Annotated in this window: 34 protein-coding genes, 3 tRNA genes and 4 pseudogenes; 21 read left to right on the forward strand and 20 right to left on the reverse strand. The window is 69.3% G+C overall.

What is annotated here, in order from left to right:
- Positions 1-822: pseudogene (locus JWP54_RS15280) on the reverse strand (cell wall-binding protein); the annotation flags it as partial.
- A 434-nt stretch (positions 823-1,256) separates the two neighbouring features.
- On the opposite strand from JWP54_RS15280, the gene JWP54_RS15285 reads away from it, so the two are divergent.
- From JWP54_RS15285 to JWP54_RS15325, 9 genes and pseudogenes are all read left to right on the forward strand, one after another.
- A tRNA-Glu gene (locus tag JWP54_RS15285) sits at positions 1,257-1,329 on the forward strand.
- A gap of 70 nt (positions 1,330-1,399) precedes the next feature.
- A tRNA-Asp gene (locus tag JWP54_RS15290) sits at positions 1,400-1,476 on the forward strand.
- Positions 1,477-1,543: 67 nt separating this feature from the next.
- A tRNA-Phe gene (locus tag JWP54_RS15295) sits at positions 1,544-1,616 on the forward strand.
- A 131-nt stretch (positions 1,617-1,747) separates the two neighbouring features.
- Positions 1,748-2,539 (forward strand): transglutaminase family protein, encoded by a 792-nt coding sequence (locus tag JWP54_RS15300; RefSeq protein ID WP_297373592.1) that lies wholly within the window; start codon positions 1,748-1,750, stop codon positions 2,537-2,539.
- 103 nt (positions 2,540-2,642) lie between these two features.
- Positions 2,643-3,245: pseudogene (locus JWP54_RS15305) on the forward strand (acyltransferase).
- A gap of 206 nt (positions 3,246-3,451) precedes the next feature.
- Positions 3,452-4,477, forward strand: a complete 1,026-nt coding sequence (locus JWP54_RS15310; RefSeq protein ID WP_297373596.1) for a hypothetical protein — start codon at positions 3,452-3,454, stop codon at positions 4,475-4,477.
- A 76-nt stretch (positions 4,478-4,553) separates the two neighbouring features.
- Entirely contained in the window at positions 4,554-4,940 is a 387-nt protein-coding gene (locus tag JWP54_RS15315) for a hypothetical protein (RefSeq protein ID WP_297373599.1), read from the forward strand.
- A 94-nt stretch (positions 4,941-5,034) separates the two neighbouring features.
- A complete protein-coding gene (locus JWP54_RS15320; protein WP_297373602.1) occupies positions 5,035-6,033 on the forward strand; it encodes an O-antigen ligase family protein in 999 nt (332 codons plus the stop codon).
- A gap of 266 nt (positions 6,034-6,299) precedes the next feature.
- Positions 6,300-6,575 (forward strand): hypothetical protein, encoded by a 276-nt coding sequence (locus tag JWP54_RS15325; RefSeq protein WP_297373605.1) that lies wholly within the window; start codon positions 6,300-6,302, stop codon positions 6,573-6,575.
- Positions 6,576-6,649: 74 nt separating this feature from the next.
- On the opposite strand, the pseudogene JWP54_RS17800 reads toward JWP54_RS15325, so the two are convergent.
- Positions 6,650-6,916 (reverse strand): annotated as a pseudogene (locus JWP54_RS17800) (pyridoxal-dependent decarboxylase, exosortase A system-associated); the annotation flags it as partial.
- A gap of 360 nt (positions 6,917-7,276) precedes the next feature.
- Here JWP54_RS17800 and JWP54_RS15335 point away from each other — a divergent pair.
- From JWP54_RS15335 to JWP54_RS15365, 7 genes are read left to right on the forward strand one after another with little or no spacing between them, the layout of a single operon-like run.
- A complete protein-coding gene (locus JWP54_RS15335) occupies positions 7,277-8,857 on the forward strand; it encodes a sugar transferase (RefSeq protein WP_297373611.1) in 1,581 nt (526 codons plus the stop codon).
- Between the two features lies 1 nt (position 8,858).
- On the forward strand, positions 8,859-10,109 hold the full coding sequence (locus tag JWP54_RS15340; RefSeq protein WP_297373614.1) for a DUF1972 domain-containing protein: 1,251 nt from the start codon (positions 8,859-8,861) through the stop codon (positions 10,107-10,109).
- Positions 10,106-10,918, forward strand: a complete 813-nt coding sequence (locus tag JWP54_RS15345) for a CDP-alcohol phosphatidyltransferase family protein (RefSeq protein ID WP_297373617.1) — start codon at positions 10,106-10,108, stop codon at positions 10,916-10,918. The genes JWP54_RS15340 and JWP54_RS15345 overlap by 4 nt, the downstream gene beginning before the upstream one ends.
- The gene (locus tag JWP54_RS15350; RefSeq protein WP_297373686.1) at positions 10,908-11,858 is read left to right on the forward strand and encodes a glycosyltransferase family 2 protein; all 951 of its coding nucleotides are present in this window, start codon (positions 10,908-10,910) and stop codon (positions 11,856-11,858) included. Before JWP54_RS15345 ends, JWP54_RS15350 begins: the two co-directional genes overlap by 11 nt.
- Complete coding sequence (locus tag JWP54_RS15355) at positions 11,855-13,117, forward strand: glycosyltransferase (protein ID WP_297373620.1); 1,263 nt, start codon at positions 11,855-11,857, stop codon at positions 13,115-13,117. Before JWP54_RS15350 ends, JWP54_RS15355 begins: the two co-directional genes overlap by 4 nt.
- On the forward strand, positions 13,096-14,589 hold the full coding sequence (locus JWP54_RS15360) for a polysaccharide biosynthesis tyrosine autokinase (RefSeq protein ID WP_297373623.1): 1,494 nt from the start codon (positions 13,096-13,098) through the stop codon (positions 14,587-14,589). Before JWP54_RS15355 ends, JWP54_RS15360 begins: the two co-directional genes overlap by 22 nt.
- A complete protein-coding gene (locus tag JWP54_RS15365; protein ID WP_297373626.1) occupies positions 14,589-15,764 on the forward strand; it encodes a glycosyl transferase in 1,176 nt (391 codons plus the stop codon). Before JWP54_RS15360 ends, JWP54_RS15365 begins: the two co-directional genes overlap by 1 nt.
- Here the strand turns inward: JWP54_RS15365 and JWP54_RS15370 are convergent.
- From JWP54_RS15370 to JWP54_RS15395, 6 genes are all read right to left on the reverse strand, one after another.
- Positions 15,657-16,742, reverse strand: a complete 1,086-nt coding sequence (locus JWP54_RS15370) for a glycosyltransferase (protein ID WP_297373629.1) — start codon at positions 16,740-16,742, stop codon at positions 15,657-15,659. The two genes, JWP54_RS15365 and JWP54_RS15370, sit on opposite strands and share 108 nt — an antisense overlap.
- A complete protein-coding gene (locus tag JWP54_RS15375; RefSeq protein WP_297373632.1) occupies positions 16,739-17,662 on the reverse strand; it encodes a glycosyltransferase family 2 protein in 924 nt (307 codons plus the stop codon). Before JWP54_RS15375 ends, JWP54_RS15370 begins: the two co-directional genes overlap by 4 nt.
- The gene (locus JWP54_RS15380; protein WP_297373634.1) at positions 17,659-21,612 is read right to left on the reverse strand and encodes a LamG-like jellyroll fold domain-containing protein; all 3,954 of its coding nucleotides are present in this window, start codon (positions 21,610-21,612) and stop codon (positions 17,659-17,661) included. Before JWP54_RS15380 ends, JWP54_RS15375 begins: the two co-directional genes overlap by 4 nt.
- A gap of 2 nt (positions 21,613-21,614) precedes the next feature.
- Entirely contained in the window at positions 21,615-22,349 is a 735-nt protein-coding gene (locus JWP54_RS15385) for a hypothetical protein (protein WP_297373637.1), read from the reverse strand.
- A gap of 67 nt (positions 22,350-22,416) precedes the next feature.
- A complete protein-coding gene (locus JWP54_RS15390; protein ID WP_297373639.1) occupies positions 22,417-24,660 on the reverse strand; it encodes a PKD domain-containing protein in 2,244 nt (747 codons plus the stop codon).
- Between the two features lie 192 nt (positions 24,661-24,852).
- Positions 24,853-26,565 (reverse strand): hypothetical protein, encoded by a 1,713-nt coding sequence (locus JWP54_RS15395; RefSeq protein WP_297373642.1) that lies wholly within the window; start codon positions 26,563-26,565, stop codon positions 24,853-24,855.
- A gap of 250 nt (positions 26,566-26,815) precedes the next feature.
- Between JWP54_RS15395 and JWP54_RS15400 the strand changes: the two genes are divergently transcribed.
- Positions 26,816-27,283, forward strand: a complete 468-nt coding sequence (locus tag JWP54_RS15400; RefSeq protein WP_297373644.1) for an adenylyltransferase/cytidyltransferase family protein — start codon at positions 26,816-26,818, stop codon at positions 27,281-27,283.
- On the opposite strand, the gene JWP54_RS15405 is transcribed toward JWP54_RS15400, so the two are convergent.
- A complete protein-coding gene (locus JWP54_RS15405) occupies positions 27,280-28,629 on the reverse strand; it encodes a hypothetical protein (RefSeq protein ID WP_297373647.1) in 1,350 nt (449 codons plus the stop codon). The two genes, JWP54_RS15400 and JWP54_RS15405, sit on opposite strands and share 4 nt — an antisense overlap.
- A 367-nt stretch (positions 28,630-28,996) precedes the next feature.
- On the opposite strand from JWP54_RS15405, the gene JWP54_RS15410 reads away from it, so the two are divergent.
- Entirely contained in the window at positions 28,997-30,283 is a 1,287-nt protein-coding gene (locus JWP54_RS15410; RefSeq protein WP_297373649.1) for a polysaccharide biosynthesis C-terminal domain-containing protein, read from the forward strand.
- Between the two features lie 32 nt (positions 30,284-30,315).
- On the opposite strand, the gene pip is transcribed toward JWP54_RS15410, so the two are convergent.
- From pip to JWP54_RS15450, 8 genes are all read right to left on the reverse strand, one after another.
- Positions 30,316-31,272 (reverse strand): prolyl aminopeptidase, encoded by a 957-nt coding sequence (gene pip / locus JWP54_RS15415; protein ID WP_297373652.1) that lies wholly within the window; start codon positions 31,270-31,272, stop codon positions 30,316-30,318.
- A 62-nt stretch (positions 31,273-31,334) separates the two neighbouring features.
- A complete protein-coding gene (locus tag JWP54_RS15420) occupies positions 31,335-32,162 on the reverse strand; it encodes an ABC transporter permease (RefSeq protein ID WP_297373655.1) in 828 nt (275 codons plus the stop codon).
- The gene (locus JWP54_RS15425) at positions 32,159-33,109 is read right to left on the reverse strand and encodes an ABC transporter ATP-binding protein (RefSeq protein ID WP_297373688.1); all 951 of its coding nucleotides are present in this window, start codon (positions 33,107-33,109) and stop codon (positions 32,159-32,161) included. Before JWP54_RS15425 ends, JWP54_RS15420 begins: the two co-directional genes overlap by 4 nt.
- A 187-nt stretch (positions 33,110-33,296) precedes the next feature.
- Positions 33,297-35,363, reverse strand: a complete 2,067-nt coding sequence (locus JWP54_RS15430; protein ID WP_297373691.1) for an acyl-CoA dehydrogenase — start codon at positions 35,361-35,363, stop codon at positions 33,297-33,299.
- Positions 35,364-35,602: 239 nt separating this feature from the next.
- Positions 35,603-37,642, reverse strand: coding sequence for a DNA helicase RecQ (recQ, locus tag JWP54_RS15435; RefSeq protein ID WP_297373658.1), 2,040 nt, complete (start codon positions 37,640-37,642; stop codon positions 35,603-35,605).
- A gap of 160 nt (positions 37,643-37,802) precedes the next feature.
- Positions 37,803-38,432 carry a copper resistance CopC family protein gene (locus tag JWP54_RS15440; RefSeq protein WP_297373661.1) on the reverse strand — a complete coding sequence of 210 codons (630 nt, stop codon included), beginning with the start codon at positions 38,430-38,432 and terminating at the stop codon, positions 37,803-37,805.
- Positions 38,433-38,440: 8 nt separating this feature from the next.
- The gene (locus tag JWP54_RS15445; protein ID WP_297373664.1) at positions 38,441-39,154 is read right to left on the reverse strand and encodes a YcnI family protein; all 714 of its coding nucleotides are present in this window, start codon (positions 39,152-39,154) and stop codon (positions 38,441-38,443) included.
- 122 nt (positions 39,155-39,276) lie between these two features.
- The gene (locus tag JWP54_RS15450) at positions 39,277-39,891 is read right to left on the reverse strand and encodes a hypothetical protein (RefSeq protein WP_297373667.1); all 615 of its coding nucleotides are present in this window, start codon (positions 39,889-39,891) and stop codon (positions 39,277-39,279) included.
- Between the two features lie 147 nt (positions 39,892-40,038).
- Here JWP54_RS15450 and pstS point away from each other — a divergent pair, with 147 nt between their 5' ends.
- Positions 40,039-41,070, forward strand: coding sequence for a phosphate ABC transporter substrate-binding protein PstS (pstS, locus tag JWP54_RS15455; protein ID WP_297373670.1), 1,032 nt, complete (start codon positions 40,039-40,041; stop codon positions 41,068-41,070).
- A 53-nt stretch (positions 41,071-41,123) separates the two neighbouring features.
- Here the strand turns inward: pstS and JWP54_RS15460 are convergent, their stop codons facing one another.
- The 3 genes and pseudogenes from JWP54_RS15460 to JWP54_RS17805 form a co-directional block, all read right to left on the reverse strand.
- Positions 41,124-43,064, reverse strand: coding sequence for a DEAD/DEAH box helicase (locus tag JWP54_RS15460; RefSeq protein WP_297373673.1), 1,941 nt, complete (start codon positions 43,062-43,064; stop codon positions 41,124-41,126).
- A gap of 227 nt (positions 43,065-43,291) precedes the next feature.
- Complete coding sequence (locus tag JWP54_RS15465) at positions 43,292-43,516, reverse strand: hypothetical protein (RefSeq protein ID WP_297373677.1); 225 nt, start codon at positions 43,514-43,516, stop codon at positions 43,292-43,294.
- Between the two features lie 151 nt (positions 43,517-43,667).
- Positions 43,668-44,030, reverse strand: a pseudogene (locus JWP54_RS17805) (3-beta hydroxysteroid dehydrogenase); the annotation flags it as partial.
- Positions 44,031-44,207: 177 nt separating this feature from the next.
- Between JWP54_RS17805 and JWP54_RS15470 the strand changes: the two are divergent.
- Together JWP54_RS15470 and JWP54_RS15475 are read left to right on the forward strand one after the other, a co-directional pair.
- Positions 44,208-45,314, forward strand: coding sequence for an FUSC family protein (locus JWP54_RS15470; protein WP_297373680.1), 1,107 nt, complete (start codon positions 44,208-44,210; stop codon positions 45,312-45,314).
- Positions 45,315-45,457: 143 nt separating this feature from the next.
- On the forward strand, positions 45,458-46,609 hold the full coding sequence (locus JWP54_RS15475; protein WP_297373683.1) for an alpha/beta hydrolase fold domain-containing protein: 1,152 nt from the start codon (positions 45,458-45,460) through the stop codon (positions 46,607-46,609).
- The last annotated feature ends 207 nt before the right edge of the window (positions 46,610-46,816 follow it).

A 46,816-nucleotide genomic window follows, 5' to 3' on the forward strand; every position in this document is an offset into this window, starting at 1 on the left:
CGAGCGCGGGGCGGCGGCCGCGGCCGCAGCGGCCGCCGCCGCGATAGCAGCCTGCCTGGCCCGCTCGGCTTCTTCAGCCGCGATCCTGGCGCGTTCGATCACACCGGCCTGGTAGGCCGCAGCGGTCGTTGCTTCCGCATCCTGCATGAACTGGAGCTGCGCCTCGAGCTCGATGCTCTTCGCCTCGGATTCGGCCAGGGCCCCGGCCGCGGCGTCCGCGGCGTCCTGGGCGGCCGCCATGGCGGCTTCCGCGGCAATTCTGAGGGTTTCCCGCTCGGCCTGGGCGATCGCGGCCTGGTCGCGGAGCGACTGCGCCGTGTTGTTGGCGGTCTGAGCCTGGTCGTAGACGTCGGTGCTGCGTTCGACGAGCTTGCTCATGCTGCCGAGCTTGGACAGGAGTTCGTCGGCGCCTTCGCCGCTTTCCTGGCCGTCGATGAAGAGGTTCACGCTGAGGTCGGTTCCGCCGGTGCGGTAGAGCTGCGCGGCCAGCTGGCCGGCCTGCCGGGTGGCCGCATCGGCCTGGGTCTTGCTGGCATCGGCCTGGGCCTGCAGGTCGGATGCGCGCAGGCTGGCATCGTCGAACTTCTCCTGGGCCACCTGCAGTTCGAGGCCCCTGGCCTCTGCTTCGGCCTGGGTCCGAGCCACCTCGGCCTGCAGGCCGGCGATGGCGTTCTGGATCTCGGTGACCTGATTGGCGGCGGCGGCGGTGTTCGACTTCGCCGCCTGGAGGTCTTCCCAGCTCGGGTAGTCGATGGCCATGGCGGGACTGATCGGGCTGGCGAGGGTCACCGCGAGGGTGAGGGCGGCGACAAAACCGGTCACGCCCATTCCCAGTCGGCGTGACGGCGCCCTGCGGGTAGCGTGCTTCGTTCGAAGGGTCGGTCGCATCCGGTGCAGACCAGCCTTGATGCCGCGGCTGATCACGGTTGCCGTGCTCTTCATAACTCCCCGATCGGGCTTTCGTTAGTCACATCCGTCACTGTGGCAACACTCGTCACAATAACAAACCCGGCTGAGACCCGGGCTCCGCACAAAATCTAACCCGTGAACCTCGCAATACCCGGACCATTCGCGGGCGCGGTGAGAAGCGACACGCCGAAGCGGCAGAGCGCGCAAAACGGATTCAAGCCCGGAATGACGCGGCAGAAGGCCCCTCGGCGGCACGCGACGAACGGGCCAGGCGCGGCCGATTTGGGCATTCCGGCTTTTCCATCTTATGATTATGCGTCGGAAGTTCTCAGCTTCCGCAGAAGCACGGCCCCATCGTTTAGTGGCCTAGGACACCGCCCTTTCACGGCGGCAGCACGGGTTCGAATCCCGTTGGGGTCACGCAATACTGTAGGTTGTACAAGGCAAGAAAAAGCACCACGGATTCACCGCACGAAAAGCATTCCAGTTTGGCCCTGTAGCGCAGTTGGTTAGCGCGCCGCCCTGTCACGGCGGAGGTCGCCGGTTCAAGTCCGGTCAGGGTCGCCAAGGCGACAAGCCCTTTCGAAAGAAGGGGCTTTTCTCCTTACAGAAGGTGCTCTCGTAGCCGCCTTCTGGCCCTGTAGCTCAGTTGGTAGAGCGTTCGACTGAAAATCGAAAGGTCACCGGATCGACGCCGGTCGGGGCCACTTGGCCATCCCTTGGGCTTCTACCGGGGGGTGGCCTTTTTTCATGCCCCGAACCGTGAGCTATACACCCGGAACTCCCGGATGGACGTACTCTTTTCACGGCTCGCGGATGTGTATGCGACGATGTGGGCATGAATCGCTCCGCATCCGCCCATCTCGAGCTGGAAGCCCTCGGGCCCGCCCAGCTGGTCCTGTCCGTGACCGTCGCCGCGGATGCCAGCGCCACCGAAGTTCTGAGCATCGTCCAGGACGGCCTCCCGCTCCCCTACCGGGAGACTCTCGACCAGCACGGCACCCGGTTGCAGCTGATCTCGGTGCGGGCCGGGCGGATCGACATCGACTACACGGTCGAGGTCACGGGTGAGGCCGTGGCGCCGGAGGTGACCGACATCGACATCGTCCGCTACCTCCGCCCGAGCCGGTATTGCGAGTCCGACCACCTGTGGCCGACCGCCCAGGCGCAGTTCCGGGGGCTGAGCGGCACCGAGCTGCTCACCGCCGTCACCGCCTGGGTCGGGTCACACCTGGCCTACGTACCCGGTGCGAGCCTCCCCACTGATGGCGCGGTGCGCACCCTGCTGGCCAGGCAGGGCGTCTGCCGCGATTACGCGCACCTGGTCATCGCGTTCCTCCGCGCCCACGACGTGCCCGCCCGACTGGTGTCGGTCTACGCGCCGGGGCTGTCGCCGATGGATTTCCACGCCGTGGCCGAGGCCTACCTCGACGGGGCCTGGCAGGTCGTGGATGCGACCGGACTCGCGCCCCGCCAGTCGCTCATGCGCATCGCCACGGGCCGGGATGCGGCCGACACCGCGTTCCTGTCATCCGCGGGCGCCGCGGTGCTGCTGCGCGTTCTCCGGGTGACGGCCGTCGCCGAGGTGCTGCCCCGCGACGACGTCGGGCAGCCGGCCCGGCTGGGCTGACCGCCCGCGTCGTAGTCAATCCGGCCACGCCGGCCGAACCGGGGCATACTGAGGTCGACCTGACGCACTGACCCAGTCTGCACAACCATTCGGGACGGCACTCATGACGCAAGAAACCGACCAGATCGCCCCCACCGCCGACGTGGGCCCTCGCGCGGTGGTCGGGACCGACGTGACCGTTTGGCACCTCGCGCAGGTGCGGGAGGACGCCCGCGTCGGGTCAGGGAGCAGCCTCGGGCGCGGCGCATACGTCGGCCCCGGGGTCATCCTTGGCGCCAACTGCAAGGTACAGAACTACGCGCTCATCTATGAGCCGGCGGTACTCGGCGACGGCGTCTTCGTCGGGCCGGCGGCTGTCTTCACAAACGACGCGTTTCCCCGGGCCATCAACGTGGACGGCAGCCGCAAGAGCGCGGACGACTGGGATGCGGTGGGTGTCGTAGTGGGGACCGGGGCCTCGATCGGCGCTCGGGCCGTCTGCATCGCCCCGGTCAGGATCGGCCGCTGGGCCCTGGTGGCGGCGGGCGCCGTCGTGACCCGGGATGTGCTCGACTTCGCCATCGTCGTCGGGGTTCCCGCCCGCTAGGTCGGCTGGGTCGGGGAGGCGGGGGTCCCACTGGTTCGGGCTGGTGCCCTGTACAAGTGCCCGGTCACCGGGGCCAGCTATCGCGAGACCGACGGCGCACTCTCGGCCGCCCCCGCGTAGATCACCCCCCGAAGGGGCCACAGCGGCCGACCAGGAACGAGGTTAGTGTCGGCGAGCCGGAGCTGAGAATCAGTCAGCTCCGGCGCCCGCCGAATCTGCACCGTCCCGCAGGGAACCATTGTGACTCCGTCCCTTCCAGGAACGCCCCACGCGCACGGCGCACCGGACCCCACGGCGCTCGCCCCTGCCGGTCCGGATGGTCGCCGATGACCGTTCGCGAGATCCTGGCCGCCATGCTCCGACGGTGGTACATCCCGGTGGGAATACTCGCCTGCGCCGCGCTCGTCACCGTCATGCTCGCCCGGGACGGGGGCGTCTACACCGCCAGCACCGTGGTGACTTTAATGCGTTCGTCGTCGACCAGCTTGTCACCCAACAACGGAGCCGACGACTCCAGCGTCGTCGCGTATGCCGGTGCAGTCGTCAACGCCATCAACAACGGCCGGCCCCCTGCACGGTACTCGATGGATGACGCCCCGTACTATGGCGCCGGGGTGCGCGAGGGGGTGCGCGTCGACCTGGCTGACGCGGGCAACCAATGGGTTTCCGCGTTCAGCAGGTCGGACGTTGAACTACAAATTGTCGGCCGCTCGTTGGATGGGGTCCGGTCGCAGCAGGATCAGCTGGTCGACCTCGTGCTCAGCTTCGCTGACGCCGAGCAGGCCGTGCTGATGATCCCGGAAGAAGACCGGATCACGGCGGTTGTGGCGCCGCTCACCACGCAGATCGAATACGTTCATGCGTCCCGCGACAGTCAGTTCGGAGCAGCCGGCGCAATGCTCGCCGCCGCCCTCATCTTGGGCGCATGGGGTTCAGTTGCAGGACCGTCTGCTCTCACACCGACGGGTTGCCACACGCCCGCAAGGCCACGATTCGTCCCGTCGCATCCTGGAAGGAACCTCATCATGAATCTCGCCGACACACTCCGGGGACTTTGGAGGCGCTGGTACATCGTGGTCCCGGGGATACTCATCGCCGCCGTGCTCGCCGTCAGCGTCTGGACAATGATCCCCCCCTGGCCACGAGCGTTCGTCGCCACAGCTCCTCATCCGCCGGTGCCGAAAGCATGCCGGAAGGTGCCAACCCCTACCTGTTTCTCGGTGGTCTCTCGCCGGCAGCCGACGTTATCGTCCGGGCGGTCGGCTCAGAGAACGCCACAAATGCAATCTTGGAGGACTACCCCGGAGCTGAGATCGAAGTATCGCGGGACACGAGCACTTCGGGACCGGTGATCCTCATAACTGTAACCGCGGCAAGCGACGGGGCGCGAAGGACGTCCTGGGGCTGCTCGTCGCACGAACCGCAACTGTGCTCGACGAGTTGCAGGAGACGGAAAAGATCGCTGCGGCGAATCGAGTGACCCTGCTGCCCATTACCGTTGACAGCCAGAGCGTCCTCGACCAGCGGATTCGGTTCATCGCGGTCGCCGCCACCGGTCTGGGCGGAGCGACACTCACGCTGCTCGTCGCGGGTCTTGTTGACGGATTGAGCTCACAGCGGAAGCGGCGGAAAGATTTCGGCGCCGAGCAGGAGCTCGCCGACATCTCGTCGGGTCCGGATCTCGGACCGCGTGAGGACCGCGACCGCGACCCCATTCTCGCCACTGAGGCGACGAAGGCGACCACGTTGTTCGACCCGTCCAGCCGTGACAGGGAGCCAGACACGGCACCGACACCTGTCCGCAGCGCCCGGTGAGCACAATGCTCGCTTCCCATCGGCGCCCGTGCCCGCGGCAGCATACGTCGGAGCCGCTGATCGTCGAGATGTCGATGCCGTAACGATGCTCACGGTGTACCTGGTGCTGCTCTTGGCGATCCCCTCGGGGGTGGTGGTCAGTGCCCTCGGTGCGCTCGGCCACCCGTCTTTGATCTGGGGACTCGTCCTGCTGGTCTGGTGGGCGGTCTACCGGCTGCAGATGCCGGCCTCCGCGCCGGTGTCCCAGCCGGTGCGTTTCGCGTTCGTGGTGCTCCTGGTAGTCGTGCTTGTGAGTTTCGCCGCCGCCATGCTGCGTGGCCAGCCGGAGGACCAGGAAAGCCCAGCGGTCACGGCGGTCATCCGGATGCTGTCGTGGGCAGGAGTGCTGCTCGTCGCTGTCGACGGAATCCGCACCCTGCACGATCTTGCCCGCATGGCGCGCCAGATCGGCATCGGCGCTGGCCTGCTGGCGGCCCTCGGTCTCGCACAGTTTCTCTCCGGGCAGGCGCTCGTCGACTTCTTCGGCACGATTCCCGGCCTGACAATGTCAGGCGGTATCGGAGAACGTGCCGGGTTGATCCGCTCGTCCGGAACGGCAATCCATCCGCTGGAGTACGCGACCGCGATCAATGCCGCCCTTCCGCCCGTCATCGCCGCAGCGATTTCGCGCGGGTTCCGGTCGGACCACCCGCGCGGGAGCTTGTGGTGGTGGCTGCCCGTCGGCTTCATCGTGGTCTCGTCCTTGGTTGCCGTCTCTCGTTCGGCCATCATCGGATGCGCGGTGGCGGTGATCTCGATGATTCCGGCGCTTCCGGTTCGGTATCGGGGCCTTGCCATCGGCACCGGAGCCATCGTCGCGATAGTGACCTTTGCGGCGCTGCCGGGTCTAGCCTCCACGACCTTCCGCCTGTTCTCGGGCGCGGCGGATGATCCGAGTACTCTGTCCCGCACGAGGGCGCTGGAGCGGATTCCCGAATTCATGTCCACCTCGCCCCTCGTCGGTTCGGGGTTCGGCATTTTCCTGCCCAGATATTACTTTTTCGATAACCAATGGGTGCTGATCGCCATCGAGTTGGGCATCCTGGGCCTGTAGGCCTTCGCCGCCTTGTTCGTTGCCGGAATCTGGAGTGCGCGTCAGGCGCGGCGCTCCGGCACGACCGACCTACGACTGCTGGGATACGCCCTGGCCGCGTCGCTTTTCAACGTCGCCATTCTCTTCGCCTTTTTCGACGGGCTCTCATTCCCGATTGCCGGCGGAATGCTATTCGTCCTGGCAGGGCTGTGCGGATGCGTCCGCACCGTCGTCGGGGCAGAGGCGGTGCCCCCCGGGTAAACTGCCACCCCGGTGGAGACCTGACCATGCGCCGCGGACTTCTTGTCGTCGTCGTCATCCTCGCCGCCGCCGCCGTCGCCGTCGTGGCCCTCATCATCCAGGACGACGACACCCAAACGGCAGCGATTTCTGATGGCTTGAGCGGGATCGAGCCCGGCGTGGTTGCCGACAGCGACCGGGTGCTTGCGGCGGATGGCCTGGCCGAAGTTCCCCGAGGCCGCCAGCTGATGATGCATCCCCCCGTCGACGACGAGGAACGTCGTGCCGCGGGATTCCTGCGGTCGAGGATCCTGGTGACATAGATTCCGCACTCCCCCACGAGGTAACGGCCGAGCTCGATGACCGGGCTGGCCTGGGGCATCCGGTCAAGAATGGGCCCGTCGACGAGTTCCTGGAGGTTCGCGGCAACCACCTCAAGGTCCAGCGGCTGGTCCTTGTCGACGTAGGGGATGCCGAACCCGCCGCCCAGATTGAGGTATCGCACCGGAGTGGGCAGGTGCTCCGCGAGGTCGCTGACAAGGTCGACGGTGCGCCGTTGCGCTTCGGCGATGACGACCGCGTTCAGATTCTGGGAGCCGGCGAACACGTGGAAGCCGAGCACGTTCGCTCCCGCCGTGGCGAACTCGCGCAGCAGCGCCGGCACCTGTTCCGCGTCGATGCCGAACTGCTGCGGCCCACCCCCCTGTTCTGGTCACAGCGCTGACAACGAAATGCGGGCTATGGTCACGTCGTGAGTTGCTGAGCATGGCTCAGGAGTTTCACACCCGCCCTATCCGCTGATCCGAGTCTTACCACCCGTGGGCCACCCACCCACAGGCCCGGCCGCAGCACCGCTCCATCACCCGTTCTGAACCTGTAAACCCGAACTGCAGGGGACCACTGTGACTACGTCCTTGACGTGTCGACCCATCCGTCGACCCCAGAAGCGCCAGCTACCCTCTCAGGGCAGCTGGGGCCCGCACTCCGCCTGCCCGGTGATTCCCGCAACCAGCGGTGGCCACACGTGAGCACGTCTGAGCCGCGGACTCCCTTCACCGGATCGGTTCCGGCTGCCGCCGCACGCACACCGTTACGCCTGGTCGGGCCTGCGGCCGCAACCGGTCCGGTCCCCGCCTCGGTCCCGGTTCCCCCGCCGGTCGGCGACCCCGTCAGCGGACTGTCAGGGGCAGCCTGGGCGCGGCAATACCGCGCCCGGCTTGCCTCAACCGACGCCACGGTCATCGGCTCGGCCGTCACTGTCGCCTTCCTCGCCCGGTTCGTGTTCCCGAACCCGCTGGCAGACGCGGCCCAGCTCCCGCTCGCCCTCTGGGCGATACCCGCAATCGTGGCGATGACCTGGATCATCACCCTCACCACCTTCCGCACCCGCGATGCCCGCATCGTCGGCGTCGGCGCGAACGAGTACAAGCTCGTCATCAATGCGAGCGCGCTGGCCTTCGGCATGTTGGCCATCGCATTCCTGCTGCTGCAAGTTGACTCTGCCCGCCCCTACTTCGTTTTCGCCCTGCCGTTGGGACTCGCCGCACTCATATCGGAGCGCTGGCTGTGGCGGAAGTGGCTGATCCACCAGCGCCGCTTCGGCCACTACCTGGCCAGGGCGATAGTCGTCGGCGGCCGGGAAGACGTCGAGTACGTGGTTCGGCAGATCAACGAAAAGTTTGGTGCCGCATACCAGGTCGTGGGGGCCGCTCTGGCGGGCAACAGCACCACAAGCGTCACCTCGGCCGGGCAGCGTGTTCCCGTGGTCGCCGACTTCGCACACGTGGCCAGCGCTGCCCAGTCGCTGGGAGTGGACGCGGTGATCGTGGCCGGGCATCCGAGCCTGGGCAGCACCTTCATCCGCAACCTCGGCTGGGACCTGGAGAAGACGTCCGCGGAGCTCGTACTCTCCAGCCGCCTGACCGACATCGCCGGCCCCCGTATCCACTTCCGACCCGTCGAAGGTCTTCCGCTCATCCACGTGGAAATCCCTCAGTACGACGGGGCAAAGCACGTCCTCAAACGTGCCCTCGACATAACCGTGGGCGGCGCCGCCCTGATCATGATCAGCCCGATGCTCGCGGTGATCGGCCTGCTGGTCAAGTTGGACAGCCCAGGCCCGGTGTTGTTCCGCCAGGAACGGGTCGGCCGCAACGGTCGGACATTTCACATGCTGAAGTTCCGGTCGATGGTGCGCACCGCCGAAGACGACCTGGCCGGGCTGCTGGACCAGAACGAGGGCGCGGGGGTGCTGTTCAAGATTCGCAGCGACCCCCGCATCACCACGATCGGCCGGGTACTACGCAAATACTCCCTGGACGAATTGCCCCAGCTGTGGAACATCGTCGTCGGCCAGATGAGCATGGTGGGCCCCCGTCCGCCGTTGCCGACCGAGGTCGAGCACTACGAGTCGCACATGCACCGCCGCCTGTACATCAAGCCCGGGCTCACCGGCATGTGGCAGGTCAACGGGCGCTCGAACCTCAGCTGGGAGGAGAGCGTTCGGCTCGACCTCTATTACGTGGAGAACTGGTCATTGGCGGGCGACCTCATGATCATCTGGCGAACCTTCAAAATCATCATCCGACCACTGGGGGCGTACTGAGATGACCGATCCAACCGGCGGGGCCGAGGCGTCGAACCCTGCCTCTGCCTTGCACATCGCCATGATCGGCACCCGAGGGGTGCCGGCAGCATACGGTGGTTTCGAAACCGCCGTCGAGGAGATCGGCCGACGACTGGTCGACCGTGGCCATGCCGTCACCGTTTATTGCCGGCCGGGCTCGCCCGGCCCGGGCCCTGCACCCACCGAGCACCTGGGGATGCGCCTGGTCCATCTCCCTGCCATTCATCTCAAGGTTTGTGAGACGCTGAGCCACACCGCTCTCTCTGTGGCACATGTCGCCACGCACCGGCGCCCGGACGCCGCGTTCGTCTTCAATGCCGCGAACGCCCCGTTCGTTCCGCTGCTGCGCCAACACGGCATCCCGACGACGGTGCACGTGGACGGCCTCGAGTGGAAGCGCGACAAATGGGGCGGCACCGCCCGACGCTACTACCGGTGGGCTGAACAGCAGTCGGTGCGCACCGCCGACGCCCTCATCGCGGACGCGCAGGGCATCGTCGACTACTACCGAGACGAGTTCGCCATCCCGACCGAGCTGATCAGCTACGGCACCAGGCTGCTGCACGCCCCGGCCAGCGACCGGCTGGCCGAACTCGGCCTCGCTCCCAACGGCTACCACCTCGTGGTCGCCCGGTTCGAACCCGAGAATCACGTGGACGTGATCATCGAGGGGTTCCTGCGCAGCAGCTCCCGGCTGCCGCTGGTGGTGGTGGGTTCTGCGCCGTATTCCGGTGCGCACGGCCGCCGGATCGCGGCACTGGCCGCCGACCCGAGGGTGCGGTTGATCGGCGGGCTGTGGGACCAGGACCAGCTCGACCAGCTGTACGCCCACTCGGTGAGCTACCTGCACGGGCATTCCGTCGGGGGCACGAACCCGTCCCTGTTGCGGGCCATGGGCGCGCGCACGGCGGCGATCGCCTGGGACGTCGTATTCAACCGGGAGGTGCTCGGTGTCTACGGTGCGTACTTCCGGGACTCCGCCACCCTGGCGTCCCTGATCGAGGACGCCGAGTTCAACCCGCACCACACCCAGGAGGTCGGTGCGGCGCTGCAACGCCGGGCCGGCGACATGTACAACTGGGGCCACGTCACCGACAGTTACGAAGACCTCGCCCGCCGCCTCGTCGCCGGCTACAGCACCCACGGCGTCAGCGCCGGCCGAACCGGCCGGTCCCCGTTGCACCGACCGGAGCCTGCCCATCGACCCGTCTTCGTCAGGGGATCGCTGTGACCGGCGTGACGCAGGCCCGTCCCGTCTCCGTGGCCGCCGTCATCCGGCAGCTTGCCGGAGCCCAGAAGACCGCCGCCAGGGGCGCACCCGCGTACTCGCTCTTCGTGAACCGGCCGTTGGGCCGGGTGCCGGCGGCCGTGGCCTTCCGGCTCGGCTGGCCCCCCGACATGGTGACCGCGCTCAGCGCCGCGTTCAGCCTGGCCGGGGTGCTGATCCTCGCGCTGGCCGCCCCCGACTTCGCCTCCGGGACCGCCGTGTGGCTGCTGCTCGCCGCCGGTTATGTCCTCGACTCCGCCGACGGCCAGCTTGCCCGGCTCCGCGGCGGCGGCAGCCCCGCAGGGGAATGGCTCGATCATGTCGTCGACGCATGGAAGATTTCCAGCGTGCACCTCGCCGTGCTGGTGATGGCGTTCCGGCACCCCGTCGTACCCGACCCCGCCTGGCTGCTGATTCCCCTCGGATTCACCGTGGTTGCCGCTGTGGCCTTCTTCGCGATGATCCTCAACGATCTGCTCAAGGCCAAGTACGCCGCGACGGCCGCGACGGCCGGTTCGAGCTCGCCCCTGCGGGCCGTGCTCGGCCTGCCGACCGACTACGGCGTGCTCTGCCTCTCCTTCGTGCTGCTCGGTGTCCCCCTGGTTTTCTTCGCAGTGTACACCGCGCTGTTCGCCGCCAACCTGCTCTACCTCATGCTGGCGCTGGTCAAGTGGTTCAGGGATATGCGGGCCCTCGGCACGCCGGTCCGCCGGCCGGCGGCCGCTCCGCGGCATCGGGCCGAGGATTGGAGCGCCGGTGTCGATGCCCGCTGACCTGGGCATCGTGGTGGTCAACTACGGTTACCCCACCTTGCTCGAGGAGAACCTCGTCCCGCTGGCGCGGCACCACCGCCCGGACCGTATCGTCGTCGTCGACAATTTCTCCGGTATCGCACAGCGAGCCGCGACGACGGCCCTCGCCCGGCGCGAAGGCTGGGCGCTCATCGCTCCGGCGCTGAACCTCGGGTTCGGCGCCGGCATCAACGCCGGCGCGAGCCACCTCATCGACAGGGGCTGCCAGCTCCTGTTGCTGCTGAACCCTGACGCCCTCATCGACGAGGCCGGGGTGGGCGCGCTAGCCGATGGTTGCACGGCGAATCCGGCCAGCCTGCAGTGCCCCCGCATCGAACGCCCCGACGGCACGGTCTGGTTCGCCGGCGGCACGGTCAGGCTCGACACCGGACGCACCAGCACCCGCGTCGGCTCCGACAGCTCGGCCGCGAACGGTTGGCTCACCGGCGCGTGCCTGATGGTGCACGCCTCGCTGTGGCAGTGGCTGGGTGGTTTCGACGAACGATATTTCCTCTACTGGGAAGATGTCGACCTGTCCTGGCGCTGCGCCGAGGCCGGCGGCTCCCTCGTGGTGCGCGACGACGTAACGGTCGTGCACGGCGTGGGCGGCACCCAGGCCGGTGCCGGGAAGTCCCCGCCCTACATGTACTACAACATTCGCAACCGGATGCTGTTCGCCGCGACGCATCTGGACCGTCGCCGGCTGCTGCGCTGGTTCCTGCACAGCCCGGCCTATGCCATGGCGGTCCTGCAACGCGGCGGCCGGCGCGACCTGGCCCGCCATGGCGGTCCGCTCCTCCTGGCGGCGCTGCGCGGCACCGCACGCGGGATCGCGCTGACCGTGGCCGCCCTCACCAGCCCGCCCGACGCGCACAAGCTCAATCCGGGCCGACGACGCCAACCCGTCACGGAGGAACCATGAGCGCGCGCCACCGGCCGACAGCCGTACTTATCGCCCATCCCGGCGCCGAGCTCTACGGCTCCGACCTGGTGATGCTCGAATCCGTCAGCGCCCTCATCGAATCCGGCACGACCGTGACCGTAGCCTTGCCCGGCGACGGCCCACTGGTCGGCGAGCTCGAACGGCGCGGTGCGACCACGGTGTTCTGCCGGACCCCGGTGCTTCGCAAGAGCATCCTGCACCCGGCCGGTGCCCTGGCCTTCCTCGGGGACGCTCTCGCCGGCACCGTCACCGGCATCGGATTGCTGCGCCGGACCCGCCCGGACGTGGTCTATGTCAACACCGTGACCCTCCCCTTGTGGATCCTGCTCGCCCGGCTCCGCCACGTGCCGGTGATCGCCCACATCCACGAGGCCGAACGGAACGCCCCGGGCGTCATCCGCCGCGCCCTGGCGACCCCGCTGCTGCTCTGCCAGAGCGTCATCACCAACAGTGACCACTGCCGGAACGTGGTCTCAGAAACCTTCCCCGTACTCAGCTCACGGACCACCGTGGTGGCGAACCCGATCGCCGGGCCCGAGCGGCCGGCGCCGGCCCGGGCCGATCTGGCGAATCGGGTGCGCCTCGTCTACGTCGGCCGGCTCTCCGAGCGGAAGGGTGTCGACGTCGCCGTCCGCGCCGTCGCCCGGTACCGGGCGACCGGTCGACCGGTCGAGCTGCACCTCGTCGGGGACGTGTTCCCCGGCTACGAGTGGTACCTCACCCGGCTGCACCAGCTGGTGCATGCCGAGGGCCTGGACAACAGCGTGTTCTTCCACGGATACCAGCGCAACGTCTGGCCGTTCCTGGCCGCATGCGACATCGTCCTGGTGCCGTCGATCCTGGAAGAAGGATTCGGGAACACCGCCGTGGAGGGCACCCTGGCCGCACGACCCGTCGTCGTGAGCGACACATCGGGACTGCGGGAGGCATCCGCCGGTTTCGCGTCGGCCCAACGGGTACCGCCCGGCGACGCCTCGGCTCTCGCGGACGCGGTGGCCAGGATCGTGCGGGACTGGCCGCACGACCGGCTGGCGGCCGCGACCGACCGGATCCTGGCCCGCGATCGTCACGCGCTCGCGGGCTACCGGTTCGCCATCCGTACTGCGGTGTCGCAGGCGCTCCGCCCGGCCCCGGCCGGTTCCACCGTTCCCAGCCACCCGGCCGGCCGGCGTCCAGCACACGTTTTCAGTTCAGCACTCAATGAGGGGAAAGCACCATGGAATCGGTCGACTATTTGAGGTCAGTGCTCCGCCGGTGGCAGGTCGTCCTGCTGCTGGGGATCCTCGGCGGCCTCGGGGGCTTCGCCTACGCGTCCACGCTGCCCATGATGTACCGCGCGACGAGCAGCGTGTTCGTGTCCAGCCCTCGCGGCGAGACGACCAATGAACTCGTGCAGGGTTTCACCTTCACCGAGAAGCTCGTGCAGTCCTATTCCCAGTTGGCCACCATGCCCGCCGTGCTGCAACCGGTGATCGACGACCTGCAGCTGGACACCACCCCGGCCGCCCTGGGCGCGAAGGTGAGCGCCTCGACACCGCTGAACACCGTGATCATCGAGGTCACCGTGGTCAACCAGTCGCCGGAACAGGCCGCGCTGATCGCGAACGCGATCACCCGCTCCCTCGCCACGATCGGTCAGGACCTGGCCCCGGAGGGCCCGGCCGGGGCTCCGTCCATCGCTCTCGAAACCGTGTCGAAGGCCCAGCCGCCGCAGACCCCGTTCTCGCCGAATCTCCTGCTGCTCATCGCCACCGGAGGCCTGGTCGGGTTGGCGCTCGGGGCGGCCTTCGCCGTGCTGAGGGATCTGCTGGACACCCGGGTGCTCGACGAAAAAGACCTGGCCAGGGTCTCCGACGCCCCGCTTCTGGGCAAGGTCGGCCGGAAGCGCCGCCGGGATCCAGCCGGGATCGCGATGCGGGTGATGCCCCGGAGCACCGTGGCGGAAGCCTACCGCCGTATCCAGACCAATCTCGAGTTCATCGATGTCGACCACCGGCCGCGCACCATCGTGGTCACCTCCTCGGTGACCAGGGACGGCAAGACCACCACTTCCGTGAACCTCGCGCTGGCCCTCGCTGAACGCTCCGCCCGGGTGCTCCTGATCGACGCCGACCTGCGCCGGCCGAGCATCGCCGATGTCTGCGGCGTCGACGGTGACGTCGGGCTCACCACGGTCCTGGTCGGTTCCATCTCCGCGGACGAGGCAATCGTGCCGCTCAGCCCGTCCCTGTCGGTGCTGTCAGCGGGCGCGTTGCCACCGAACCCCGGCCAGTTGCTCAGCTCGGAGGCCATGCGCGGCCTGATGCAGACCCTGGCGAAGGCCTACGACTACATCGTCATCGACTCACCGCCGCTCCTTGCGGCCACGGATGCCCTGGGCCTTGCGCATCTCGGCGACGGTGCCATCGTCGTCGCCCGGTATCGCAAGACCCGGCGCAGCCAGCTCAAGGACACCGTCAGCTCGCTGGAGAACGTCAACGCCCGGGTCCTCGGGATCGTGCTCAACCAGGTCAAGGAGCGCGGCCAGCAGGCATACTACGGCGCCCAGGTGCTCCCGGAGCCCAGCGCGCCCACGCCCGCGGCGGATGCGTCGACCCCGGCCCCGCCGGCGATCGCCGTGCCTGCCGCCCCCCGCCCGGTTCGCACCGCACCCGTGCTCCCCGCCTCCCGCCGGGAGGCGAAAACGTCGGAAAAGACCACGGTCAGTTGATGCGTGTCCTGGTGTCCTTTCCACTGGGCCGAAGCACCACCAATCCGTACCTCATCCAACTCAGCGACCAGCTCGCTCCCGAGCCGGTGGTGCTGGGGTTCAGTTGGCGCCGCGCGCTGACGGAGCAGTACGAGGTCTTCCACGCGCATTGGCCCGAGGCCCTGCTGCACGGCACCACCCCCCTCCGCAGCCGAGCCCGGCGGGTGCTGTTCCGAGCCCTGCTGCTCAGGCTGCGGCTCGCCCGCCACCAGATTGCGGTCGTGCGCACCGTGCATAACCTGCGCAGCCACGAATACGGTTCCCGAGTGGAGCGCCGGCTCCTGGAGCGCTTCGACGACGCCACGTCGTTGTGGATCACCCTGAATGCGACCACACCGACGCCGGCCACGGCTCCCGTCGTCACGATCGAGCACGGCGACTACCGCGACTGGTTCACCGGCGTGAGCGTTCCGGCGTCGGTTTCCGGGCGGCTGGTCTACTTCGGCTTGATCCGGCCGTACAAGGGTGTGCCCGGTCTGATCCAGACGTTTGCCCGGCTGCCAGCCGGTCCGAACGGCGACGCGCTCTCCCTGCGGGTGGTCGGCCAGCCGGCGAGCGTCGACATCGGTGCGGAGGTGTTGCTCGCGGCGACCTCCGACGACCGCGTCAACGTGTCGCTGGGCCATGCCAGCGACGCCGACCTCGCCGCAGAGATCGGACGGGCCGAACTTGTCGTGCTGCCCTACCGGGAGATGCACAACTCGGGCGCCGCACTGCTCGCCCTGTCGCTCGCGCGACCGATTCTGGTGCCGTCGAACGCGGTGACCGAGGCCTTGAGTGTCGAGGTCGGTCCCGGCTGGGTGCACACCTACTCCACCGTGCTGACCGCCGAGGTGCTACTGGCCGCCCTGACCCGGGTGCGCGCGCTCCGCCCGCTCGATGCGGATGCCCGCCCGGACCTCACCGCGAGGGCGTGGCCGGCCATCGCCGCCGCCCATCGAGAGGCGTACACGCAGGCGCTGCGGACCCTCCGCCGGCCGGCCCCGGCGCCTCCGGTCCCCGAGGCCGCCGCGACCGTTCCGGTGGGCTCAGGATTCGGTGAACAACCAGTCGTCGGCAGCGAGTCGACCGTCGGTGGGGGGCAGGTCGCCGAGCACGGAGTCGGCGGAGCGGTTCTGCCTGAGGGCGGCCAGTAGCGCCCTGGCCAGGGCCTCGGCGGACTCGCCCGGGCGCACCAGGACGTGCCCGTGGGCGCCCAGCCAGTCGGCCAGTCCGGTTTCGGTGCTGGTGACGATGGTGCAGCCGTGCGCCAGGCCCTCGCAGATCGGCAGGCCCACCTGTTCCCGCCACCCGGGCACGGGTTGCGAGGGGAGCACCAGCACCCGGCTTTGCCGGAGCTGATGGTGGACGTCGGCCCGGCCCGGCGCGACGATCAGCTCGATGGCCGGGTCGGCCGCGGCGGCGGCCCGAGCGTTCTCGGCGAAAGCACCGGTGCCGACGATGGTGAGGCGGGCATCCGGCAGCCACACCTTCAAATAAGGCCACGCTGCCAGTACCAGGGGGAAGCCCTTCCTCTGCGCGAGCGCACCCAGAAAGAGCACCCTGGGCGCATCGTCGACGGCGCCTGGTGGGCAGTCGCAGGCTGCGGGCACCGCCGGGATCACGGTGCTCCGGCCGGGGGCCGCAGCGCCCACCGGCAGTGCGGACGCGTAGGTGGTCCGTGCCGCCTCGGTGCCGAACGTGACCCTGTCGAGCGACCGCCAGAGGTATCGGGCCAGCAGGCGCTGCTCGACTCGGCGCAGCCGGGCCCCTGGGCCGGCCGGACCGCCGAACGGGTTTCGGTTCTCGATCGCGTAGCTGACGATTCTCACCCGCGGTCCGCCCAGCAGGGCCCGCATTCGAAGCACGGCGATCGCGAGCGCGGTGCGACGCAGGCTCGACACCATGAGCGGTTCGTTGACTTCGAGTTGCCGCACGGACGACCGGGCCAACAACCAGGCCGCCCGCACCGGCCCCGCGGGCACCAGGTCGAGACCTTGGGCGAGGGCGCCATCGAAGTCGTACCGCCTGCCGCTGTAGAGGATCGTCGCCGCGGACAGGCGCCTGGCTCGTTCCAGGTGCGCGCTGCGGATGGTTTGGTAGAGCCTGGCCCGGTCGGCGAGCGCGCCGGTCATCGTCGGCTCCTGGCGTACTCGCTGTAGACCGAACCCAGCGAACCGGAGAGCATGCCAGCGCCGCGGGCGACGGTGCGCATTCCACGGGCGCGATGGCCGAGCCGGCCACTCAGCACACCGGCCAGGCAGCGCACGGCACCACCGGCCACCCGCACCGAACCCCTGCCGAGTAAGCGCAGGCGCATCCGAAACCGCCGGCGCGGGGCGGTACCGTCCAACAGCACCCGGCTGGTGGCGTTGCCGATCCGGTAGGCCTTGCGCAGCACCCAGTCCCTGGTGAGCCGGTTGGCGGGAACGATGTCGATCACCACGGCCTCATCGCACCACAGCATCCGCCCGCCGCGCTCGTGCAGTTGGCGGGTGAACAGCGAGTCGGACCCGCCGCTGAGCCCGAAGCGGGTGTCGAAGCGCAAGCCGTTCCGGCGCACCCAGGCCAGGTCCAGCAGCAGGTTGTTGGTCGCGGCGATCGTCACTGTGGTGCCTGTGGGCATCCGGCGCCGGTCGAAGAACCGGCCGGCTTCCACCCACCGGCTCGGCGGTGTCTCGTAGCGGGAAACGACCGGCCCCACCACCGCCTCCACCCGGTGCCTGTCGTGCACCGCCAACAGCCGGGCCAGCCACTGCGGGGTGGGGCGTTCGTCGTCGTCGATGAAAACCAGCAGTTCCGCCGTGGCCTCGTCGAGGGCCCGGTTTCTGGCCGCCGCGATGCCTGGCGCGGCTTCGTGCAGGTAGCGGATCGGCGCCCCGGCTGCCGCCTGTTCGACCTGCCGGCGGGCGCCGCCTGCCGGATCGTTGTCGACGACCACGATGTCGACGTCGGCGGCCACCTCGTGGACCTGGAGCACCAGGGCGGGAAGGAGCTCGGCCAGGTCATCCGGCCGCTGGTAGGTGAGGACCGCGATGGTCACCCGGTCTGTCACGGCACCGCCCCGGCGATCAGGTCATCGAAGCGCGCGGTGGCCGGCGCATTCGTCGCGGTGCCGCCGAGGTAGAGGGCGACGCCCACCCCGCCGGGCACCTGCATGGCCGGCGTGGCATCCGTTCCTTCGAGTTGCCAGGCCGACGGTTCGGTCTGGGCCGATGCCCACACCTTCGCGCGTACCGTGGTCGGAGCTGCCCCGGTGACCTGCAGCCGGATGGTGAGCTTGTCGCCGACCGCCGGGGTGAGACCGGCCACCAGCAGCGTTCGCAGGGCGGTCCCGCCACGCATGGTCTGCAGGGTCACCGTTCCGTCGGCGTTCAGCCGCACCCGGGCCCGATAGTCGTCGCTGCCGACGGTGCGCCCGAGCAGCGACAGATAGGTGCCTGACCCGGTGGCCGGCTGTTGCACGGCCACGCCGATCCGCACATCCGTCGACGTCGATTTCACCGCGGCGAGCTGCGCGGTCTCCATGGCTCCAGCCGCGGGCGAGCGCAGCGTCGCCGCGCCCTGCGTCACGGTGTAGTTCGACGCTGATCCCGTGGTGGTCCATGCGCCGCCGACCTCCGCCGAACCGAGCCCGGACACGACGGTGCGTTCGAACGCATCCCTGGCCACGGCTCCGCCGGCGGGGGGAGGACTCACCGTGACCGATTGGGTGCTGGTTGCGGTGGCGCCGTCGTCGTCGGTGACGGTGAGGGTGACCGGGTAGGTGCCGCCCGCACTGTAGAGGTGGGATTGTTGTGCCCCTGACGCCGTGCCGCCGTCGCCGAAGGTCCAGGCGTGGCCCGTGATCGTGCCGTCCGTGTCCCGGGAGGTCGCGGCGTCGACGTTGGCCGTCAGCCCGCTGGCCGACACCGTGAAGGCGGCGGTCGGGGCGACGTTCGCGGGCGGCGGTGGTGGCGGCGGCGGCGCCGTGGGCCCGGCCCAGAGGTCGTCGAATGCCGCCGTGACCGGCAGCGTCGTGGCGGTGCCGCCGAGGTACAGGGACAGCCCGATCGACCCGGCCTGTTGCAGCGCGGCGGTCCCGTCGGTGGTCGTGACCTGCCAGCCGGTGGGCTCGGTGGCGCCGACCCGCCAGACCTTGGCCCGCACCGTCGTCGGCGCGGTACCCGTGGCCTGCATCACCAGGTTGAGCCGGTCCCCGGTGGCGTAGGCCAGGCCCGGAATGCTGACCGACGTCAGGCTGGTGCCCCCGCGCAGGACCTGCAGTTGCACGGCTCCGGTCGAGGCCACCTTGAGCCGGGTCCGGTAGTCGTCGGTGCCGACCTTGCGGCCGAGGACCGACAGGTATGCGCCTGAGCCGGTGGCCGCCTGCTGCAGGGCAGCGCTCACCCGCACTTCGGTGTCGGTCGAGGAGACATCCGGCAGTGTCGCCGTGACCGTGGCGCCGGCGGCCGCGGCCTTCAGCCGTGCGGCGCCGGCGGACACGGAGTAGTTTCCGGTGCTGCCGGTCACCGACCAGGCCCCGCCGACGGCGGCCGTGCCCAGGCCGGCAGCGACGGTGCGTTCGAAGGCATCCGTGGCGTACGCCGTATCGACCGGTGGTGGCTGGGCGCCATCCCGTCCGGAGGCCGAGTAGTGGTCGGCCACCTCAGCGGGAGTGAGGGGTGTCTCGTAGACCGCGACCTCGTCGATGTCGGCGGCGATGAAAGTGGCGGTGGGACGGTTGGGCCAGCCGCCCAGGTTGTCCCCGCCGATCCGCCAATACCCGGAATAGGCCTGTCCGGCGGTGACGTCGGCGCGGGACGCGGCCTTGGCGCCGTCCACGTAGAGCGTCATACCGGCGGGGCCGAGGGTGGCCACCACCTGGTGCCACTGGCCGTCGTTGTACGAGGCGGCGGTGTTCACCGTGCGCACGCTGCCGGGGTGGACGCCGAACCAGATGAGGCCGGCGTCATCCATGTAGACGTGCCGGTCGTAAGACGATGAGGTGCCGATGTTGTTGGTACCGAAGCCGACGATCTTGCCGCCCTTGGTGCTGGTGGTCTTCACCCAGGCCTCGACGCTGAAGGTGTCCGTGGCCGGTTCGGTGGTGTTGGTGGCGGCGAAACCGGTGGCGCTGCCGTCGAAGGTCGAGGCGGTGCCGGAATCGCCGATCACTGCACCCGCCGCTTGGCGGCGGACGCCCGTGCCGACGGTGGCATCAATGCCGGATGCCCAGTCGAAGGCTGTCATTCCGGCTGATTCACCCAGCGGCCAGTACGAGCGCGCGTCTTCGAGGACCTTCTGGGCGTAGGCGCTGTGGATGCCGGGCTGGGCGACGGTCACCGCGATCGAGTTGCCGGTGCGCTCGTTGCCGAATGGGTCTTTCACCCGCAATCGATAGGAATAGGACGCGCCGGGAGTGAGCCCGGTGTCGGTCCAGGAGAGGGCCGGCCGGTTCCAGTCCGTGGACGAGCCGAGCAGGGTTTTCACCGAGACGCCGTCGCGGAGGACTTCGTAGCTGAGGTGTTCGTTGTCCCTGTCGAAGTTGGCCGGCCAGCTCAACCTGGCGTTGCCGGCCTCGAAGGACGCCACCGACGGCACGAAGTCGGCGCCGCTGAGGCGGGGGCCTTCCTTGTTCGGTGCGATCGCGGACGTCGCGAACCGCGCGAGCCCCTGCTGCTTTTTGTTGTTCACGATGGTGAATTCGCCGCCATACACGACGTAGGTGTTGTTGGCCGTCACGTTCCACGGCCCCTGGCTCTGCCCGGTGTACGTACCTGTGTTGATCTCCGGGTAGAAGGTGAGCAGGCTCGGCCGCGGGGCGCCGGCGAAGTTGTAGTAGCCGTGCGGGTCGGCGGTGATGGTTCCGGTGGCGGGCATGCCGAAGGTGAGGGTGCGGTGGAAGGTCCATGGGTCGGTTTGCGGGAACCCGCCGATGTTGCCGCAGTAGTGCGGGTGCCCCGTCGTGTACACGACGCCCTGCGCTGGAACGGCGGAATAGGTGTCCCCGTGGCAATCCTCCAACCAGACCAGCGTTCCGTCGGCCCAGCTCGCGCGGAAGGTGCCCTCGAAGTTGCCGGCGCCCTTGAAGACGTAGCCGGTTCCGAAGACACCGTCCACGGACGACGTCAGGCTGAGAATGGCGGCATTCACTCCGCCGTTTCGCACCAGGGCATTCACCTTCCAGGGCAGCGAGGCGCCGGTGGCGGCGTCCGTCGCCGCCATGCCGTAGCCCGGGTCTGAACCGCCGTTGTACGCGGTGAAACTGCCGCCGATGATGACCTTGCCGCCATCAGGGGACACCGTGAGGGCGTTGACGCTTCCGCCGGTCGGGGATCCCGTCCAGGGTCGGATCGCCCCGTTCGAGGTCGCGAACGCGGCGATCTTCTCGCGTGCGACACCGTTCGCCGACGTGAAGATCCCCCCGACGTACACCGCGGAGGCGGTGATGCCGAGCGCGTTCACGCGGGCGTTGACCTGGGGCACCCATGAGGTCAGCAGCGATCCCGTTGACATGCTGAGCGCGGCCAGCCGGTAACGGGCGACACCGCCGACGCTGGTGAACGCTCCCCCGATGTACAGCCGGCTGCCGTCAGGCGATGCCACGAGGGCCCGCACCGACCCGTTCACGTTCGGGTTGAAGGATGCCTTCAGCACTCCGGTGGTGAGATCGTAGGCCAGCAGGTTGTTCCGCACCACCTCACCGGTTCCCGCGGCAGCGCCGGCCGGGCGGGCCGAGGTAAACTCGCCGCCGACGTACACGGTGGTGCCCACGATCAGCTGCGTCCACGCCACTCCGTTGATCTGCGTGGTCGGTAAGGCGTCCGCCGCCGCCGTCGCCGGGGTGGAGGCGGCGGGGGCGGTGTCGGCCTGCGCCGGTGCCGCGCCGAGCGAGGTGCCGAGCGGTGTTGCCCCCAGCAGCCCGCCGACCAGGGCCACGACGGTGCCGACCGCGATCAGCAGCCGACGGACGGCAGGCTGCGGCGGAGCGGAACGGAACGAGAGAGCGGAGTGAGCACCCATGGTCAGCGCGGACCGGCCCCCTCGAACACGACAATCGGAACGCCGACGGTGTAGTCGACCCCGATCTTGACCTGGTCACGTTCCTCGGGCGGCACGGTGAAGATGAACACCCCGGTGACGGTGGCGCCGCCGGCGACCTCGTCGGGCAGCGGCACGCCACCGGGCCCGCGCAGGTCCACTGCGGGTGCCTGGTCCTGACCGTAGTACACCGTAACCACCGTCGACGCCAGGGACACCGGGGCGTCGCCGTCGTTGCGCATGGTCAGGGTGAAGCGCAGTGCGGGTCCGCCCACTTCGCCCGGACCCTGGGCTTCGCCCTCCACTGCCTCGAGGGCGTCGATGCTGACGACCACCCCGGGCACGGGGGCGACCTCGTCGGTGAGGGGCACCGCCGGCAGTTCCGGCAGCGGAGCCACCTCGACGGGGGTCACGGCGGCCGGCGGCTCGGCCGGCGGCTCGGCCGGAGCCTCGGGCTCGGGCTGCTCGCTGGGCGGCGCCGGCTCCTGGACGGCCGGATCCACGGGAACCTCGGTGATCGGCTGCTCCTCCGTCGGCGTGGCCGCGGACGTCGGGCTGCTCGCACCGGTGGCACCGACCAGCGGCAGCCCGCCGCCCTGGGACACCCAGAGAGAGGCCCCGAACAACAGCACTGCCGCGGTGACGACGGAGGCCAGGCCGAGCCAGCGCCAGGTGCGGCCGCTATGCTTGCCGGGGGTGGTGGGGTCCTTTAAATCCATGGTCGCGCTCCTAACGCTGGTGCCGCTGGTGTCGCTGATGTCGCTTCGCTCAGTGGTTGCACGGGCACTACACCTCCGGCTTGGCGGCCGGGACCTGCGCCGGCGGCGCTTTCTCCGCGGGCACCGGGACCGGCGCTTCCTTCACCGGCGCCGGAACCGGCGCCTTCACCACGGGTGCCGGAACCGGCGTCTCGGCCTCTGGCGCGGGAACGGGTACCTCCGGCACCGGCGTCTCCTCCACGGGCGCGGGTGTCGGCGTCTGCGGTACCGGTGCCTCCTCCACAGGAGCGGGAGTCGGGGTTTCCGGAGCCGGAGCGGGCTCCTCGGGCGCGGGTGCGGGCTCTTCGGGCGCCGGAGCGGGCTCCGCGGGCGCCGGCGTCGGGGATGGGGTCGGCTCCGGAGTCGGGGCAGGCGGGTCTGTCACCTCGACCGACTGGGTCTGGGTGTGGGTTGTCCCGGCCGCGTCGGTGGTCGTGAGGACCACCTGGTAGGTGCCGGCTTGTGTGTACGCATGGGTCGCGGAGACGCCGGTGCTGCTGGAGCCATCACCCCACGACCAGCCGTAGGAGCCGATCGTGCCGCCCGGAGAGGTCACCGCAGCGGCGTCGACGGCCACGTTCAGCCCCGTCACCGTGGTGGTGAAGCTCGGTCCGGCCGGCGCCGCGAGGCGGTTCGCGGCTGCGCCGCTCACGGTGATGGTGACGGCGTTACCGGTGACGACGTTGCCTCGGGGGTCGGTCACCCGGATCCGATAGGAGTACGTGCCGCCGGACAGGCCGGTCTCGGTCCAGGTCAGGGTCGGCCGCTTCCAGTCCATGGAGCGTCCGGTGACAGTCTTGACCGTCATCGTGCCCCGTTGCACCGAGTAGGTGAGCAGTTCGTTGTCCCTGTCGTAGTTGGACGTCCAGGTGACCTTCACCGATCCGGCCGCCGGAGAGGCCAGGGTGGGCACGAAGTCGGCACCGGTGACCCGGGGACCCTGCTTGTTCGGCGCGATCGAGGGGATCGCGAATCGCACCAGGCCCTGCTGCTGCTTGTTGTTCACCACGGTGAACTCGCCGGCGTAGAGCACGTACTGCGAATTCGCGGTGACATTCCACGCGCCCTGGTTCTGCCCGGTGAACGTGCCGGCGTTGATGTCCGGGTACCAGGTCAGCACGGACGGTCGCGGCTTGCCCTCGAAGTTGAAGTACCTGTCCACGGTGTTCCTGGCGACGGTTCCCGTCGCATTCATCGTGAACGACAGGGTGCGGTGGATCGCGCGGGGCTTGGTTTCCGGATGCCCGCCGATGGTCCTGCAGTCGTGCGCATGGCCGGCCGTGTAGACGACGCTGGCGGTGGGAACGGCGGAATAGGTATCGCCGTGGCAGTCTTCCAACCAGATCAGCGTGCCGTCCGCCCAGGAGGCCCGGAAAGCACCCTCGAAGTTGCCCTCACCGTAGAATCCGTACCCGGTGCCGAAGACCCCGGCACTCGTCGACGTGAGGCTCAGGATGGCCGAATTCGCACCGGCGTTGCGGATCACGCTGTTCACCTTCCAGGTCAGCGACGCGCCTGAGTACGAGCTGGTGGCAGCCATGCCGTAGCCGGGGTTGCTCTTGCCGTTGTAGGTCGTGAACGAACCGCCGATGATGACCTTCGTACTGTCGGGCGACACGGTCAGGGTGGTGACGGTGCCGCCGGCCGGCTTGCCCTTCCACGGCTGCACCGCACCGTTGGAGATGGCAAAGCTGGCCATATAGGTGCGCGCCTGCCCCCCGGCCTGGGTGAAGGTCCCGCCGGCGTACACGGCGCCGCCGCTGATGCCCAGCGCGGCCACCCGCCCGTTGAGCGAGGGCGCCCAGGAGGTCACCAGCGCGCCCGTCGACGTGGTGTACGCCGCAATCCGGTAGCGCGTCGCGCTGCCCGCCTTGGTGAAGTTGCCGCCGACGTAGATCCTGGAGCCGTCCTTCGCGGCGACCAGTGCCCGGACTGCGGCGTTCAAGTTGGGATTGAAGGAGGTGAGCACACCGGTGGTGAGGTTGTACGCGAGCATGTTGTTGCGGGAGACCTCGTTGGTGCCCGGCGCCGAGCCGGCCGGCCGGGCCTTCGTGAACTGGCCGCCGACATAGACGGTGTTCCCGACGATCACCTGCGCCCAGACCACGCCATTGATTTGCGGGGTCGGCAGCGCGTCGGCCGCGACCGTGGCCGGTGTGCCTTCCGCCGGCGAGGTGTCGGCGATCGCGGGCGCGCTGGCCAGGGTGGCTGTGGCGGCAAGCGCCACGGCGGTCACCAGCGCGAGGAAAGCGTTTCGGGCACCAACAAGCATCAGTGAGCCTCACCGGTCATGGCCACGCTTCGGGTACGTGGCACGATTTCGTGAGTATATGTCGATCGTCGACACCCACCGACCCCTTTTCAGGGGTGTAATTCCCCGTCAGTCACCGCGAACGACGACAGGACCCCGCGTGCGCTGCACGCGGGGTCCTGTCGACTCCCGGATAGCCGGGTTGATCGAGCCTTAGCCCTTCCGGACGGCTACCGGGGCCATGTCGGGCACGTAGAAGTTACGGGCCGCGCTGACCGGGGTGGTGGTCGGGGCGATCACTGCGCAATCGGCGTGCTTGGTGTCGCGGCCGAAGGTGTTGTCGGCGATCTTGACGCCCTGGACCGGTCCGTAGGTCTTCTCCGCGATGTTCACGGTGCAGCCTCCGCCGTTGGCGTAGTTGCCCGTGAAGGTGAAGTTGGAGACCTTTCCGCGGTCCTGGGTGATCTGGACACCGGAGTTGAACGCGCCGCTGATGCTGCTGTTGGTGATGCTGATGTTGCTGCCCACCTGGATCTGGATCGAGTCATCGTGGCTCGGCGTGCCGTTGTGGTTCGGGTCGCTCGTGTAGTGCAGGTTGTCGTGCAACCAGGACTTGTCGATCGAGACATTGCCGCCGGTGAGGTGGATGCTGTCGATCACGCCGTGGATGTTCACGCGAGTGGCGGTGAAGTTATACCCGTAGATGCCCATGGCGTACGGTGACGCGACGGACGGGAAGAGCTCCGTGTCGACGATCTTCAGGCCGGGCTGGCCACCGAGGTTGTTGATCAGCGGGGCGACGCCGGAAAGCGCCTTGCCGCGGATGATCGAGTTCTTGATGGTGACGTTCGGGGCGCTGATCTTGACCAGGCCGCGGATGTCGAGGCCGTCGATGACGGTGCCGGCGGTGCTGATGTTGAGGTCGCCGTTGTGCACCTTGAGCTGCGTGCCGGCCGGGACACCGGTGTTGCCCTTGCCGGGAGTGCCGGTTGCCGCGGGAGCCGTGGTGGCTGCGGGCGCCTTGGTGGGGGCGGGGGCCGGGGCCGGAGCGGGGGCCGGGCTGGAGCCGAAGCTCACGACGGTGGTCTTCAGTTCGACACTGGCCTGGCTGCTGGTGAGCGTGAGCTTGCCGTTGTGGCCGGCGTGCAGTGGCAGCGTGATGGTGGCGGTCGGCTTCTGGTCGAGGGATGCCGTGAACACGGCGAGCTGGCGCCCATCCGGTCCGATGGAGGCCTTCACAGCGGTGTCGCGCCAGGCGCCTTTACCGGTGATGGTGAGCTTGACCGAGGTCGCGCCGGCTGGGATGTTGCCCAGCGACATGGTCTTCTGACCGCTCGGCGGAACCACGACGGTCGCCAGGGCGCCGGTCGTGGACGCAGTCGCGGTGGCCGCCGTGGCGGTCGGCACGGTGAATCCGGTGATGGTGGTCTTCAGCCGCACGCTGGCCTGGGTGCTGGCGAGGGTGAGCTTGCCGTCGTGCCCGGCCTGGAGCGGCAGGGTGACGGTGGTGCTGGGCTTCTCGTTGAGCTTGGCCGTGAAGATGGTCTTCTGGGCGCCGTTCGGGCTGATGGACGCCTTCACCTCGGTGTCGCGCCAGGCGCCGGCACCGGTGATAGTGAGCTGCACGGCGGTGGCGTTGGCCGGCACGCTGCCCAGTGAGATGGTCTTGCTTCCGCCGGGAGGTGCGACGACCTCCTCCAGGGCGGTGGAGATGGCGGTTTTCACGGCAGAGCTGGCTGCCGTCGCCGGAGCGGCCTGGGCGGGAACCGCCGCGAAGCCGGTGAGGCCGATGACCACGGCCAGGGCCGCGGACGCGAACATGGCGGGTCGCTTGTTGAATGATGCCCCGGTTCCGGACGTAGCCAGGTCGGGGACGGACGGGGTCGTCTTGCTCGACGACGTGGAACGCTTAAGAGAGGAAAGCATTGAGTTATTGAGTGATTTCTGGTGATGCACAACGTTCGGGACATGCGGGATGGAGCAACCGTAGGGGGCCACCGATCGTGCACCAAGCTTCTCCTACTATCCCGAATACGTCAAACGCTTACACCACACTCCAAGGTTCGACCGTCGCGACACTAGCCGGATCGGAACTCCCCAGCTACAGTCCCCATCGACATCTCTACCCGACTTTTCCGGCCAACGGCCGTGAACTGAGAGAAAACGAGCTGGCCCGATGCCTGTTGAGCGACCCGGATTCCCACCTCTTCGCGTTGGTTATGCTGCCGGCGCCTTCGACCTCTTCCACGTGGGCCATCTCAACATCCTGCGGCAGGCGCGCAGCCGCTGTGACTACCTGATCGCCGGGGTGGTGTCGGACGAAATGCTGGTCCTGACCAAAGGCGCGCCGCCGATTGTGCCGCTGGCCGAGCGGCTCGAGATCGTCCGCCACATCGGCTTCGTCGACGAGGCCGTCGCCGAAACCGTACCGGACAAGCTCGACACCTGGCGCACCATCGGCTTCGACGTGTTCTTCAAGGGCGACGATTGGCGCGGAACCGCCCGGGGCCAGAAGCTCGAGCGCGAGTTCGCGAAGGTCGGCGTCGACGTGGTGTATTTCCCCTATACGGTGCACACGTCAAGCACGGCTCTACGCCGCGCGTTGGAAGCGCTTTCTCCCCAGATTGGCGATATTCGGGCCTAGCCCCGCCTTGCTCGAATGATCCGCGCCGGTTGCCGGAGTCCGTCAGGGGGGCCCGCGGGTGGCGGCAGGTGGCGGAGGACGACCAGTCCGACCGCGAGGATGATCAGCGTGGACGAGCTGTACACCGGACCGAAGGGCAGCGCCCAGAACAGCTTGATCACCAGGTAGACCGCCACGGCCGAAGCCGTGCCGCTGGCGATTCCGGAAGCGACCCCGCGGAGCACCACCGCGACCAGGACGGCCGTCAGCAGGAGACCGGGGATCCCGAACCAGGCCCACAGGTCCCCCACGATGGAATGCAGTTCGATCTGCCCGCCGAACATGTAGATGTCCACGTAGTTGTTGTTCGGGTCGTAGCCGATTCGGCTGAGGCCGGACTTCGCGGCCAGGATGTCTTCACCGCTCGGTACCGTGCCGGTGCCGAACCCGTAGGGCTGATGGAGCATCAGCGCGGCCGTCGCGGCGGCCTCTGGCCGACCCCCGAGGATCAGCGAGCCGGACGTCTGCAGCTGGGCGTCACTGCGCAACTGGGTCTCCTGACCCAGCGCGCCGTCCAGGATGAGCGCCTGGGCGACGAGGTACACCACGAGCGTGAGGAAGCCGACCACCAGCACCAGCCAGGCGGCCGACACCGTGCGGGTGCGGTGTCCCGGCCGCATCTGCCAGAGCACGATCACCGCGGTCAGCAGCAGGATGGCGAACGCGGAGCGGGCATCCGTGAAGGCGGCGATGAGCGTGAAGCCGGAGACGGCGACGAGCTCCAGCCAGCGGCGACCGGACTGCCGGGCGAGGGCCAGCACTATCAGCGTGAGCGCGAAGGAATAGCCGAACTTCCACGGGTTGGTGAGGTACAACTCGCTGGTGGGCGTCACGCCGAGCAGCAGGCCGATCCCGAACCAGAGCGCCACCTGGGCGTCGGTCAGCACGGTGCGGCACCAGAGCACGAATCCGATCCCGCACAGAATGCCCACCAGGCCGACCGTGAGGGCCACCATCTGGCCGACGCTGGTCTCGTGGGTTGCCACGAACGACTGGGTGAGCCAGAGGCCGGATCCCACCGCGAAGACACCCACGACCAGAAGCAGCCGGGCGCCCCGGAAGAGGCGCAGCGTGGGAATCCAGAGCGGAGCGAGGACCGCAGCCAGCAGGTACCCGACGGTGAGGCCGGCCTGGATCTCGGTGCGCATGGCCAGGAGCACCAGCACGATGGTCGCAACCGCGCCGCCGAGCAGGCGGGTGCGCTGCGATTCGGCCAGCCGAGCTGCCGACAGCGGATTCCGGCCGGCCGGGCCTGGGAAGGCCGCGCCCGGCCCGCCGACGGGCGTTGACCCCGTGTGTACCGCCATGCCCACCACCGCACCGGGCCGGCACGACGAGTCGGATTTCTCGCCGGTGTCCAGGCCGCTTCGACGACACCATAGAGCGCGGGTCGGGTGCCGACAAGGGCGCGGAGGGGCTCAGGAGGCCGATGCCCCCCGAAGGTGGGCGGTATCGGCGTCCGGGGCGCCCGAGTACTGTGTGCACCCTCAGGGCAGGCCTCACGCGGGCGGACCGTGTCGGCCGCACCGACAAGCCGCCCGACACCAGGGGAGGTCCATCGACGTGATCGGCCGTCCCGGGCGAACGCAGCGTGTCCGCGAGGTTGCGCAGCCGACCCCGGTCGCCACGGCCGCCGGGCCGGGTACTCCGCGAGCGGGGTCGGTGTCCCGCAACATGTCGATTGCGCTGCTGGGGAATGCCTTCCCGCCGTTGGTGGCCCTCTTCTCCGGTCCGATCCTGGCGCAGGCGCTCGGTGTGGAGGGCCGCGGTGCTGTCGCCGCCGCCACCGCGCCACTGGCCCTCGTGGTGACCCTGGCCACCTTCGGAATTCCCGAGGCGGTCACCTGGGTCGTTGCCCGGTCGCCGCACCTGGCCCGAAACGCCGCCGGCCGCGGCTTGGTCTTGCTTAGCGTTGCCGGGCTCCTGGCGATGGCCGCCGTGGGGCTGTCCGCCGGCTGGTTGAGCGGCGGCTCGTCGGAGGTCGCCCAGTTGATCCTGGTCGCAGGGCTCGCGATCGTGCCCAACCTGCTGGTGGGGGTGTTGCGGGGTGTTGCGTCCGCCACCCAGACCTGGCGGCTGGTCGCGATCGAGCGCATCCTGACGTCCTCCCTCCGCTTGCTGGTGCTCATCCCCTTCTGGCTGACCGGCACCCTGACGCCCCTGGTCGCGACGATCACCGTCGCGGCGATGCCCGTCGCCGGCGCCGTGGTCTATCTCGGCCGCATGCGCACGCTCCCGGCGCGCGCCAGTGAGGTCCCGCCGGTCGCCAGGACGAGCGGGTTGCTCGGTTATGGGATGCGTGTGTGGATCGGCGCGATCTCCGGCATCCTGCTCTCCCGCATCGATCAGGTTCTGATGACTCCGCTGGCGGGCACCTACCAGCTCGGACTGTACGTGGTCGCTGTCAGCGTGAGCGAGCTGCCGCTGATCATCCACCAGGCGGTGCGCGATGTCACCTTCGTCAACGAATCAGCCCAATCGGTGGACGAGCGGCTGAGTTCGTCGGCCCGGATCTCGACACTCCTGAGCGGATGGGCCGCCCTGTTCCTCGGCGTGAGCATGCTCTGGTGGCTGCCCTTCCTCTTCGGCGAAGATTTCCGGGCCTCACTGCCGGTCGCGGCGGTGTTGCTCACCGCCGTGGTACTCAATACCCCGGGATCGATCGCCGGCTCCGGGCTCAGCGGTCGCGGCCGTCCGGGCTTGCGCAGCGTGTCGCTCACTGTCGCCTGCCTGGTGAACATCGGCCTGCTCGTGCTGCTCGCTCCCGTGCTGGGCGCGATGGGAGCGGCGCTGGCCACGCTGGTGGGAAACCTGATCTCCAGCAATCTCAACCTGGTGTTCCTGGCCCGGGTGTTCGGCATCAACCCTCTCGAGTTCTACGGGCTACGCCGCACGGATCTGGCGACGCTCGCCCGCTTCGTCCGTCGGTTCACCGACCGGCTCAGCCGGCGGGGCCGCTGACCGGAGGAGCACCGGAGGGTCGGCCGCGGCCGCTATCCGGCGAACCGGTCGGTGGCGTCGAGCAGGGCGGCGCGGATGCCCGGCTCCTCGAAGGAGTGGCCGGCGTCGGGGATGATCTGGAAATCGGCCTCCGGCCAGGACTGGTGCAGCGCCCAGGCGGTGAACGCCGGGGTGCACATGTCGTAGCGGCCCTGCACGATGACACCGGGGATGTCCTTCAGCTTGCCGGCGTCGCGGATGAGCTGCTCCGGCTCGAACCAGCCCTTGTTCATGAAATAGTGGTTCTCGATCCGGGCGAAGGCCACGGCGAAGGCCGGCTCGGTGAATCGTTCGATGGTCGCCGGGCTCTGCAGCAGGGTGATGGTGGAGGACTCCCAGGTGGACCAGGCGACGCCGGCGCGTTCCCGGACGGACTGGTCCGGGTCGTGCAGTAGGCGGCTGTACGCCTCAATCAGGTGGCCGCGCTCGTCGACGGGCACCGGCGCGATGAACCCCTCCCACAGGTCGGGGTAGATCGCCGCGGCGCCGCCCTCGTAGAACCAGTCCAGTTCGATCGGGCGGAGCGTGAAGATGCCGCGCAGGACCAGTTCGGTCACCTTCTCCGGGTGGGTCTCGGCGTAGGCCAGGGCGAGCGAGCTGCCCCAGGAACCTCCGCATACCAGCCAGCGGTCGATGCCGAGATGCTCACGGAGCCGCTCGATGTCGGCGACCAGATGCCAGGTTGTGTTGTGCGTCAGGTCAGCGTCGGGTTCGCTGGCGTGCGGGGTGCTCCTGCCGCAGCCGCGCTGGTCGAACAGCACGATCCGGTACTTCGCCGGGTCGAACACCCGGCGCTGGGTGGCGCTGGAGGCGCCGCCAGGCCCGCCGTGCAGGTACACCGCGGGCTTGCCGTCCGGGTTTCCGGACACTTCGTAGTAGAGGCTGTGGCCGTCCCCGACGTCGAGCATGCCGGTGTCGTACGGTGCGATCTCGGGGTAGAAATCTCTCATGCGTGTCAGCCTACGGCCCCGGCCGGCGCGAGGACCGCGGCTCCCCCTCCGCTCTGCCGTCGCTACGCGTCCCGGCGGCGGAGCAGCACCCCGGCGCCGCCGAGCGACACGGCAACCCAGCCGAGCACGACGAGCACGTTCTGCCACACCTCGGCGAGGGGCGGACCGAACGCATTGAGACCGAAGATGCCCAGGCCGGCGGTGGAGATCAGGTACGGCATCGGATCGGCGGCCCAATCCGCGGGGATCATCAGCAGCGCGATCGGCAGCAGCAGCAGGATGCCCAGGGCCGCGGCGATGCCGCCGGCGCTGCTGCGCAGGATCGCGCCGTTGCCGAGGGCGAAGACCGAGACCAGGGCCAGGTAGAGGGCCCCGCCGAGCAGCGGCAGGAACAGGTCGGGGTCGGTGATGCTCGCGGAAACACCCGTGCCGGCCAGAATCGGCGACGCCACCAGGTAGGAGGCGACGGTGCTGACCAGGCCGACCACGAAGGTGCAGACAAGGAGCACCACGGCTTTGGCAGCCAGCATGGGCAACCGCCGGGGTGCCGCGGTGGCGCTCGAACGAATCATGCCGGTCGTGTACTCACCGCTGATGGCGAGCACGCCGAGCACGGCGACGACCAGTTGGCCGAAGAAGACGCCGAAGGTGGCGGCCTGGGAGACGAACGCCACCTGTGCATCCGCCGGTATCTGGCTGCCGCCGGCGCCGAAGGAGGCCGCCATGAGCGCGGCCATGCCGACCGAGATCAGGATGACGGTGGCGTACGACCAGAGGGTGGAGCGAACCGTGCGCAGCTTGATCCACTCCGAGCGGAGCAGCCCGGCGAAGCTCAGTCCGGAACCCGAGGCCACGAACGTGGGGGCGATGGTGGGGGCACTGGTGCTCATCGGACTCTCTCCATCAGGTCAGTGGCGGACCGCGGGTCTACGGCCCCGGGGTCATCCGTGGTCGTGCCGGTGCGGTACTCCACGTCGTTCTGGGTGAGGGCCAGGTAGGCCTCCTCGAGGGATGCGCTGACCGGGGTGAGTTCGTGTAGGGCGATCCCGGCCCTGGCGGCCTGGTTGCCGATGTCCGCGGCGGAGACACCAACGATCTCGAGCAGATCGGCACCGCTGCGGGTGACGCTCACGTCTGGGCGCACGAAGAGCGCGGCCAGTTCGGGGGCATACGGGGTGCGCACCCGCACCGTTTTGCCGGTCGCGGCGCCGATGAGCTCGGCCACCGGTGCATCCGCGATGACCCGGCCGCGGCCGAGGACGATGAGGTGGTCGGCGGTGACGGCCATCTCGCTCATCAGGTGCGAGGAGAGCATGATCGTGCGGCCTTCGCCGGCCAGGCGGCGCACGAGCTGGCGAACCCATTGCTCCCCCTCGGGGTCGAGCCCGTTGACGGGTTCGTCCAGGATCAGCGTGGCCGGGTCGCCGAGCAGGGCGGCGGCGATGCCGAGGCGCTGGCCCATTCCGAGCGAAAACCCGCCGACGCGCTTGCGCGCGACGGTCTCGAGGCCGGTCAGGCTGATGACCTCCCGCACCCGGCTGGCCGGGATGGAGGAGGTGGCCGCCATGGCGAGCAGGTGGTTGTAGGCGCTCCGGCCGGTGTGAATGGCCTTGGCGTCCAGCAGCACTCCGACTTCACGCAGCGGAGCCTTGTGGTCACGGTAGTGCTTGCCGTTCACGGTGACGGAGCCGGAGGTCGGGCGGTCCAGCCCCACGACCATGCGCATGGTGGTGGATTTGCCGGCGCCGTTGGGACCGAGGAACCCGGTCACCCTGCCGGGCTGCACCGTGAAGTCGATTCCGTCGACCGCCGTCTTGCTTCCGTAACGTTTGGTCAGGGATTGTGCCTAGATCATCCGTTGCCTCTTCCCGCATCTGAGGGGACGGACGAATGCCGCGACGACCCCACCTCCGACACTAGGGGCGTGCCCGACCCGGAAGCATCCGCCCAGCGGATGGTTTCCGCCCGTCGGACCTGCTCCGTGAGGCCGAACCCACCCCCAGTCCAGGTGTGGCGCGGGTGGGCTAGGGGCGACGGACGGGCTTTTCGGGGACGGGGGTGGTGCCGGCGGCGCGCTGGGCACGGTAGTACTCGCGGGCCTCGACCTGGCGCTCTCGCTCGGCGCCGGAGGCGATCGGCGCCCGCAGGTGCTCCGGCGCGTAGCCGAACGCGTCGACGAGGTCGACGGCGTGCGGGCGCAGCCGGGCGATGATCCGGTCGATGTATGCGGTCACGGCCTGGGCGCGCTTACCCGAGAGCCGGCCGTTGATGAGGTACCACGCGGCATGCTCCTCGATCAGGCGCAACCCGAAGAGGTCGCGCAGCCAGGTGAGCACCTGCCGCGTGCCCGCGTGGGTGGTCGACTCCACCGCCCGGGTGAATGCCTCCCACTGCAGCAGCTCGGCGTGCGCGCGGGCGGCCTCGATCAGCTCGTTCTGGTGGGAGTTGAAGAGGTCGGCCGCCTCTTTCTTCGGTAGCTTGGTGGCGTTACGGAGGGCCTGGGCGACGCCGGCGATCATGGTCTCCACCCGGTCGGTGAGCAGGGCGCGCTGGGTTCCCGTCTCCCGCAGCGCACCGACGCTGCGGGCGGTGGAGCCGAAGTCGGCGACCGACTGGCCGAGGGTGCGCAGGCCCGTGCCGTGATAGGCGCGGCCCGCGGTCTGCTGCACGACGTACCGGGCGAGAGCCCCGGCGTCCGCTCCGGCGAACTTGCGGTTGTAGTCGGTGAGGAGGCGCTTGGCCACGAGCTGCAGCAGCACGTTGTTGTCGCCCTCGAAGGTGGCGTACACGTCGAGGTCGGCACGGAGGCCCACGAACCGGTTCTCGGCGAGGAATCCCGCGCCGCCGCAGGCCTCGCGCGCCTCCTGCAGGGTGTCAAGGGCGTTCCAGGTGGACAGCGGCTTGAGCGCCGCAGCGAGGGTCTCCAGGTCCTGCCGGTCGATATCCGTCGCCGCCGCGCCGCTGAAGACCTGGTCGAACTTGACGAGGAACTCGTCGTGCGCGAACGTTTGGGCGTAGGCGGTGGCCAGGCGCGGGATCAGTCGGCGCTGGTGCCGTTGGTAGTCGAGGATGACCTCTTCGTCGGTGTCGCTGCCCGCGGTGAACTGACGGCGTTCGCTGCCGTACCGGATGGCTATGGCCAGCGCCAGGGCGGACGCCTGGGTGGCGGCGCCGTCCAGAGACACCCGGCCCTGCACCAGGGTGCCGAGCATGGTGAAGAAGCGCCGGCCGGGGCTGCCGATCGGGCTGGTGTAGCTGCCGTCTGGGGCGACGTCCCCGTACCGGTTGAGCAGGTTCTCGCGCGGGACGCGCACCTGGTCGAAGTGCAGCCGGCCGTTGTCGATGCCGTTCAGGCCGCCCTTGAGGCCGTCGTCCTCACCGCCGATGCCGGGGAGGAACTCGCCGGACTTCTCGCGGAGCGGCACATAGAACGCGTGCACACCGTGGTTGACCCCGAGGGTGATCAGCTGGGCGAACACCACGGCGGCGATGCCGTCGATGGCGGCGTTGCCGAGATAGTCCTTCCAGGCCGCCCGAAACGGGGTGTGCAGCACGAAGTTGCCGGTCTCCACGTCGAAGGTGGCGGTGGTGCCGATGGCCGAGACGTCGGAGCCGTGCCCGGTCTCGGTCATGGCGAAAGCCCCCGGCACCTCCAGGCTCATGATGCCGGGCAGCCACTTCTCGTGGTGCGCCGAGGTGCCCAGGTGCAGCACGGCGGCGCCGAACAGGCCCCACTGCACGCCGGCCTTGATCTGCAGGCTCGGGTCGGCGGTGACGAGTTCCTCGAAGCCGGCGATGTTGCCGCCGTGGTCGTCGGAGCCGCCGACGGAGACGGGGAAGGCCCGGTGCACGTGGCCGTTGTCGGCGAGGATCTTGAGCTGGCCGAGCACCCGGGCCCGGTGGTCGGCCATGGAGAGACCTTCCATGCGCTGCAGCTCGGGCCCTGCGGTGAGTTCGCGGGCCTTGATCCGGACGTCGGCCCAGGTGCCGAGCAGCGAGCGGGTGAGGGCGGCCGGGTCGATGCGCGGGGCATCCGGGTCTCCCGCGACCCGAACCGGTCCGGTATCGGTACCGACCGGGTTGGGCGGCATCGGGGTGGGGCGCTGGACAGTGTCAACCATCATTGGTCCTAACGTCTACGGCTACGCGCGGCTGTGAGTGTTCGACCACGTTAGGTCGAGGGACTCCACGGCGGAAATAGTGCGTGACGTGGCTACAAAGAAGGGTGCGGGGCTCCGCCCTCGGCCTGTAGCTCTTCTACAACAACGAGGGGCCAGCAGGTGCGGAGGCCGACAAAGATCGCCGGGGATCTTCGCGGCCCGCCGATGGGTCAGGCGTTCGCGGCGACGACCTCGAGCAGGGCTTCTCCGTAGGAGTCCAGTTTCTTCGCGCCGACCCCGGTGATGCCGTCCAAATCGCCCAGGGTACGCGGCTTCGCAGCGGCCACGGCCACCAGGGTGGCGTCGCCGAACACGACGTAGGCGGGCACGCCCTGGTCCCGCGAGGTGGTGCTGCGCCACGCCCGCAGCGCCTGGAACAGGGTCTCCTGCTCGGGGCTGAGCTCGGCCAGGCCGGCCTTGGCGGTGGCGGCACGGGCGGCGGGGGTGCGCTTGAGTGGGCGGTCGGGTTCGCTCCGCAGCTGCACCGGGCGGCGGCCGGCCAGCACCTCTGCAGCAGCGTCGGTGAGGATCAGAGTGCCGTATTCGCCTGAGGTGGCAATGAAACCCTGGGCGAGGAGCTGACGCACGACGCCCCGCCACTGCTGGTCGGTGAGGTCGGCGCCGATGCCCCAGGTGGCGAGCTGGTCGTGGCTGTGCTGGGTGGTGCGGGGCGTGGTCTTGCCGCGCAGGATGTCGATGAGCTGGCCAGCGCCGAAGCGCTGGTTGCGCTCCCGCAGCAGGCGCACAATCGTGGAGAGCAGCTTCTGGGCGGGCACGGTGCCGTCCCAGGAATCCGGCGGCACCAGGCAGGTGTCGCAGTTGCCGCAGGGTTCGCTCGGCTGGCCGAAGTAGCGCAGCAGGTTGACCCGCCGGCAGTGCACGGTTTCGCAGAGTGCGAGCATCGCGTCCAGGTGGGCGCTCATCTTACGGCGGTGGGCGAGGTCGCCCGGCGACTCGTCGATCATGCGGCGCTGTTGCACGACGTCCTGCAGGCCGTAGGCCAGCCAGCCGGTGGAAGGCAGGCCGTCGCGGCCGGCCCGGCCGGTCTCCTGGTAGTAGCCCTCGACGGACTTGGGCAGGTCGATGTGGGCGACGAAGCGCACATCCGGTTTGTCGATGCCCATGCCGAAGGCGATGGTGGCGACGATGATGACGCCCTCCTCGCGCAGGAACCGGGCCTGGGTGCGGGCGCGCAGTCCCTGGTCGAGGCCGGCGTGGTAGGGGTAGGCGTTCAGCCCGTTGGCGCGCAGGAATTCGGCGGTCTGCTCGACGGTTTTTCGGCTGAGGGCGTACACGATGCCGGCGTCGGTGGGATGCTCGGTCTGGATGAAGCTGAGCAATTGCTTGCGCGGTTCGGCCTTGCCCACGATACGGTACTGGATGTTGGGCCGGTCGAAGCTGGCGACGAAATGCTGCGCCTGGCCCATCTGCAGGCGCTCGGTGAGCTCCTTGTGGGTGGCGTCGGTGGCCGTGGCGGTGAGCGCGATGCGCGGAACGTCCGGCCAGCGGTCGGCGAGTTCGGACAGGGCCAGGTAGTCGGGGCGGAAGTCGTGGCCCCATTGGGAGACACAGTGCGCCTCGTCGATGGCGAACAGGGCGATGGTGCCTCGGTCGAGGAACCGCTTGGTGGCTTCGTTGGAGAGCCGCTCCGGGGCGACGTAGAGCAGATCGAGGTTGCCGGCGAGGTAGTCGCGCTCCACCTGGTTGCGGGCAGCGGAGTCCTGGCTGGAGTTGAGGAACGCGGCGCGCACGCCGACGAGGGTGAGCGCATCCACCTGGTCCTGCATGAGGGCGATCAGCGGGGAGATCACGATGCCGGTGCCCTCGCGGACGAGCGACGGGATCTGGTAGCAGAGGCTCTTGCCGCCACCGGTGGGCATCAGGACGACGGCGTCGCCGCCACCGATGAGCTGGTCGATGATCTGGGCCTGCTCACCCCGGAAGGAGTCATAGCCGAAGACCGTGTGGAGCGCCTCGGCGGCGGTGCTGAACTTGGCGCTCGCGCGCCTTGGCGCGGGCGGGGCAAGCAGAGTCCCGGTGTGCCCGGTGGGCACGCCGACGTGGACGGGACCGGCGCCGCCGGAACCGGCGGAACCGGCGGGCACGGCAGAGCCGCCCGACCCGTAGGGGTCTGGGGGCGGTGGGGCATCGAAGTCGTCCGGCGGCTCGAACTCGTCAGGATCCCACGGTATCTCGGCGTTCCAACTCACCCGCCAACTCTACCCGCGCCCGCCGACCCCGCCGCTCTGGGCGGACCTTGTGGTTGATGCGCCCCCGGTTTCGCGAGAGCGGCGCTGTGGTCACCTCCGCGTGCTGAGGTGACCGTTGGACCGCTCTGGCGAGATGCCGCTTCCGCGGCCCGGGAGGCGGTTAGGGGCGCTTTCGCAGGAGGAGAAGGGTGAGGCCGATCGCGGCGAGGATCGCCACCAGTGCTCCGCCGATCCAGATCAGGTCGGTGGCATCCACCGCAGCGCCGGCGCCGTCCGAGGTCGCCGCGTCGGTGTCCGCGACACCGGAGGAGCCGGCGTCGGCGGCGCCGCAGGCCGTCGGGGTCGCCGACCCGGCGTCGAGCACCTGGTTCGCGTCGGGCTGCCAGGTGAAGGCGAAGGTACCGGAGATGGAGTGCCCGTCGGTCGATACGGTCTGCCACACCACGGTGTACTCGCCCGGCTGGCCGAGCTGAACCTCGGCCTCCAGGGTCGGCCCGGCCACAGTTGCGCAGCCGTCGCCGTAGTAGCGCGGCGCATCCGTCGGGCCGCTCACCTGCATGGCGCTGCCGGCGCCTTCCCCGGAGAGGTCGAGCAGGTTGTCGTTGGTGGTGATCGTGATCGTGCCGGGCTGTTCGGTCACCACCGAATCGGCCGCAGGTACGGTGCCGAGCACCGAGTTGTGGGCGAACGCCGGCGCCGCCGGGATCCCCAGCGTGAGGGCGCCCAGGAGGAGCGCGGCCAACGCCGAGCGCCGTAGCAAGCGCGGTGGACGGGAACGGATGGGGTTCACCGGGAGTCCTAGGCCGCGGTCTTGCGTCGTGAGGCCAGCGCCACGACGAGGCCGACGGCGCCGACGACGAGTCCGCCGATGCCCAGGATCCTGGCCAGGACATCGTCAGTGGCCGTCGTCTCGGTCGAGGCGGCGGCATCCGCTGCGATCACGTCGGCGTCACCGTGCCCGTGGCCGGACTCGGCGGTGGCCGCGGTGACGGTCAGGGCCGGGGCCGGGTGGGCCGGTTCGTCCTCACCCTCGACGACCGCTTCGCTCCAGTCGGTCTCGCCGACCTCACAGGACTGCAGCACCGGGAAGGCCAGGGTCTCGCCGACGGCGTCCTCGGGGATCTGCAGGCTGAGCACGAAGGTGGTGCGCAGGCCGTCGGCGAGCGGAGACTGGGCCGTGTAGCTGACCTGGCCGACGCGGGTGGCGGGGGTCTCGCCCTCGGCGTCCTCCGTCGGGGCGGCCTGGTCGACCGTCACCTTGTCGATGTCCCAGCCGGGGTTGACGGTGGGGGTGACGCTGGTGATCGTCTCGGGGATGTCGATGGTGATTCCGGTGGTGGCCGACCCGTCGCAGCCGTGGCCGAGCGAGAAGGTGAGCAGGCTGTAGGAGCCGGCGGCGGTCGACGACGGGTCGACCTCGACGTGGGCGCTGGCGGCCAGTGGGGCGGACAGTGCGAGCAGGGTGGCGCCGGCCAGGGTGGTGGCGGCGAACAGGGGGGTGGAAAGCTTCATGGTGGGTCCTTGGAGTCGTGGTTGACCGGGTGCGCGGCACGGCGCGCGCGGAGGCACGGCCGGCTCGGGCACCGCTCGGTCACGTGAAAGAGGGGGTGCGAAACGAGGGTGAGAGGGGACTCTCAGGCGACGAGACACACCGGCGGACCACGATGGCGCATGGGGCTGAGCGGAGCGAGGCGCGGCCGGTGCGGCGCCCGGGTGACGAAGTCCGCGCCGCCGGACCGGCGGTGCGGGATCGGAACGACCGCGGGCAGACGTAGGAGGGCGTGCGCGGCAATCCTGGCCGTGCTGAACAGGCCCCAGAAGGCGCATTCGCCGTAGCGGAGTGCCAGGATGGTGACGATCGCGGCGAGTACGTGCGCGGCGGTCATCATGGCGCCGTGGTCACCGGCCATCGGCGCGGCCCCGGCCGGCATCAACACCACGGCCGGGCCGGCGTCGTGGGCGTGGCCGGCCAGCGCATCCGTGCCGGCCAGACGGCCGCCGGCGCCGCCGATGGAGAACAGACCGTGGAAGATCAGCTGGCTCACTAGCACGGCTGTTGCGAGCCGGCAGGTGGAGAGGGTGCGGCCGGAGAGGGCGATCGAGACGATCCCGGCGAAGGCCAGGGACACCACTACGGCGAGCGGGCCGGGCACGGCGCCGCCGCCCAGGGTGTGTGAGAGGGCGGCAACGAAGGTCGAGAAGCCCGCGACGATCCACCCACGGGCGAAGCGCGCCCAGCGTGTGGTCATAATTCTCCCTCTCAGAGCCTGCACCGAATCTACCAGCCCGGGCCTGCGCGGGGTTTTCCGGTGGGCACGGAGCTCGGGTCAGGCAGAATGGGAACCGTGATTGTTATGAAGAGGCACCCCGCTGTACTCCTTGGCGCCGGAGTCACCGTGGCCACACTGCTCCTGTCCGGCTGCGCCGCGAATGAGGTCGGCCAGGGGACCAGCGACCTGTCCGGCACCCTGGACGGCGCCGGGTCGAGCGCGCAAGCCTCCGCGGAAGACGTGTGGGTGTCGCAGTTCCAGCGGGCCAACGCCAGCGTGACGATCAACTACGACCCGACCGGCTCGGGTGCCGGCCGGGAGCAGTTCATCGGCGGCGGCGTCGACTTCGCCGGCTCCGATTCCGCCCTCAGCGACGAGGAGCTGGCCGGCGAGTTCGCGGCTTGCGCGCCAGGCTCTGCCGCCATCGATCTGCCGGTCTACGTGTCACCGCTGGTGTTGGTTCACAACGTCGACGGGGTGGACGACCTTCGGCTGGACCCGGCCGCCATCGCGAACATCTTCTCCGGCGCGATCACCCGGTGGAACGACCCGGCTCTCGTGGCCCTCAACCCCGACGCGACACTGCCCGACGAACAGATTTCCGCCGTGCACCGCTCCGATGACTCCGGCACCACGAAGAACTTCGCCGACTACCTGTTCCAGAACGTGCCGGAGATCTGGACGCACGAACCCGCCGACGCGTTCCCATACGCCGGCGAGGGCGCCCAGGGCAACTCCGGCGTGGTCAGCGCCGTCGCCAACGGCAACAACACCATCGGCTACGCGGATGCGTCGCGGGTCGGCGACCTGTCCGTGGCGGCCCTCCAGGTCGGGGACGAGTTCGTTGACTACTCCACCGAGGCCGCCGCCGCGATCATCGACGCGTCGCCCCTGGTGGAGCGGGACAATCCCAACGACCTCGTGGTCGATGTCGACCGCACTTCCACCGCCGCCGGCGTGTACCCGCTGGTGTTGGTGAGCTACCTGATCGCCTGCGAGGAATACCCGGACGCCGACCAGGGCGAACTCGTCGAGGCGTACCTCGCCTACGTGGCCAGCCCCGAAGGCCAAGCGGCCGCCGCCGAGAGCGCCGGCTCCGCTCCGCTCTCCGACGAGTTCTCCGACCGGGTCCAGAAGGCGGTGGCCAGCATCCGTTAATGAGTGCAGGGCACCCGCCGGAACGGCGGATGCCCTGCAAGAAGTGCTGGGTGTTACAGGTTCGCGAGCGCGCTGATCGATGCGTCACCCGGCGTGGCCGTGGTGAAGCTGGACTCGATCTCGGCCCGGTCGAGCAGGTCTTCCATGCGACGACGACGCTGCTTGGGGATCAGCGTGACGACGGTACCGGACTTGCCGGCGCGGCCGGTGCGGCCGGCGCGGTGCAGGTAGGTCTTGTACTCGTCGGGCATGTCGGCCTGGATCACCAGGTCGATGTCGTCCACGTGGATGCCGCGCGCGGCGACATCCGTGGCAACGAGGACGTTGACCCGGCCGCTGGTGAGCATCTGCAGGTTGCGCGTGCGGCGGGCCTGGTTGAGGTCGCCGTGCAGGCTGGTGGCCTTGACGCCGGCGTCTTCGAGCTGGTCGGCGAGCTGCTCAGCGTACGCACGGGTGCGGCTGAAGATAAGCGTCTTGCCCTGGCGGTCGACGAGCTGGCCGATGATGGAGGCCTTGTCGCGGTGCTCGATGAGGAGGACCTTGTGGTCGATCGTGCTGGAGGCCTGGTCTTCACCGGCGACCTCGTGCACGGCCGGGTTTGTCAGGAACTCCTTGACCAGCGAGGCGACACCCTTGTCGAGGGTGGCCGAGAACAGTAGGCGCTGGCCACCCTTTTTGGTGAGGCGCAGGATGCGCTGGACCGGCTCGAGGAAGCCCAGGTCGCACATGTAGTCGGCCTCGTCGAGGACCGTGATGACAACCTCGGACAGGTCGAGGCGCCCCTGTTCGACGAGGTCTTCGATGCGGCCGGCAGTGCCGATGATGATGTCCACACCGCGCTGAAGGGCGCTGACCTGGCGGTACTGCGGAACGCCGCCGTAGATCTGGGTGGTGAAGAGGCCGACGCTGCGGGCGATGGGCTGCACGGTGCGGTCGATCTGCAGCGCGAGCTCACGGGTCGGGGCCAGGATGAGCGCGCGGGGCTTGCGGGCCATCTTGCGGTCCTTGGCGCCGTTGTTCTCCATCAGCTTCTCGATCATGGGAGCGGCGAAGGCGATGGTCTTGCCGGAGCCGGTCTTGCCACGGCCGAGCACGTCGCGGCCGGCGAGGACATCGGGGATGGTCGCGGCCTGGATCGGGAACGGGGACGGAGCGCCGAGCAGAGCGAGCTCGCGCACGATGTTGCCACCGAGGCCGAGGTCGCCGAAGGTCACGCCGACAACATCCGCTGCAGTCGTGGCGATGGCCTCGAGGCGCTCGAGCACCACGTCGTCGCCGGCGGCGAACTTGGGCTTGGAGTCCCGGTCCGGGTAGAAGTTGCTGGAGTGGCCGCCGTCGGAGTACGAACGGTCGTTACGGGCCGGGCGGTCGTTGTTCCGGTCGTTGTAGGACGGACGCTCGGTGCGGGCCGGGCGGTCGCCGTAGGACGGACGCTCGGTGCGAGCCGGGCGGTCGTTGTTGTACGCCGGACGGTCGGTGCGCGGGGCACGGTCGCCGTACGACGGACGCTCGGTGCGGGCCGGACGGTCGTTGTTGTACGCCGGGCGATCGGTGCGCGGGGCACGGTCGCCGTAGGACGGGCGGTCGTTGTTGTACGACGGACGATCGGTGCGCGGGGCACGGTCGCCATACGACGGACGCTCGGTGCGAGCCGGGCGGTCGTTGTTATAGGAGGGACGGTCCGTGCGCGGCGCGCGGTCGTTGTAGGCGGGACGCTCGGAGCGCTGCCCGGTGGCCGGACGCTCGGTGCGGTTGCCGTACGCGGGACGGTCGCCGTAGGCGGGACGGTCGGAGGAGGAACGCTCCCCTGAACGCGCGGCGCGCTCGTCGGCATTCCAACGCTGCTTCTTGGGGGCACCCTCGTCTGCGCGGTAACCGCGGTGTCCGGGGCTCTTGCTGCCACCCTTGGGTGCGCCCTTCGGGCCGCCCTTGGAATAGCTCGGGTCGTAGTTCTTGGCTGCGCGGCCGACGGCCGGCTTCTTGCTAGTAGGCATAGAAGTATTTCTGGGTTGTGTTGAGTACATGGCAGTAGTACGTCGCACAGCGACGCAGCCTGAGAACCCGGGCAGTCTATGGCCGGGGCCGTTCACATACAGTGATTTTTCACCAGCGGATTACTGGGAAACCGGCCCATCCTGACTTACAAACCCATCCGCGCACACAATGAAACACGCGGTGTCAAGAGCCGACTTGTCTACGTTACCTGATCGAGTCCCAAAAGTCACGGGTGACTTTGGCCGCGGACCTCGCGGTCGAGCCACTGCCGGAAGGACACGACGCCGCGTTCGGTGCCCCGAGACGGCAACAGGCCGCCGTCGCGCATCGCCGATCCCATCCCGCCGGGCAGCCGGATCTGGATGACCCGGGTGCGGGAGCGCATGGCCCGGGCGTAGGCGCGCACCATGTCGACGAGGAGTTCCTCGCCGGGGCCGGCCAGGTCGGGCACGGCGCCGCGCGGTGCGCCGAGAACCAGCTCGACGAGCCGGTCCGCGACCTCCGCCGCCGCGATCCGGCGCCAGCTTTCCCCGGGACTGCCGGCCCAGCGTTTGCGCCGCGAACTCGTGGAATTGGGTGGACCGCAGGATGGTCCAGGGCACCGGGCCGCGTTCCACCCGGTCCTCCTGCAGGGCCTTGCCGGCGTAGTAGCCGGCGGCCACTCTGGCAGCGTTCACGATCGAGAGGGCAACATGGTGCCGCACACCGGCAGCCGCTTCTGCGGTGAGCAGGGTGGCCGTGTTGGTGCCGAAGAACCGTTTGGAGGCCCTCGCCGACAGGGCGGCGGTGTTGACGACGTCGATGACTCCGTCGACGCCGTCGAGTGCGGCAGCGAGGCCATCTCCGGTCAGGAGGTCGACTCCGGTCGACCAGCTGAGGACGACGGGCTCGTGCCCGTGCTGCCTGATCCGGTCGGTGATGTGACGCCCCACAGTGCCGGTTCCTTCCGCGACTCCAATCTTCACGGCGCCTCCTTAGCCGGCGCCTTCCTCGCGGGGCTGTCCGCGCGCGCCCGCCCCCCGAGGGTGCCGGGTCCGGGTGATGCCGCGAGTCTATTCCGTTGCGGGCTTCACCGTCTTGGCGAGGGTCAGTCCGGAGCGTCCCGGTTTGGGCGGGAGGCCGGGGTCATGCACAATCGATCGATGCGCACTCCCGATCTATCCCCGCGTGCGACCGGCGGGCTGATGAAATCCGCTGCCGTGCACCCCCGGCTTCTGCAGGCCGTGAAGACGGCCGTCGCCGTGGCGATCGCCTGGAAGCTGGCCCCGCTGATGCCCGGCGTTGCCGACGAGTACCCCTATTACGCTCCGCTGGGCGTGATCGTGGCCAGTTATCCCACCCTGATGGGGTCGGTCAAGAACGCGATGCAGACCCTGGCAGGCCTGGTCATCGGCGTGGCCCTGGCCGCCGCGGTGATCCTCTTCAGTGAGCCCAGCGTGCTCACGGTCTCCCTTGTCGTGGGTATCGGGATGCTGATCGGCGGCATCCGCCAACTCGGCGCCGGCCGGGAGTACGTGCCGATCGCGGGTCTGTTCGTCTTGATCGTCGGCGGGCCGAACGCCGACGGCTACTCCATCGGCTATATCTCGCAGATGACGCTCGGCGTAGTGCTCGGTCTCGCGGTGAACCTGCTGGTGGCACCGCCGCTGCGGGTCACCGCTGCGGTGAAAGGACTGTCCCGGCTGCGGGGCGCGCTCGGTGACCACCTCGGGACGGTGGCGGATGCGCTGGACGCGAATTGGCCGCCGGAAGAGGGCGAGTGGTCCAAGCAGGGCGCCACGCTGGCGGGGACGACGACGGCGGTGCGGCGCGCGCTGGCCGAAGCCGACGAAAGCCGTCGGATCAACCCGCGGGCGCGCATCCGGCCGCACGATCTCAGAACTGACTACGACGACCTGGCGGCGCTGGAGAACGCGACCTTCTACGTGCGCGACCTGACCGATGTGCTGGCCGGGGCAGCCTGGGGCACGCCCGTGCCCGTCGAGCTGCCGGCAGCGCTCCGGCCGCCGCTGGCCGCGGCGGCTCGGGCGACGGGAGCGGTGGTCCACGAATGGGACACCGGCGAGACGAGCCTGGCCTCGCTGGAGACGGCGGAAGCCGCCGTCGCCGCTGTGACCCAGGCGATCCATGACCATCGGGAGCTGGGTGCGGAGGCCATCGTCGCGGCCAGCGCCGCGACGCTCGACCTCACCCGGCTGTTGGCAGCGCTCCGGCCCGGGATCGAGCGCGACGTCCCCGTTCCGGCCTGACCCGCACGTCCGGCAGCCGGACGCGCGTCGCGACCGGTTTCCCGCGACGCGCCCGGCGCGCGCCGGGATGCTCGTCGATTAGCAGCCCCGGCCCCGGCGTTCTATTCTCGGGGGTACCCGCACCCAGCGCATTCAGGAGATTCGTGAGCACCGGTCGCCCCGCCATCGGACTTGGCTCCCGACGCTTCCGCCTACTCTTCATCAGCTATGTCATCGGGATGGGCCTGGCGGTCACGGTGCTGCTGTCCGGCTTCCACTGGAACCTGCGCCCGGTGGCCCCCGCCCAGGCCGGCGGCACCGCGAGCGAGGTCGACACGACAGCGGTGGTCGGCATCCGCACCTTCGTCGCGCCCGGAGACGCCGTGGTCGAGGAAGACGTGGTCTACGCCACCGAGCCGGACGGCACCCAGCTGACACTGGATGTGTGCTCCCCCGCTGACACCACCGAGCCTGCGGCTGGATCGGCAACGGATGCGGCGACCGGGACGCCGGCCGCCGAGATAAGCGCGACCGACGAAGCCGGCCTCAGCGACGAGGTCGATTCGGCCGTGGCGGCCCCTGGGGGCACCGATGCTGCCACGGAGGCGGCGGTGGAGCCGGCCCTTCGCCCGGCCGTCATCTCGGTGCATGGCGGCAGCTGGGCCCGCGGCGACAAGGGCAACAGCGACTGGCGGAACGTGTGCGAGTGGTTGGCCTCTGAGGGGTTCGTGGCGTACTCGGTGAACTACCGCCTGGTCCCACTGGTGAGCTTTCCCGCGGCGATCGACGATGTCGGCCGTGCGGTCGAGTGGATGCGCGCCAACGCCGGCAGCTATGACGTGGACCCCGACCGGATCGGCGCGTTCGGGGGCTCGGCGGGCGGAAACCTCGCGGCGCTGCTGGGCAGCCGCGGTCACGGATCCCTCACCGAAGGCAGCCGGGTCGCGGCCGTCGCCGAACTCTCCGGCCCGGTCGACCTCAGTTACGACGGAATCGTGGTGGTCGGCGGATCGTCCGGACTGGAGCAGATCGCGCTCGACTACCTCGACTGCTCCTCCCTGTTGGACTGCCCGGCGGCGGTCGACGCTTCGGCCGTGAACACGCTGGACAGCACCGACCCGCCGGTATTCATCGGCACCTCGAGCGAGGAATTCATTCCGCTCAGCCAGTCGACGGGATTCGCTGCCGACCTGGACGGTCTGGGGATCACCAACCAGCTCGTGACGGTGCCGGGAAGCCTGCACTCGATCGGAATCCTCGACGCCGCGATGCGAGTGCAGGTCTCCGAATTCCTCCATCTCCATCTCGGAACCTAGCAGGCCGGCCGGACTCGCCGAAGGCCGGTTAATAGCGTCTGAAAAGTTCTCCACAACCGTGCTTTTTCCACACAAAGCTTCGACATCGGGCTACATTGTCTGCATGTCCACCATCGCAGACACTTCCGCCCCCGGCACCCCGCCTGGACCGGGTGTGCCCGCAGATTCACTGGTCGCCGCGGTCGAAGCCGTTGAACATTTGGGGGC

This window comes from Cryobacterium sp. (genome assembly GCF_025463825.1).
In the GTDB taxonomy this organism is placed as follows: Bacteria; Actinomycetota; Actinomycetes; order Actinomycetales; family Microbacteriaceae; genus Cryobacterium.

Excerpts from the sequence above, each read along its gene's own strand:
- JWP54_RS15300 (WP_297373592.1), top strand. The coding sequence starts at position 1,748 with ATGAATCGCTCCGCATCCGCCCATCTCGAGCTGGAAGCCCTCGGGCCC.
- JWP54_RS15310 (WP_297373596.1), top strand. The coding sequence starts at position 3,452 with ATGACCGTTCGCGAGATCCTGGCCGCCATGCTCCGACGGTGGTACATC.
- JWP54_RS15325 (WP_297373605.1), top strand. The coding sequence starts at position 6,300 with ATGCGCCGCGGACTTCTTGTCGTCGTCGTCATCCTCGCCGCCGCCGCC.
- JWP54_RS15340 (WP_297373614.1), top strand. The coding sequence starts at position 8,859 with ATGACCGATCCAACCGGCGGGGCCGAGGCGTCGAACCCTGCCTCTGCC.
- JWP54_RS15350 (WP_297373686.1), top strand. The coding sequence starts at position 10,908 with ATGCCCGCTGACCTGGGCATCGTGGTGGTCAACTACGGTTACCCCACC.
- JWP54_RS15355 (WP_297373620.1), top strand. The coding sequence starts at position 11,855 with ATGAGCGCGCGCCACCGGCCGACAGCCGTACTTATCGCCCATCCCGGC.
- JWP54_RS15360 (WP_297373623.1), top strand. The coding sequence starts at position 13,096 with ATGGAATCGGTCGACTATTTGAGGTCAGTGCTCCGCCGGTGGCAGGTC.
- JWP54_RS15365 (WP_297373626.1), top strand. The coding sequence starts at position 14,589 with ATGCGTGTCCTGGTGTCCTTTCCACTGGGCCGAAGCACCACCAATCCG.
- JWP54_RS15370 (WP_297373629.1), bottom strand. The coding sequence starts at position 16,742 with ATGACCGGCGCGCTCGCCGACCGGGCCAGGCTCTACCAAACCATCCGC.
- JWP54_RS15380 (WP_297373634.1), bottom strand. The coding sequence starts at position 21,612 with ATGGGTGCTCACTCCGCTCTCTCGTTCCGTTCCGCTCCGCCGCAGCCT.
- JWP54_RS15385 (WP_297373637.1), bottom strand. The coding sequence starts at position 22,349 with ATGGATTTAAAGGACCCCACCACCCCCGGCAAGCATAGCGGCCGCACC.
- JWP54_RS15390 (WP_297373639.1), bottom strand. The coding sequence starts at position 24,660 with ATGCTTGTTGGTGCCCGAAACGCTTTCCTCGCGCTGGTGACCGCCGTG.
- JWP54_RS15395 (WP_297373642.1), bottom strand. The coding sequence starts at position 26,565 with ATGCTTTCCTCTCTTAAGCGTTCCACGTCGTCGAGCAAGACGACCCCG.
- JWP54_RS15400 (WP_297373644.1), top strand. The coding sequence starts at position 26,816 with ATGCCTGTTGAGCGACCCGGATTCCCACCTCTTCGCGTTGGTTATGCT.
- JWP54_RS15405 (WP_297373647.1), bottom strand. The coding sequence starts at position 28,629 with ATGGCGGTACACACGGGGTCAACGCCCGTCGGCGGGCCGGGCGCGGCC.
- JWP54_RS15410 (WP_297373649.1), top strand. The coding sequence starts at position 28,997 with ATGTCGATTGCGCTGCTGGGGAATGCCTTCCCGCCGTTGGTGGCCCTC.
- pip (WP_297373652.1), bottom strand. The coding sequence starts at position 31,272 with ATGAGAGATTTCTACCCCGAGATCGCACCGTACGACACCGGCATGCTC.
- JWP54_RS15420 (WP_297373655.1), bottom strand. The coding sequence starts at position 32,162 with ATGAGCACCAGTGCCCCCACCATCGCCCCCACGTTCGTGGCCTCGGGT.
- JWP54_RS15430 (WP_297373691.1), bottom strand. The coding sequence starts at position 35,363 with ATGCCGCCCAACCCGGTCGGTACCGATACCGGACCGGTTCGGGTCGCG.
- JWP54_RS15445 (WP_297373664.1), bottom strand. The coding sequence starts at position 39,154 with ATGAAGCTTTCCACCCCCCTGTTCGCCGCCACCACCCTGGCCGGCGCC.
- JWP54_RS15450 (WP_297373667.1), bottom strand. The coding sequence starts at position 39,891 with ATGACCACACGCTGGGCGCGCTTCGCCCGTGGGTGGATCGTCGCGGGC.
- JWP54_RS15460 (WP_297373673.1), bottom strand. The coding sequence starts at position 43,064 with ATGCCTACTAGCAAGAAGCCGGCCGTCGGCCGCGCAGCCAAGAACTAC.
- JWP54_RS15470 (WP_297373680.1), top strand. The coding sequence starts at position 44,208 with ATGCGCACTCCCGATCTATCCCCGCGTGCGACCGGCGGGCTGATGAAA.